The sequence below is a fragment of the Butyrivibrio sp. NC2002 genome (assembly GCF_000702265.1).
Classification (GTDB): domain Bacteria; phylum Bacillota; class Clostridia; order Lachnospirales; family Lachnospiraceae; genus Butyrivibrio.
In genome coordinates this window covers 847,833-896,626 of record NZ_KL370880.1, presented here as the reverse complement: position 1 = coordinate 896,626, position 48,794 = coordinate 847,833, and the positions used below count along the sequence as shown (strand labels likewise).

At 40.8% G+C, this 48,794-nt stretch carries 31 protein-coding genes; 6 read left to right on the top strand and 25 right to left on the bottom strand.

The features are described 5' to 3' along the window. A partial coding sequence (locus T543_RS10815) for an IS4 family transposase (RefSeq protein ID WP_035766978.1) occupies positions 1 to 1,138 on the top strand: 1,138 nt, incomplete at its 5' end. Positions 1,139 to 1,346: 208 nt separating this feature from the next. Here the strand turns inward: T543_RS10815 and T543_RS10810 are convergent. Next, the gene (locus T543_RS10810; RefSeq protein ID WP_035768209.1) at positions 1,347 to 3,059 is read right to left on the bottom strand and encodes a methyl-accepting chemotaxis protein; all 1,713 of its coding nucleotides are present in this window, start codon (positions 3,057 to 3,059) and stop codon (positions 1,347 to 1,349) included. 320 nt (positions 3,060 to 3,379) lie between these two features. On the opposite strand from T543_RS10810, the gene T543_RS10805 reads away from it, so the two are divergent. Next, positions 3,380 to 4,267: a DegV family protein gene (locus T543_RS10805; protein ID WP_035768207.1), complete on the top strand. Its 888-nt coding sequence runs from the start codon at positions 3,380 to 3,382 to the stop codon at positions 4,265 to 4,267. Between the two features lie 69 nt (positions 4,268 to 4,336). Here the strand turns inward: T543_RS10805 and leuS are convergent, their stop codons facing one another. From leuS to T543_RS10785, 4 genes are all read right to left on the bottom strand, one after another. Further along, positions 4,337 to 6,754, bottom strand: a complete 2,418-nt coding sequence (gene leuS, locus T543_RS10800) for a leucine--tRNA ligase (protein ID WP_035768206.1) — start codon at positions 6,752 to 6,754, stop codon at positions 4,337 to 4,339. A 480-nt stretch (positions 6,755 to 7,234) separates the two neighbouring features. Next, positions 7,235 to 8,680 (bottom strand): ISLre2 family transposase, encoded by a 1,446-nt coding sequence (locus tag T543_RS10795; protein WP_035768204.1) that lies wholly within the window; start codon positions 8,678 to 8,680, stop codon positions 7,235 to 7,237. Positions 8,681 to 8,866: 186 nt separating this feature from the next. Next, on the bottom strand, positions 8,867 to 10,816 hold the full coding sequence (locus T543_RS10790) for an EAL domain-containing protein (protein WP_035768202.1): 1,950 nt from the start codon (positions 10,814 to 10,816) through the stop codon (positions 8,867 to 8,869). A gap of 141 nt (positions 10,817 to 10,957) precedes the next feature. Further along, the gene (locus T543_RS10785) at positions 10,958 to 13,048 is read right to left on the bottom strand and encodes an elongation factor G (protein ID WP_035768201.1); all 2,091 of its coding nucleotides are present in this window, start codon (positions 13,046 to 13,048) and stop codon (positions 10,958 to 10,960) included. A 239-nt stretch (positions 13,049 to 13,287) separates the two neighbouring features. On the opposite strand from T543_RS10785, the gene T543_RS10780 reads away from it, so the two are divergent. Together T543_RS10780 and aroA are read left to right on the top strand one after the other, a co-directional pair. Continuing rightward, a complete protein-coding gene (locus T543_RS10780; RefSeq protein ID WP_330369991.1) occupies positions 13,288 to 14,433 on the top strand; it encodes a prephenate dehydrogenase/arogenate dehydrogenase family protein in 1,146 nt (381 codons plus the stop codon). A 42-nt stretch (positions 14,434 to 14,475) separates the two neighbouring features. Then, positions 14,476 to 15,807, top strand: a complete 1,332-nt coding sequence (gene aroA / locus T543_RS10775) for a 3-phosphoshikimate 1-carboxyvinyltransferase (protein WP_051638707.1) — start codon at positions 14,476 to 14,478, stop codon at positions 15,805 to 15,807. A 60-nt stretch (positions 15,808 to 15,867) separates the two neighbouring features. Here the strand turns inward: aroA and T543_RS10770 are convergent, their stop codons facing one another. The 9 genes from T543_RS10770 to T543_RS10730 form a co-directional block, all read right to left on the bottom strand. Continuing rightward, positions 15,868 to 17,118 (bottom strand): nucleotide sugar dehydrogenase, encoded by a 1,251-nt coding sequence (locus T543_RS10770; RefSeq protein WP_035768198.1) that lies wholly within the window; start codon positions 17,116 to 17,118, stop codon positions 15,868 to 15,870. A 16-nt stretch (positions 17,119 to 17,134) separates the two neighbouring features. Next, positions 17,135 to 17,485: a PilZ domain-containing protein gene (locus T543_RS10765; protein ID WP_035768197.1), complete on the bottom strand. Its 351-nt coding sequence runs from the start codon at positions 17,483 to 17,485 to the stop codon at positions 17,135 to 17,137. 81 nt (positions 17,486 to 17,566) lie between these two features. Further along, positions 17,567 to 18,646: a tRNA preQ1(34) S-adenosylmethionine ribosyltransferase-isomerase QueA gene (gene queA, locus T543_RS10760; protein WP_304412758.1), complete on the bottom strand. Its 1,080-nt coding sequence runs from the start codon at positions 18,644 to 18,646 to the stop codon at positions 17,567 to 17,569. A gap of 41 nt (positions 18,647 to 18,687) precedes the next feature. Beyond that, positions 18,688 to 20,184: an aminopeptidase gene (locus T543_RS10755; RefSeq protein WP_035768195.1), complete on the bottom strand. Its 1,497-nt coding sequence runs from the start codon at positions 20,182 to 20,184 to the stop codon at positions 18,688 to 18,690. Positions 20,185 to 20,367: 183 nt separating this feature from the next. Beyond that, the gene (locus T543_RS10750; RefSeq protein ID WP_081830026.1) at positions 20,368 to 21,234 is read right to left on the bottom strand and encodes an ABC transporter ATP-binding protein; all 867 of its coding nucleotides are present in this window, start codon (positions 21,232 to 21,234) and stop codon (positions 20,368 to 20,370) included. Continuing rightward, on the bottom strand, positions 21,191 to 22,234 hold the full coding sequence (locus tag T543_RS10745) for an ABC transporter ATP-binding protein (RefSeq protein ID WP_035768194.1): 1,044 nt from the start codon (positions 22,232 to 22,234) through the stop codon (positions 21,191 to 21,193). The genes T543_RS10750 and T543_RS10745 overlap by 44 nt, the downstream gene beginning before the upstream one ends. Before the next feature lie 19 nt (positions 22,235 to 22,253). After that, positions 22,254 to 23,498, bottom strand: a complete 1,245-nt coding sequence (locus tag T543_RS10740; RefSeq protein ID WP_035768192.1) for an ABC transporter permease — start codon at positions 23,496 to 23,498, stop codon at positions 22,254 to 22,256. Positions 23,499 to 23,515: 17 nt separating this feature from the next. Beyond that, positions 23,516 to 24,520: an ABC transporter permease gene (locus tag T543_RS10735; protein ID WP_035768190.1), complete on the bottom strand. Its 1,005-nt coding sequence runs from the start codon at positions 24,518 to 24,520 to the stop codon at positions 23,516 to 23,518. Between the two features lie 171 nt (positions 24,521 to 24,691). Beyond that, positions 24,692 to 26,632, bottom strand: coding sequence for an ABC transporter substrate-binding protein (locus T543_RS10730; RefSeq protein WP_051638706.1), 1,941 nt, complete (start codon positions 26,630 to 26,632; stop codon positions 24,692 to 24,694). A 303-nt stretch (positions 26,633 to 26,935) separates the two neighbouring features. Here T543_RS10730 and T543_RS10725 point away from each other — a divergent pair, with 303 nt between their 5' ends. After that, positions 26,936 to 28,186 (top strand): helix-turn-helix domain-containing protein, encoded by a 1,251-nt coding sequence (locus T543_RS10725; RefSeq protein ID WP_035768189.1) that lies wholly within the window; start codon positions 26,936 to 26,938, stop codon positions 28,184 to 28,186. A 21-nt stretch (positions 28,187 to 28,207) separates the two neighbouring features. Here T543_RS10725 and T543_RS10720 read toward each other — a convergent pair whose 3' ends face one another. After that, positions 28,208 to 29,566 (bottom strand): MATE family efflux transporter, encoded by a 1,359-nt coding sequence (locus T543_RS10720; protein ID WP_035768187.1) that lies wholly within the window; start codon positions 29,564 to 29,566, stop codon positions 28,208 to 28,210. After that, on the bottom strand, positions 29,566 to 31,983 hold the full coding sequence (locus T543_RS10715) for a glycoside hydrolase family 3 protein (RefSeq protein ID WP_051638705.1): 2,418 nt from the start codon (positions 31,981 to 31,983) through the stop codon (positions 29,566 to 29,568). The genes T543_RS10720 and T543_RS10715 overlap by 1 nt, the downstream gene beginning before the upstream one ends. Positions 31,984 to 32,159: 176 nt before the next feature. On the opposite strand from T543_RS10715, the gene T543_RS10710 reads away from it, so the two are divergent. Then, positions 32,160 to 33,053, top strand: a complete 894-nt coding sequence (locus tag T543_RS10710; RefSeq protein ID WP_035768185.1) for a helix-turn-helix transcriptional regulator — start codon at positions 32,160 to 32,162, stop codon at positions 33,051 to 33,053. 38 nt (positions 33,054 to 33,091) lie between these two features. On the opposite strand, the gene T543_RS10705 is transcribed toward T543_RS10710, so the two are convergent. The 9 genes from T543_RS10705 to T543_RS10665 all read right to left on the bottom strand — a co-directional run bounded on the left by T543_RS10705 (position 33,092) and on the right by T543_RS10665 (position 48,462). Beyond that, the gene (locus T543_RS10705; RefSeq protein ID WP_035768184.1) at positions 33,092 to 34,468 is read right to left on the bottom strand and encodes an MATE family efflux transporter; all 1,377 of its coding nucleotides are present in this window, start codon (positions 34,466 to 34,468) and stop codon (positions 33,092 to 33,094) included. Between the two features lie 40 nt (positions 34,469 to 34,508). Continuing rightward, positions 34,509 to 36,035 (bottom strand): sodium/proline symporter, encoded by a 1,527-nt coding sequence (locus T543_RS10700; protein WP_035768182.1) that lies wholly within the window; start codon positions 36,033 to 36,035, stop codon positions 34,509 to 34,511. Between the two features lie 151 nt (positions 36,036 to 36,186). Beyond that, positions 36,187 to 38,607: a phenylalanine--tRNA ligase subunit beta gene (pheT, locus tag T543_RS10695; protein ID WP_035768180.1), complete on the bottom strand. Its 2,421-nt coding sequence runs from the start codon at positions 38,605 to 38,607 to the stop codon at positions 36,187 to 36,189. Positions 38,608 to 38,670: 63 nt separating this feature from the next. Beyond that, on the bottom strand, positions 38,671 to 39,690 hold the full coding sequence (pheS, locus tag T543_RS10690) for a phenylalanine--tRNA ligase subunit alpha (protein ID WP_035768433.1): 1,020 nt from the start codon (positions 39,688 to 39,690) through the stop codon (positions 38,671 to 38,673). Positions 39,691 to 40,040: 350 nt separating this feature from the next. Further along, a complete protein-coding gene (locus T543_RS10685) occupies positions 40,041 to 42,698 on the bottom strand; it encodes an ATP-binding protein (RefSeq protein ID WP_035768179.1) in 2,658 nt (885 codons plus the stop codon). Beyond that, complete coding sequence (locus T543_RS10680; RefSeq protein ID WP_035768178.1) at positions 42,695 to 43,804, bottom strand: metallophosphoesterase family protein; 1,110 nt, start codon at positions 43,802 to 43,804, stop codon at positions 42,695 to 42,697. Before T543_RS10680 ends, T543_RS10685 begins: the two co-directional genes overlap by 4 nt. Before the next feature lie 148 nt (positions 43,805 to 43,952). After that, complete coding sequence (locus T543_RS10675; protein WP_051638704.1) at positions 43,953 to 45,983, bottom strand: methyl-accepting chemotaxis protein; 2,031 nt, start codon at positions 45,981 to 45,983, stop codon at positions 43,953 to 43,955. A gap of 217 nt (positions 45,984 to 46,200) precedes the next feature. Beyond that, on the bottom strand, positions 46,201 to 47,319 hold the full coding sequence (glgD, locus tag T543_RS10670) for a glucose-1-phosphate adenylyltransferase subunit GlgD (RefSeq protein WP_035768176.1): 1,119 nt from the start codon (positions 47,317 to 47,319) through the stop codon (positions 46,201 to 46,203). A gap of 3 nt (positions 47,320 to 47,322) precedes the next feature. Then, positions 47,323 to 48,462, bottom strand: a complete 1,140-nt coding sequence (locus T543_RS10665; protein ID WP_035768175.1) for a glucose-1-phosphate adenylyltransferase — start codon at positions 48,460 to 48,462, stop codon at positions 47,323 to 47,325. Positions 48,463 to 48,794 lie beyond the last annotated feature (332 nt).

Here is a 48,794-nt window from a genome sequence, read left to right as displayed (position 1 = left end):
TGATAACGTTGCAACAGAGCTTCTTGATCTGTTTGGAGAAGAAGATCTCCCGCTGCCTTCTGCTATGATCCAGCGCCGAAACCAGATAAAAAAAGAGGCTTTCAAGGAATTGTTTTTTCTGTTTAATAGAACAATCCCTGTAACAAAAACTTTTCGTGGTTACAGGCTTATTGCCTGCGATGGTACTCGGCTCAATCTTCCTTACAATCCTTCTGACCACCGTACTTTGGTCAATAACATAGAAGGACGTAAAGGCTTTAATCAGGCTCACATGAATGCTCTTTACGATATCTTGAACGACTTATTCATTGATGTTGAAATTCAAGGAATGAATGAAATGGACGAAAATGGTGCTTTCTGCAGATTCCTTGATAAACATTCAAAGCTATGTAGTAAGACAATCTACATTGCCGATCGAGGATATGCCACATTCAACAACTATGCGCATGCTCTTCGTAATAACCAATTGTTTTTGTTCCGTATGAAAGAAACTGATGCATTAAATCTATGCCCTAGTCAGCCACATATAATGGATGGAGCATATGTCGATGAAGATATTTCTATTCATGTTGGCAGAAGGCGTAAAAAATCTAACCGGAAGTATGGAAACTACCATTTTGTGCGTAAAAGGCACAGATATGATTTCATTGCTCCGAACGCTGACGATATAGATATTCTCAACTTTCGAGTGCTGAAATTCCCGCTCTCTAGCGGAAAAATGGAGTATATCGCAACAAACCTTCCTTCAAATGAATTTCCATTAAAACTGATCAAAGACCTATATAACCTTAGATGGGGCGAGGAAACAGCGTTCCGTCATCTTAAGTATGCAGGAAATATGGTACATATCCACTCGATAAAACCCGACTTTTTAATACAGGAAATATATGGAAAGCTGACACTTTATAACTTCTCGTCATGTATCACTAAAGCAATGACCAAAAGAGAAACTTCGAAGACTGCTTATACATATAACTTTAACCATACGCAGATGCAGAAGTTTGTGAGACTTTTCCTTATAGAAAGAATACTCAATCTGGAAAAGCTGATGAATAAATTTTTGGTGGCAGTCCGACCGGGACGCAAATTCAAAAGAATCATGCGTCGCCAATCGGCCAAACCATTGTCATACCGATAACCAAAAACAACTAAATACCTTTCAGTAGGCAGCCTCCGCAGACTGTCTGTTTGCCTTTTTCAAAAATAGAATTTTTGACCGTAAACCCGAGAACTGGCTGTATCGTGTTTGTGATTATCATGCTTTTAATGATACACTATTCTTACTTTAATAACTATCTAAATGACATTGACCCCGTCCCCGGGTACCACCCACTTCTCTCAATATATCATCTAAGCTTAAACTGGTTGATAAGTCTGTTGAGATCTTCTGACTGCTCTGTAAGGGTAATCGATACATTACTTGATTCCTGAGCAGTCTCCGAATTGCTCTGAATAACATTGGAAATCTGGTCAATTCCTTCATTGATCTCGGACATACTCTGTGCCTGATTCTCTGCCATCTCTCCTGTCTCTTCGATCATTGCTGTGATCTCCTCAACAGAATTCTGCATATTTGTAAGAGCCTCTGTTGTTTCACCAACTACATCATTACCATTTCTAATCTCTTCCATCGTATCCTGGATGAGCTGATGAGTATTCTTGGCAGCTTCAGAACTCTGAGAAGCAAGTGCACTGATTTCCTCTGCAACAACCGCAAATCCTTTTCCGCTCTCGCCTGCTCTTGCAGCTTCTATGGAAGCATTAAGGGCAAGGAGCTGAGTCTGTTTTGCTATAGACTCGATGGTATTTGTTACCTGTTCGATCTCATTAGACGCCTCGGTGATCCTTGTCATGGCGTCTGTTACAAGATGCATCTTTCTTGCACTTGTATCCGCATCTTCGCGAACCCTGTTCGCCATCTTCATAGATTTCTCAGCTGTGGCAGCCATGTTCTTTGTCTGCTCTGTAACTGTATTAACAGATGCTGTAAGTTCCTCAACAGCAGCAGCCTGATCAGTTGCACCCTCGGCAAGTTCTGTAGCGCCTCTGCTCATTCCACTTGCACCTTCCGATACATGACTGGATGATTCTTTTACGTGAAGAAGCGTATCTGAAAGAGCACTTGTGATATCATTGAGTGCTTCACTTATTGGAGCATAATCTTCTTTATAAAGCTCGGGATGAAGAGTTCCCTGTGTGAAGTCTCCATCAGCAACATTTTTCAGTGTATCTCTTATATCAAGAATGATCTTCCCAGTTGCCGCAGTCGAATCATTCAAATCCTTGGCAAGTTCACCAAGTTCATCCTCTGACTCATAATCAATCGTAATATCAAGTATGCCTTTTGCCATATCATCTGCTGCCTTGGTGATCTCCTTAACGGGCACAAGGATTGACTTCGACAGCTTTTTCTTTACATCCAGAATATAAACAAGGAGCAGTACCACCACGATCATTGTGATCACAGACATTACTGCAGCGAGGATAATGGAATTTACATAGGCTTTTTGGGCAAGCTCCATTGAACTTGAAGAAACTGCTTTGAAGTCCTGAACCGCTACGTCTATTGAAGGATACAGTGTATCATTGAAATAATAGAAAATATCTTCAGCGGAAGATCCATCGGTAAACATGCTGCCAAGCGTTTTTCCATTAGCTTCTACAGTTTTCAAGTCCTGAGACACCGCATTTATAGCAGTAGTATCATCCACAACCTTTGACAGCGCATCCAGGTTATCATTGAAATCTGCAAATTTGCTCATTGCTTTTTCAAGCTGTTCCTGCCTTATACCCTCATCCGGAGAAGACAGCGCCCACAAAAATGCCTTGGACAAAGCCTGAACGTCAATTCTGATCTCCGCCTGAATTGTATTCATGGTGTAATACTTTTTGTATATAGTCCTGATCGATAAAATGTTGGAAACAATCGTGATAGCCAAAATGGCAACCGCCACAACAGACATTATGATAATATGTCTGAATGTAGACTCAAATTTATTCTGCACATTCATGTTGTGGATTTTCTTTTCATCTACGCTGATAATGTCTTTTATACTCATATCGTCATCTCCCTCACAAGATAAACATGTTTATGAAATCTAATATAATTGTACACACTACAATCGCTATTTTCATCACAATTATTACGTTTTTACATAAATTTAATAAATGCTTTACATGTATTATTGATAAAAAATCACGCATATGCGCATCAAAAGTGGTGATAAACCAAAAAGCAAACCACCATTTTAGTTATTTTGTAAAATGTGTTAGAATTCTATTTGTTCTAACCTGTTTAAGATTGGATCGCACTAGTACATCGTTTCTTAAATAACTAAGCCAAATTATGCAAGCGATGTGCTAACTGATCGGAGGTGCTATGTCAGATTATGTTTTAAGCTGTTGCTCTACAGCAGATCTTACAAAAGAGCAGTTTGAAAAAAGAGATATAAAAGTTGTTAGTTTTCATTTTGAATTAGATGGGAAACAGTATTTGGATGATGGCGAATATCCCATCTCAGATTTCTATAAAGCCATGGCAGACGGTGCCATGACCAAGACATCTCAGGTAAATACAGAAGAATACATGAATCACTTCAGGCCATTTCTTGAGGAAGGCAAAGATATAATCCACCTGACACTAAGCTCAGGAATATCCGGATCCATCAATTCAGCTAATATTGCTGCTGATACCTTAAGGGAAGAGTTCCCGGACAGAAAAATATACATTATCGACTCACGTGCAGCTTCCTCAGGCTACGGTCTGCTTATGCATGAAATTGCAGATAAAAGAGACGAGGGTCTTGGCATTGATGAGTTAAAAGACTATATTCTTGAAACCAGACTAAAGATTAATCACTGGTTCTTCACAACCGATCTTACTTATCTTGTGCGTGGAGGCCGTGTTTCCAAAGCCGCAGGATTCTTTGGCGGCGCACTGAAAATATGTCCGCTCCTTCATGTGGATTATGCAGGACGTCTTATCCCCAAGGCAAAGCTTAGAGGAAAATCCGCTGTTATTAAGGCCTGTGCAAAGAAAATGCTTGAATGTGCAGACGGCGGTGCATCCTACAACGGAAGATGCTATATCTCCCAGTCTGCATGCATGGAAGATGCAAACATGCTGATTGAAGAAGTTGAGAAGCTTATCCCTACCATGAAGGGAAAAATACAGATCTACGATATAGGAACAACAATCGGAAGCCACACCGGCCCCGGAACAGTAGCTCTTTTCTTCATCGGAAAAGAAAGAACCGAAAATGATTAAATAATTTTTATTACTAAAACTGCCCACATCTCGAGATGTGGGCAGTGTGCATTTATTACTTAATGTTTTTTATTTCATTACGATGTTGCAGATCTTACCGGGAACATAGATTTCCTTTATGATGTTGCCGGTAAATTTGCCTGAAATAGCTTCTTTTGCCTTAGCAAGTACTGCATCCTTGGGATCATCCTTGCCAATTGTGATTGTGGCACGAACCTTACCGTTAACCTGAACAGCAATCTCAATTGTGCTCTCAACAGTAAGGGCCTCATCATATTCAGGCCATGTCTGCTTATAAACTCTTCCTTCAAATCCAACAAGCTGCCAGAGTTCCTCAGTGATATGAGGTGCAACAGGGTTAAGCAAGATAAGAAGTGTCTTATACTCAGCCTTTGTTACGGCATTCTTTTTATAGAAATCATTTATAAGTGACATCATAGCTGCTATAGCTGTGTTGTATTTAAGGTTCTCAAAGTCTGAGCTTACCTTCTTGATTGTTCTGTGCATCTCAGCCTTAAGATCATCTGAATACTCATCTCCGTCTACTATAAGATCCTGGAGCTTCCATACTCTCTCAAGGAATCTGCGGCAGCCCTTTACACCGTCTTCAGACCATGAAGCTGCAAGATCAAATGCACCGATGAACATCTCGTAAGTACGAAGAGTATCTGCACCGTAATCCTCAACGATATCATCGGGGTTAACTACGTTACCACGGGATTTACTCATCTTCTCGCCGTTTTCACCAAGGATCATACCGTGGCTTGTACGCTTCTTATAAGGCTCTGTTGTAGGTACTACGCCCTGATCATAGAGGAACTTATGCCAGAATCTTGAGTAAAGAAGGTGAAGTGTTGTATGCTCCATACCTCCGTTGTACCAGTCTACAGGAAGCCAGTATTTAAGTGCTTCCTTGCTTGCAAGTGCGTTTTCGTTGGTAGGATCTGTATATCTGAGGTAATACCATGAAGATCCTGCCCACTGAGGCATTGTATCTGTTTCTCTCTTAGCGGGTCCTCCGCAGCAAGGACATGTTGTATTTACCCAGTCTGTCATAGCAGCAAGCGGAGACTCACCGTTGTCTGTGGGCTCGTAGCTCTCAACCTCAGGTAACAGAAGCGGAAGCTCTGACTCATCTATCGGCACATATCCGCACTTAGGACATTCAACGATCGGAATAGGCTCACCCCAATAACGCTGACGTGAGAATACCCAGTCACGAAGCTTGTAGTTAACCTTGGCATGACCAATCTTCTTCTCACCAAGGAACTCGATCATCTTTGCCTTAGCATCGCTTACAGATAAACCATTTAAGAAATCTGAATTAATAAGTACGCCTGTAGCTACATCAGTAAATGCCGCTTCATTAACGTCAACTTCCTCGCCATCCTTTGCAACAACCTGGATGATGGGAAGGTTAAATTTCTTTGCAAACTCCCAGTCTCTGTCATCATGTGCGGGAACGGCCATGATAGCACCTGTACCATAGCTCATAAGTACATAATCTGATACCCAGATCGGAATCTCTTTTCCGTTTACGGGATTTATTGCACAGAGGCCGTCAATCTGAACACCTGTCTTGTCTTTTGCTAGCTCAGCTCTCTCGAAATCAGACTTCTTGGAAGCTTCTTCGCGGTACTTCTCAATATCTGACCAGTTTGCGATCCTCTCCTTATACTTATCAAGGTAAGGATGCTCAGGTGAAACAACCATATATGTTGCACCAAACAATGTATCGCAACGTGTTGTATATACAGTAAGGACATCATCTGTATCCTTTATTGCAAAATCAACTTCCGCACCTGTACTTCTGCCAATCCAGTTCTTCTGTGAAACCTTGACTCTCTCGATATAGTCAACGTCGTCAAGACCATCAATAAGCTTATCAGCATACTCTGTGATCTTGAGCATCCACTCGCTCTTAACCTTGCGGACAACCTCAGAGCCGCATCTCTCACAAACACCATTAACAACTTCTTCATTTGCAAGACCTACTTTACATGAAGTACACCAGTTGATAGGCATTTCCTTTTTATATGCAAGACCTGCCTTAAACAGCTTTAAAAAGATCCACTGTGTCCACTTGTAGTAGCCGGGATCTGTTGTATTGATCTCTCTGTCCCAATCAAAAGAATAGCCAAGAGAATGAAGCTGTCCCTTAAACTTCTTTACATTATTTGCTGTTACGATCTTGGGATGAATATGATTCTTAATAGCAAAGTTCTCAGTCGGAAGACCGAAAGCATCCCAACCCATAGGATAAAGAACGTTATATCCCTGCATCCTGCGCTTACGTGCAACAATATCAAGCGCAGTATACGGACGGGGATGTCCTACATGAAGTCCCTGTCCTGAAGGATATGGGAACTCAACCAGAGCATAAAACTTGGGCTTTGAATAATCATTGCTTGCAGCAAATGCCTTCTCGTCGTCCCAGATTTTCTGCCATTTCTGTTCAACTTCTTTGTGATTGTATAACTCTGACATCTGATTACCTCTTTTTTATTAAAATATCTGCAAAATGCGAAAACACTACAGATTAATTCATAAAATAACCGTTCAAAATTTTACCATATAAAAAAGTCACATTCAAGCGCCCTAAAAAGGGCGACAGAGTAAACTTATTGACAGTTGGAAATAATTAGAGATACCCCTTGGGTATAGATTCATCAGATTTATTTCCTAAAGTTTACTTCCAACTATCCATTCTGTCAAAAATGGAACCTTGCGTCCGCTACGCTACCGCAAGCTCTCTCATTTAAATCGCAGCAGTTAACTGCATCCTAACTCATTCCTGCTTGTTAACTTTTTTATCAGTATATTTAGTCATGTCAAGGACTAGCCTGCGGTGCGAAGCATCTTTGACATGACTAAATATACTGATACTCTGTAATCAACGCAGGAATGAGTTATTGGGCGCTCTGGCGCCCTTTATTCAAGGCAGCGCCGTAAGGGGCTGCTTCCTTATTAAATCAGTTTTAGCTGTTCTCTTATGGATGCACTTTTTCTAGCTGTATAGCCTGGTATTGTTGCCTGTATCCTGTCTATATAGCTTCGCGCCTGACTGTAATGATCAACCATCATGTCGTGTGATGATAATTCTAGAACCTCTATATCATCTGTACCGGTTCTTCCCAGTATTCTTTCTTGCCTGCTGTATCTTACAAGATCAATTATCTTTGACCTTCCGTAATTACGCTCATAGCATCTGAGTTTGCTCATCCTGTCAGCACCTGTCTGACTCCAACCTTTAGGCCTGGAGCTAAGTCTGTCAGAAAGCACATGACTTACATGTCCCTCTGCGCTGCATCCCTTTACTACTTCTTCGTGCAGTGTTCTCATTACTGCGCTCCAGTTGCCAAGCACATATGATTCTAGGTCTGTGACTGCCTTATGATCATTTGTAGATTCTTTCATCTGGCTGATAAGCTTTTTAAAACCTCTGATATTTTTCTTGTACATGAAATGATACAGTTCGGCTTTAACTTCATCTGCACTGTCTAATAATTGCCTGGATGCTGCATTTATATACTTCACAAGGTGATACTTGTCAGCGCAATACAATGCTTTATTTATGATCTTGGCGCCGGTCTTGATCCATCCACCACCATCACCACTTATGTAGATGTGGCTTATGTCATCTGAATAGTATGAATTATCAATAAAGTCAGCCACCTTCTTCCAGAGTTTTTCTACTCCATCACTTCCCTGATACAAGCCTCCAAAGTAAAACTTGTTCACAAGCTGTTTTCTGCCCTTACAGTTAGGTAATTCCATCTTGTACTCATAGATGTATACCAGCCTGCTTATAAAGCTTCCATTAGGCTCAAGTCTGGGGTATCTCCCATGTTGTTCAGCTACGTGATCTTCATCAGCCTCAATAAATAGGTACTCGCATGATTTTTTCTCATCTGGATACTCTATAGGCATTTCTTCCGCTATACGGTGCACCTTATTCATCACGGTAGTTTTTGTTATTTTCTGCTTTGAAGGGATCACAGTAGTTGCTTCCTGATAACTGGTCTTTAACGCCTCTGTCAGTATTGCAACCTCTGCTCCTTCAGTAAATCTCTCTTTCTTTGACAATCCCATTATCTCTTCTAGAAGATAGTGATATGAACCGTCATCTACTCGCCGAAAGTTAGTGCATTCAAAATGAATATCTCCTACAGAACTTATAAGCATCCTTTCTCTTGTTCGTTGACATGTATAGTGACCTTCTCGCCATCCAGAGTCACATATAGCCTTATTCATTGAGGTGAGAATGATACCTAAAAATGACGCAGCAAATGCATCTGTAGTAGATTTAACTGATGTTTCCAGTGTGTAAAAGTCCTTAGGGTTATTCAGATACTTTTTCTCCGCATCAAAAATACCAGCCATAAGCTGTTCTAAAAGTGTTACAATGTCCATGAGAGTACTCCTTTTCTGAGTTTTTTTGTTTTGACGAACTTATTATACCCAAAAAGGTTTGTACTCTCATTTTTTATCTTAATTCAACTGACAATTTCTTTACTCCGTTAAAAAGGGCTCCATGCCGAATATTGCAGAACAAAACCGCAACTGCCGGCAAAGAGCCCCTTAAATACGATACTTATATCAGCTTTTCTTTACAAAATACTTTTTAAGATTATCTATCGGTGCGGGCTTTGCGTAATGATAACCCTGAATGTAATCAAAACCTCTTTCTAAGCTGTATTTCTTTTGAGTTTCATCTTCGACACCCTCGACAAGTGTGATAAATCCGTTCTTTTTGAACATATCTATCATAAATGTAATGATATCATCCACTCTCTTATCTTCTATAGATTTATACAAAAGGGATTTGTCGAACTTGATCGTCTGAACAGGAACGTCAAGTACTCTCTCCAGATTGGAATAGCCTGTTCCGAAATCATCCATATATAGCTGTATGCCTTCTCTGTTTAACCTGTCCATATTATGCCTTACAGCATCATAGTTTTCTGCCATCATTGTTTCAGTAAGCTCAAGTCTTATCATCTTCTGATCGATCTTATAGCTGTGGATTATGTCCATTATCTCCCTGTGAAAATGCTTATCGACAAAATCCATTGTGGAGCAGTTGATCGTAACCGCATCAAAATCGTAGTCCCTCGCAAGTTCTTCTACCGCCTTGCATACCTTATGCATCATTATGACTGTGAGCGCATGGATACAGCCTTCTTTTTCCGCAATTTTTATAAACTGATCCGGCGGGATCATCTTTCCGTCAATTTCAAGTCTCATGAGAGCTTCAGCCGACCTGAAAGAATTATTGTCAACACTGTATATAGGCTGTGCATAACACAGTATCCTTTCATCATCCGGATTCATAGTGGCTCTGATATCATTTAATGCCTGTTCGATCTTATATGTCTCATCAAACTCTCTAAAATCGGCTCCCTTGGCAAAATAGTATACATTTTCTCCATCCTTAGAATATTTTATTCTAAGATAGTGCATAAAGGACTGTGTCCATTTATTTCCAAAAGTTCCAAATCTTTTGCTGTCACCGCACACTCCCAGGAAATAATGAAGTTGTTCAACAGTATTGTCGCAGAACTTATCAAGTATATCCCTTATAAGCTCTGCATAATTTTCAGCATCGGAGCGTTCTTTCACTTCGAAGATAGCAAGAAATGTACCGTAATTCACTCTGTAAAGATATATCCTCTTTGAGAGTCTCTCTATAGCTCTGCATAGATCGGCCAGCATAACGGAAATAGCATTATAGTCATGCGTTGAACTCGAATCTATGATCTGCGGAAAATCAAAATAAGCCAGATAAAAAGTTTTCTTTGACTTAAGATTGCGCAGAAATCTGCTCTCCATAGCATTTATATTCTGCGAACCGGTTATTTCATCATAAGGATTGGAGTGAAACAAAAGATAAAATGAAAAGAGTGGTACCACATATGTGATCGCGCTGAAAATCATATGTCTTGACTGCATCTGCAATATCAGAACGATTATCACGATAGGAGCAGTGATAAACACACCTCTTTTTATAACTCTTGAAATATCACTTCTTCTGAAAAAGACAATGACCATACATACCAGGGCGCAAAGAATCCCCGCCGTACAGTAGAATCTGGTAAAATGAGTGATGTCAACACCATCGCTTCTTACATAGAAAAAGAGCTTAAGAAGAATACTTCTCACCGCACCAATGATATAGACCATTGTTATTACTATATATATTGCAGCTGTTACAGTCCTCTTTTTTATTTTCTTTTCGCTAAGAAGAACAATATAGTTAAAGATATCTATAAGAATTATCGCATAAAGAGTAAGAAAGATTGCAATAAGAGCAGTAAACACATTTCTATCATATAGTTCCTCTACGTTACCGGCTATCCTTGCTATTGCAATCTGCACTATAGTTGCTGCTACAGCAAGAATTGTTCCGGAAAAAAGGAATATGAATGCCTTTGTTTTCTTTGGTTTTGATACGATCATAAAAACCAGAAGAAGGACAGATAGCCCCAGACCTGCGTATTCTCCGAACAAATCATATTTAAAAGCATGACGCATATTGGAAAAGAACATAGTAACCCCTCTCAGTTAAACACTATTCTAGAATCATCCTATCACACATGTATCAAAACCAATTAAAGAAACCCTTAAAAAACCATAAAAAAGCACTATCCCACCAAAATGAGATAGCGCTTTGTTCTTTATAGATTATTATCAGTCTTCGGTATTGTTTTCCTTTACCTTTTCTGCTCTTGCAGCAACTTCCTTCTGCTGGATATCGCCTGGTGCCTGCTCATATCTTGCAAAGCTGTATTCATAATCGCCTGCACCGCCGGTCATTGAACGAAGCGTTGTGCAATATCCATAAAGTTCCATCATCGGAACATCAGCCTCAATGATCTGCTTTCCGTTTCCGGTAGGATTCATTCCAAGTACGCGACCACGTCTCTTATTGAGGTCACCCATTACATCACCTGTAAATGAATCAGGCACTGTAACCTTAAGAGATGCTATAGGCTCTAAAAGAACGGGTGTAGCCTCAAGGAATCCTTTCTTGAAAGCTCCGCTTGCAGCAACTTTGAATGCCATTTCGGATGAATCAACCGGATGATATGATCCATCATATAAAACAGCTTTAACACCAACTACGGGATATGCAGCAAGAGGTCCTCTCTGGCAGCACTCTGCGATTCCTTTTTCTACAGCAGGGAAGTAATTCTTGGGAACAGCTCCGCCTACAACTTCCTGCTCAAATACATAAGGCTTAGAATCGTCATAAGAAGGTTCAAAACGCATCTTTACGTGACCATACTGACCATGTCCGCCTGTCTGCTTCTTGTACTTGTATTCAACATCGGAGTTCTTTCTGATTGTCTCTCTGAAAGCTACCTTCGGCTTGTCAAGTTCGATACCAACCTTGTACTCATTAAGGAGCTTACTTACTGCAATCTCAAGATGCATATCGCCCATACCATAGATGAGTGTCTGATGGTTTTCAGCATCATTTACAACTTTAAGTGTAGCATCCTCTGCAGAAAGCTTAGCAAGTGACTGAGCAATCTTATCGATATCAGCCTTATTCTTTGCCTTGTATCTCATGTAGGTATAAGGCTGTGAAATATCCATCTTTGCATACTGTACAGGATTTGCCTTGGTTGAAAGAGTATCGCCTGTACTGATATCGAGTTTCTGAAGAGCACCGAAATCACCTGCATGAAGCTCGGGAACTTCGATAGTCTTGTTGCCCTGCATTACATAGATCTTACCGATCTTAAGCTCTGAATCCTTATTGGAATCATACATGAGATCATCTGTCTTAAGGACACCTGAGCGAACCTTGATCATTGAATATTTACCAATGAAAGGATCCATCATTGTCTTAAATACAAAAGCTGTCTTTGGCTTTGAGAAGTCGAAGTTTGCTTCGAATATCTCATTTGTCTTCATATTGATACCTGCCATCTTCCTGTTTTCAGGAGAAGGCATGTATTTAACAATATCATCAAGAAGTGTGTAAACACCCTGAGCAAGGATACTTGATCCCATCTCGATAGGAACGATCGAGCCTTCGCACACGTTGTTTCTAAGAGCAGCTCTTATCTCCTGTTCTGAGAATGTATCGCCACTGAAGTATCTGTCCATGAACTCTTCACTGGTCTCAGCTACAGCTTCCATAAGAGTGTCACGATACTGCTTTAAGTACTCAACGTTATACTCAGGAACTTCACACTCGATAGCATCCTTACCTTCCCAGCGGAAGCCCTTTTCCTGGATAACATTAACGTAGCCTACAAACTTCTCATTTTCACGTGTAGGAAGGTTGAAAGGTGCGATCTTCTTGCCATATTTGTCAACGAGATCCTGTACAACCTGTCTGTAAGAAGCATCATCGATATCCATATCGGATACAAAGATCATTCTCGGAATATTATATTTTTCGCACAGTTCCCATGCTCTGTCTGTACCTACTTCAACACCTGCCTTACCTGATACAACGATAATAGCTGCATCGGCAACGCTTATTGCTTCCTCTACTTCTCCGACGAAATCGAAGAATCCGGGAGCATCAAGAACATTGATCTTGTGATCATCCCACTCAAGCGCGATATTTGTCGTACTGATTGAAAACTGTCTCTTCTGCTCTTCCTTATCGAAATCACTTACGGTATTTCCGTCAGCCACTTTTCCCATTCTGGATGTAATTCCGGAAAGATATGCCATTGCCTCTGCAAGAGATGTCTTTCCTGCTCCTCCATGACCCAGAAGTACCACGTTACGAATTTTGTCAGTTGTGTAAACCTTCATTATGTCATCCTCCAGTAATTAAATTTTTGGGTAAATATACATGAGACATGTTTAGAATTCCCCCAAACCCTATGACAATATTCTACTAAAATTGTGCATACAATACAAGTAATTCAGTTAAATTTGCACAATCGATACAACAAATTTGATGTTTTATGTTAAAAGTACTTATATCGCATTGTCTTTCACACTTTAACGTGGTATAGTAGCTATGATCAGGTAAATATTGACATGTTTTAATAATTACCAAATCAATACAAAAAACAAACAAGGACATAAAAATTATGGACACAAAAAATCTGGTTTGCGGATTCATCGGACTGGGACTCATCGGAGGCTCAATGGCCCGCGCCATTAAAGAAAAAGCGCCTGAAATATACATAAAATCGTATACACCTCACCCCGAAACATCTCTCAAAGCAAAGGAAGATGGTGTCGTAAATGAGGCTGTAGATAAGATAGATGATAGATTTTCAGATTGCGACTACATCTTTTTATGCGCACCAATTGAACGCAATAACGATAACCTTATTGCACTAAAACCATATCTTAATAAGAAGACAACACTTACTGATATCGGTTCCGTTAAAACAAGTATTCACGAACATGTAAAAGAGTTGGGACTTGAAGATCAGTTCATCGGCGGTCATCCAATGGCCGGCACAGAGAGGATCGGTTATATCAATTCAAAGGCATCGATACTTGAAAATGCCTACTATATATTAACCAAGACAGATAGCACCTCCGCAGACAGGCTTGAAAACTACAGACAGCTTGTGGAGCTTATGGGCGCAACGCCTTTGATAGTCCCCTACTCAAGGCATGACTATATCACCGCCGCAATAAGCCACGTTCCGCATGTTATAAGCGGATGCCTCGTCAATCTGGTTCATGACAGTGATGAAAGTGACGGTCTAATGAAAACTATTGCAGCAGGTGGATTCAAGGATATAACAAGAATATCCTCATCTTCTCCTGACATGCTTCAGCAGATCTGCCTTACGAATCATAAAAATATTTCAACACTTCTGGAAAAATACATAGATTATCTTTGCAGAATGAAAGAAGTAATAGATAATACAGATGGTGAAGCTCTCATGGATTTCTTTTCAAATGCAAGATCCTACAGAGACTCATTTAATGACGTAAGAAGCGGCCCGATACAAAAGACCTATATCATCCGCGTGGACATTGCGGACGAACCCGGCAACATTGCATCAGTTGCTACTCTTTTATCTGTCAATGGAATCAATATCAAGAATATCGGTATCGTTCATAACAGGGAATATGAACATGGTACATTAAGTATAGAGTTCCACGATGGAAAAGCCATGGAAAAAGCACTTACACTACTGGAAAATCACGGCTATCCGTCCGTAGACTAAAAAACATTTGGGAAAATAGTAAAGAAAGAGGGAAACGCATCTATGATCAAACTTGAAAAACCAACTAAGCCCCTGAGCGGTCACGTTTTTGTCCCCGGTGATAAATCAATCTCTCACAGAAGTATTATGTTCGGAGCATTATCCGAAGGAACAACTGAGATAACCGGCTTTTTAAAGGGTGCTGACTGCTTATCAACAATCGAATGCTTCAAACAGCTTGGGATCCTTATCGAGCACACGCAAAGGCCCCTTAATGGTGTTCCTACTATTACTGTGCATGGAAAAGGCATCCATGGTCTTAGCGCACCTTCATCAACGCTCTACACCGGAAACAGCGGAACAACAACAAGACTCCTTGCAGGAATTCTTGCAGCACAGCCTTTTGATTCCATGCTCGCAGGAGATGAATCCATATCAAAGCGTCCCATGAAGAGAATAATGAAGCCATTGAAACAAATGGGTGCTGATATTGTATCCGTAGGCGGCAACGACTGTACTCCGCTATTTATAAAGGGCGGAAAAAAACTTATGGGAATATCCTATCACAGTCCGGTTGCATCAGCTCAGGTAAAATCCTGCATCCTGCTTGCAGGCCTCTATTCGGACAGTGATACCGTTGTATACGAACCTGCTCTTTCAAGAAACCATACAGAGATCATGCTAAGAGCATTTGGCGCAGATGTTCACAATGAAGTGGATGTAAGGGGAAGCGCCGCTGCTATTCTTCATCCCGGCATGCCTCTTCGCGGGACAAAAATAAATGTTCCGGGAGATATCTCATCTGCCGCTTACTTTATTGCTGCAGCCCTTATGGTTCCGGGTTCTGACATCGTAATCCACAACGTCGGCATAAACAAAACCCGCGCAGGAATATTAAGCGTACTCACACAGATGGGGGCTGATATCGAACTTGAAAACGTAAATGAATCAATTGAACCAAGAGCAGATCTTCATGTCAGATATTCAGAGCTTCACGGTAATGAAAACGGCAGATTTGAAGTATCAGGGAAAGTCATTCCCACAATGATCGATGAGATACCGATACTTGCTGTAGTCGCTTCAACCGCCAACTGCACTACCATAATCAAAGATGCTCAGGAGCTTAAAGTAAAAGAATCCAACAGAATAGCTGCTATCTGCAATAATCTAAAAGCCATGGGTGTTGACGTTGAGCCTACAGAAGACGGCATGATAATAAACGGAGGCAAAGGACTTGTCGGTGCTGATATCGAATGTGAAAAGGATCACCGCATTGCAATGAGCTTTGCCATAGCTGCTCTTGCAGCGGAAGGCGAGACAAGGATCCTTGATGATAAGTGCGTAGGAATCTCCTATCCCACTTTCTTCAAAGATCTGCATTCACTAATATACTAAAATTTCGAGGTTATAAAAAAGCGACGTCACAGAACTATTTGTGACGTCGCGTTTATTAGCTTAATCTCTTTTAAATATATCTCTTGTATAAACTTTTTCGGCCACATCGTCAAGCGCGGAATCATATCTGTTGGCAATTATGGCGCCGCTCATTTTCTTGAACTCATTAAGGTCATTCACCACTTTACTTCCAAAGAAAGTAGTTCCATCCTCAAGTGTGGGCTCATAAATAATTACTGTCGCTCCCTTGGCCTTTACTCTCTTCATAACTCCCTGAATACTGCTCTGGCGGAAGTTATCGGAGTTGCTCTTCATAGTAAGCCTGTAAACACCTATTATAACTTCATGTTCTTTCTTTGCATCATAAGCATCGCTATTGCCGTATGCTCCTGCAATATCCAGTACTCTGTCAGCGATGAAGTCTTTTCTTGTTCTGTTTGATTCTACAATTGCTTCTATAAGATTCTCCGGAACGTCAGAGTAATTGGCAAGAAGCTGCTTGGTATCCTTGGGCAGGCAGTAACCGCCGTATCCAAATGAAGGATTGTTGTAGAAATCACCGATTCTTGGATCGAGGCATACGCCTTTTATTATATGGTCTGAATCAAGACCTTTCATCTCAGCATAAGTATCAAGCTCATTGAAGTATGAAACTCTGAGTGCAAGATAAGTATTTGCAAACAGTTTTACTGCTTCAGCCTCTGTAAAGCCCATATAGAGAACATCGATATTTTCTTTGATAGCGCCTTCTTCAAGGAGTCTTGCAAAAGTATGAGCAGCATCACTAAGGTTCTTATCGTTCTCATCTGTGCCAACGATTATGCGGCTTGGATACAAATTATCATAGAGAGCTTTTGATTCCCTCAAAAATTCAGGACTAAAGAGAATCTTATCAGAGCCTGTCTTTTTCCTTATTTTCTCTGTGTATCCTACAGGAATGGTACTCTTTATAACCATGTAGGCATCGGGATTAACCTTCATTACAAGATCAATAACAGCTTCAACAGCACTTGTGTCAAAATAGTTCTTCTTGCTGTCATAATTGGTCGGAGCTGCAATTATTACAAAATCAGCATCCTTATAAGCACTTTCACCATCGAGAGTTGCTTTAAGATTCAGTTCCTTCTCTACTAAATATTTCTCGATATATTCATCCTGTATAGGTGATTTTCTGCTGTTAAGCATATCAACCTTTTCAGGAATAACATCCACAACTCTTACTTCATGACTCTGTGAAAGAAGTGTAGCAATTGAAAGGCCTACGTATCCTGCGCCTGCCACAGTTATCTTTAAGTCGTTAAAATCACGCATTACAATATTCTTCCTTTTATACTCTGTCTCCTGAAAGCGTCTCCTGAACAGTCTCATAGACAGCTATTCTTTGTCTGTCATATTCAGGCATTCCGATAAAGATAGCACCATAAGAATATGAATCATCCAGCATAGTTCCCCTGACTATCTTTATGAATACATGTATGACTTCTTTAGTCCAGATGGTCAGATTAGCCTCGTAATTATCGCCCATAATGAGCTGCTGATCTGACTGAAATCCCATTCCGCCTCTGGAACAGTCAACAATTGAAATCGGAATCGGAGTCACTTCATCCTCTGAAGCTATAGGCTTCATCAAAAGTTCACCTTCAAGATCAAGTCTTCTGTACTTTCTTCTCTCTTCCATAAATCCCCTCTCGAAAAAACTTATGTATTTATGCTGTCTTCATGGCGAAACACGAGCACAGGTTTATATATTAAATATAGCTTATATCTCATCATCAGTAAAGAAACAAGCATCTCCAAAAGAGAAAAATCTATACTTTTCTTTTATTGCTTCCTTATATGCATTTAGCACATTATCTCTTCCTGCAAGCGCGGAAACGAGCATTACAAGAGTAGATTCGGGAAGATGGAAATTGGTTATAAGGCAGTCCATAAGCTTAAACTTATATCCCGGATAAATGAAAATAGAAGTATCACCGCTTGAAGCTTCGATAGTTCCATCCTCACCGGCCGCACTTTCTATAGTTCTGCAGCTTGTTGTTCCTACACATATAACCCTGTGGCCATTCTTTTTGGCACGGTTTATCTTCTCTGCAGCTTCATCCGTAACCTGATACCATTCAGTGTGCATGTGATGTTCAAGCACATTGTCCACCTTTACAGGTCTGAAGGTTCCAAGTCCAACATGAAGAGTTACATAGGCAAGGTCTACACCTTTATCTTCTATTCTCCTTAGAAGATCATTTGTGAAATGAAGTCCTGCGGTTGGAGCAGCTGCTGATCCGTCATATTTTGCATAAACTGTCTGGTACATGTTTTTGTCCTGAAGCTTATGTGTAATATACGGAGGAAGCGGCATTTCACCAAGCCTGTCAAGAACCTCCTCCCATATTCCGTCGTAGTAGAATTTCACAAGTCTGTTTCCGTCTTCTACCACATCGAGTATTTCCGCCTTAAGAATTCCGCCACCAAATGATGCCCTGGCACCGGGTCTTAGCTTTTTACCGGGTTTAACAAGTGTCTCCCAGACATCTGCTTCCCTTCTTTTAAGGAGCAGTATCTCTACTGCTGCTTTTGTATCCTCTTTTTCTCCGAGGAGTCTTGCCGGAATGACCCTTGTGTTATTAAGCACAAGGCAGTCTCCGGGCTTCAAATAATCTATTATTTCGCTGAAAATCTGATGCTTTATCTTACCGGTATTTTTATTTACAGTAAGCAGTCTGCACTCATCTCTTTTCTCCATCGGATCCTGCGCAATAAGCTCCTGTGGAAGATCAAAATAATAGTCACTTGTTCTAAGACCGAGATTAGGGTCTTTTTCGATATTTTCTGTGTTACTCAATTTTTACTCCTAAATAATATGCAAAGCTTTTTTCCTACAAATTACATGTTTGTAAGACTGGCTTTATTAAGGAATGACTTATATCCTCTTAATGCTTCGTAAATATCAGCCTTTGATGTTGCTTCCCACGGTGCATGCATGTTAAGAACTGCAACGCCTGAATCAATAACATTCATTCCGTAGAGTGCAAGAATGTAAGCGATAGTTCCGCCGCCACCTACGTCTACCTTACCAAGCTCTGCTGTCTGGAAATCAACATCATCCTCTTCGAAAATGCTTCTGATATGTGCGATAAACTCAGCATTTGCATCATTTGAGCCTGACTTTCCGCGGCTTCCTGTGAACTTGTTAAATACAGGTCCGCATCCAAGATATGCTGCGTTCTTTTTCTCAAACTGTCCTGCATACATAGGATCGAATGCAGCACTTACATCACTTGAGAGCATGCATGAATTTGCAAGGCATCTTCTGAGCGCAAGGTCAGAATACTCACCGCAGAGGTTCATAAGCTCTGCAACAGCGTTTTCAAAGAATCTGCTCTGCATACCGGTTGCACCAACGCTGCCGATTTCTTCTTTATCTACAAGGATGCAGCATCCTGTTCTCTTAAGGTTCTTAACTTCAAGGAGTGCTCTCATTGAAGGATATGCACATACTCTGTCGTCCTGTCCGTAGCCAAGGATCATTGAACGGTCAAAACCTGCATCTCTTGCTTTTCCTGCAGGAACGATCTCAAGCTCAGCTGAAAGGAAGTCTTCCTCTTCGATTCCGTAAAGGTCATTCAAGATACCGAGAACGCCACGCTTTACAGCACCGGAAATCTGACCGCTTTCCTCTTTCTCTTCTTTTTCATAATTTACTGCATACTGCTGACCTTCTGTGAGCTTAGTATTCTTCTTGTCAGCCTTTTTCTTTTCATCGCTCTCGATCACGAAAGGTCTTGAACCAACTACAAGATCAAGAGCTTCACCTTCAACAACTGTAGCTGCCTTCTTGCTCATGAGGTCACCTGAAAGGTGAATAAGAAGATCACTTACAAAGAATACCGGATCATCCTCATCCTCTCCCACGTTTAGCTGAACTGTTGTGCCGTCCTTTTTCACAACAACACCGTGAAGTGAAAGGGGAATTGCAACATATAAATATTTCTTTATTCCTCCATAATAATGGGTATCAAGATATGCAATACTTGTATCTTCGTACAAAGGGTTCTGCTTTACATCCATTCTGGGTGAATCGATGTGAGCACCGAGAATGTTCATGCCATTTTCAAGGGGTTCCGAACCAATCTGGAACATGGCGATAGATTTATTCATCCATACACTATAAACCTTGTCGCCCTTTTTGAGCTTGGTCTTACCATTAAGAAGTGTGTTAAGTTCGCGATAGCCTGCAGCCTCGATCTCGTTTACGATGCAGTCGATTGCTTCTCTCTCTGTCTTGGCATTATCAAGGAAGCTCTTGTAATCATCAGCAAAAGCCTCCACTTCCTTGAGCTGTTTGGCATTATATTTTGTCCATACGTTTTTTCTTTTCATAATGTGTTCCTTTCTATATCTTCCTATGTATCTTTTATAGGTACATTTACATTAAGCCATTCTTATATATGATAAATTAAATCCTCATCAGTTTCAATAAAAACGAAAACACCCTGCCGCCAAATTATCAGCAGCAGGGTGCATACATATTCTATCGCCCCATTTTCTCATGTAAGAACATTTTTAGTTTGCAACCGTATCAAGATCCCATTTCTCGTAAATCTTAGGTACGTCACTTATAAGGCGCTTTGTGTAGTCAGCCTTGGGATTGATGATAACATCCTCAGCTGTGCCGGACTCCACAAATTTGCCATGTTCCATAATATATACCTTATCGGAAATGTAATATGCAAGTCCAATATCATGAGTGATGAAGATAATCGTCATGTTTATCTCATCTCTAAGCTTTAAGAGCATATCAAGGATCGTCGCACGTGAGCATGCATCGATCATGGATGTAGGCTCATCGGCCATAAGGATCTTCGGCTTTAAGAGGAAGATTCTTGCGATCATAAGTCTCTGCATCTGTCCGCCTGAAAGCTCAAAAGGATACTTGTTTGTAAGCTCTGCATACTTAAGGTTAACGAAGCTGCAGGCCTCAGTTTTCATCTGAATCTTCTGCTCTTCGGGAAGGTGCTTGAACCCTCTCATGTTGAGGCAGTCATCAAGTACTGCATCAATCTTATAGAACATATTATAGGAAGAAAAAGGATCCTGGAAAATAGGCTGGATATTCTTCCAATACTCTTTTTTCTTTGATGCGGAACTGATATCTCTTGGTTTACCCTGATACTCAATCTCGCCTTCGGTTACACTGATAAGTCCAAGAAGCATCTTGGAAAGAGTAGTCTTACCACTTCCCGACTCACCAACAATTGATATGATTTCGCCTTCATTAAAGTCAAAATCAACATGGTCAACTGCTACTGTCTGGACCTTACCTACACCAAATACCTTGGTAATACCTCTTCCGGAGAGGCAGGGCTTTGGAGCAGCTTTCTTTGCATCAGTCGAATTCTGTTTCTGGCTCTGGTTTGTTGTCGCCTCCATTAGCATATACCTCCCTTAATTTTCTTACTGACATCAGGCAGCGATAGCATCTGCCGTTTTCAAATTCCTTTTCATCCGGTGCCATTGCTGTACATGTAGGAACAGCATAGGGGCATCTGGGTGCAAATCTGCAGCCCTTTGGCGGATTCTTAAGGTTAGGCGGTGTTCCCTTAAGAGCTGTGAGTGCATGTGACTTCATGCCCTCTTCGGGAACTATGATTGATCCCATAAGACCTTTTGCGTAAGGATGAACCGGATCAAATACCATCTCTTTTGCAGTTCCAAGTTCTACAAACTGACCTGCATACATAACTGCTATATCGTCTGTTACATTATATAGAAGAGGAAGCTCGTGAGTTATGAAAATCATGGACTTAATGTAGCCCTTTTCCATAAGTTCTCTCATCATTCTGATAACCATCTTCTGGGATGTAACGTCAAGTGCTGATGAAGGCTCATCTGCAATAAGTACCTTGGGTGAAAGAATAGTTGATATAGCAATAACGGTACGCTGTTTCATACCACCTGAGAGTTCAACCGCATGTTTCTCCAAAACTTCCTCAGGAAGTCCAAGCTCTGCGAAACGCTCTCTTGCCATATCATAGATATCTTTCTTAGTCATCTTAATGCCGTGAGCATGAATAACATCCTCGATGAATCTGATAATCTTCTGTGTAGGGTTCAGCGCATTCATGGCAGCCTGAGGGATGTAAGCTATTTCGTTACCGAGTATTTTTCTTCTTACATCATCCGGCTTCATATTAGAAATTGTCTGACCATCTACAATGATATCTCCACTTATATAATGGAGCGGTGCAAAATAGTATCCCATAAGTGAAAGTGCAAGTGTTGATTTACCGCATCCGGATTCTCCGGCAATACCCAGTGATTTTCCTTCCTCTACCTTGAGAGAAACACCATCAACCGCATACACGTCCTCATGGAATCTGGTTATATATTTTGTTTTGAGGTCTTTTACCTCAAGCATTACTTTTCCCATACTTAACCTTTCCTTTCCATCAATCACGAAGCTGCGGGTTGAATACCTGATCCATTCCTGTGTTCATAAGATTTAATGAGAATGAAATCAGCGCAATCAGTATTACAACCGGGAAATATGCCCACCATGAACCATTGAGGTGTGCAGAATACTGCATAGCCCACTGCATCATAAGTCCCAGTGTTGCTGTCTCTGTCGTAGCAGGTCCAAGGCCTATCATGGACAGCTGTGCTTCTGCCAGGATTCCTGATGAAATCTGAAGGATCATAGCCATTACTACGTAGGAAGCAATGTAAGGAAGGATGTCTGTAAAGATAATCCTGAACATGCTGTGACCTGATAGCTTTGACAGATTAACATGGTCGCGGTTTCTAAGTGATATAACCTGTGAACGAACTGAACGTGTTGTCCACGGCCATGATGTAAGTCCGATTATGACACCAACCATTATGATACCTCTTGCCTTATCTCCTACACTGTAAGATATAAGAATAAGGATTACAAATGAAGGTATTACGGTGAACAGGTTTGTTATGAAAATAATGATGTTATCTACAAGTCCGCCAACATATCCTGCAAGTAGTCCAAGCAAAAGTCCGATTGCAGTTGCAATAAGTCCTGCAAGAAGTCCGATCTTAAGTGATGACTTTGTAGCTGCAACAAGCTCTGTAAGTACGTCACGTCCAAAGTTGTCGGTACCAAGGATAAAGGTCTTTTTTGTTACATCATTTATATTGATATAATCCGTATCCTTAATTACCTTGGACTGCTCAAGTTCGCCCTCTTCATTTTTCTCAGCGACTATAACTCCTGAATCCTTCATTGCTGCCTTAATATCAGAATCAAGTCTCTTTAAAGCTTTTCTCTTTGCAGATGTAAGTCCACTGTACTTTGTGTTCGGATCATAATTTGCCTGCCAGAGAGATACAAGACCTTCAGCATCTGTGACATCTATCTCAGATTCCGCTACTCCTGCCTGCTTAATAAGGAATTCCTGAATCTTTGCTCTGGTATCAACATCAAGCACTGCATCAAGCTTTGAAAACTGTTTCGGAAGCTGAAGTGTATAGCTTTTTTCAAGTGTAGATTCTTCTACCGATACATATGTGCCGGGCTTAAAAAAGTTACCCTGTCCTATCATCTGCAAGGGATCAGCCGTCACAAAGATAGGATAAATTATGCACATAAGAAGTATGAATAAGAATATTACAAAACCAAACAGAAATTTTCCGGAATGGAAGATCTGTTTTATTGTATTTTTCATAATTTAGTCCTCCCTCCTTAATCCATCTGATTTGCTTTAACTCTGGGATCGATAACACCATAAAGAAGTTCAACAACAAGGTTTGCAATAAGAACCATTATGGTAATGATAAGTGTACAAGCTGAAAGCAGCGGATAATCCTGACCGTTTACAGCTGTAAGAAGTGTCATTCCAAGTCCGGGATAAGAGAATACCATCTCTGCTACAAGTGCTCCACCCATCATTGTTCCAAGGGAAAGAGCAAGTCCTGTAATCTGAGGAAGCATTGCGTTTCTGAAAACGTAGCCTACAATCTTGTTATCCTTTATTCCAAGGAATCTTGAATACTTAACATAGTCAGCATTAAGTTCATATATAGACATTGATCGCATACCGATTGCCTGTCCGCCGATTGTGATAAGAACAATTGACCAGAACGGCAGCTGATAGTGCGCAATAATCGATTTAATAAATGTCCAGCTCATATTGGGAATAAGGTCAAATCCATATCCTCCAGATGACGGAGCCAGTTTCAGTTTAATTGCAAACAGATACAGCAGTACTGTTGCCATACCAAATGCCGGAATATTTCCGATAAAAAGAAATACAGGAAGAATTACCTTATCAAAAGCACCTTTGATATAAGCGGCAATTGCTCCAAGTATGTTACCAAGAATCCATCCTACAATAATTGCAGGAAGCTGAAGACATACCGTCCACCATACTGATGAAGCGATGATGTCTGAAACAGGTCTCGGATACTGGCTGAAGGAAACACCAAAATCCCCCTTAAGGGCATTTCCGAGCCACATAAAGAACTGTTTATACATCGGCTCATTTATACCGAATTTTTCTGCGTACTCATTTAAAACCTTCTGAATAGCTGTTGAATCCGTCATGCCGGATACTGCCTTAGATGCTATAGAAGAAACAGGGTTCCCGGGCATCAACCGCGGCAGAACGAAGTTGAGAATAACAGCGAAAATGAGTGTCAAAAAATACCAGAATATTTTCTGACCATAATATTTTTTATAACCTTTCAATTTGAATACCTCCCTTCTGCAAATTTGCGCCGGTTATTTCTTGCTAATTCTCAAAAAAAGTACCTATATTTGGGTATAAAAAGGGCTGCCGAATCTGCAACTCGCCATAATAAGCGCCTGCGCCGATAACGGCAGCCCAAGTTTTCATACCACTATATTGAACAAAGCTGATTATTCAACAAGCTCAAGTTCATAAAGTGCTGCAATACCATAACCGTCTGTACAATCTGTCGGAGGAATATTTCTTCCGTCATCAGCTGCAGGATAGTTGGTCCATACGGACTCATTTACTGCGTAGAACAATGTAGGACGATACATAAGAGCAACTGCAGGGCACTCATCAAGAAGGATCTTGGAAAGCTCTGTGTAGTACTCTTTAAGCTTATCCTTGTCTGTCTCTGTAGGAATAGCTTCAAGTATAGCCTCAGCATCATCGTTCATGTAATGACCAAAGTTACCACTCCAGTTAGATGCAAGCTTAGCATACTCTTCTGAGAAGTAGAACATAGCCTTTGAATAAGGGTTCATCATTCCGGGTCCCGGTGATGACCACATGCAGATATCGAAGTTACATGTTGTCATGTCATCATAGAATGAAGAAGCTTCAGGGAAGTATGTTGTGATATCGATACCGATATTCTTACCTGCTGCTGCAACAATTTCCATTGATGCGTTCCAGTCTGACCATCCTGTAGGACACTCAGCCTTGAAGGAAAGGTTCTCACCGTTGTACTCACGGATTCCATCGCCGTCTGTATCAACAATTCCAGCCTCATCAAGGAGTGCATTAGCGCCCTCAACATCGGCATTTGACCACTGAAGATCTTCAAGCTGATCAAAATCAACATACTCTCTCTCTGCATCGATAGGTCCTACAACTGATCTGGGATACTCATCGAAGGTAGGTGACTGACCTGACATAGCTGATGCGATGATCTGCTCATAGTCAACAGCCATAGCTATTGCACGACGAACTTCCTTCTGATCAAGGCCGGGCTTTTCAACGTTGAAGAACATTGAAGGCATAACAGCGCACATTCCATAAGGTGCATCATCAAGCCATGTAGAAATAGGAAGATCATCTTCGAGCCACAGGTTCTGAACATCTGTGATGAACTGCTGACATACGTCAACTTCACCCTGTGAAAGAGCAACCTGACCTGCTGCGTTATCCTTGTAAATTGTATGAGCGATGTACTTCGGAACGGGAAGCTTGCCCCACATGGACTCTGCCTGTCCCCAATAATTGTCATCTCTTATAAGAACAACCTTCTGATCATTTGCGATGTAGTTCTTGTAAGGACCTGATGTTACGCAATCTTCCATAGAATCCTGCTTAACAGCATCAGGATCTTCACCGCATCTCTCTTCTACAGTCTGAAGGTATGCCTTCTGCATTACATAAACCTGTGCGAGATAGTTAGTAACCTTAAGAGGGTTAATAGCTTTTCCGTCATCGCCAAGCTTAGCATGGATAACAACTGTTGTATCATCTACAACTTCAAAGCTGTCAATATAAGTTGAGAAGTCAGCACCTGTAGAAGACTGATACTTAACATGTGTATCATATGTATATGCTACATCTTCTGCAGTAACCTGTGTGCCGTCATTCCACTTTGCATCAGGATTAAGCTTTACAGTAAGCTCTGTCTGACCATCATCCCATGAATACTCTGATCCAAGCAGAGGATAAAGCTTACCGTCATTCATGTTAAACATGAAAAGTGTCTCATACACAAGTTCACGAGACTGGTCATTCTGTGTCTGAGCCATTGCATTGTTTGAGTTAGCAGACATAGGATTCCAGTCGTTGATTGTGCCCCACTGCTGTCCTGCAAAATACAATGTCTCGTTACGAGGAGTTGAATCAGCATCTGCAGCAGCAGTATCATCAGCCTCTTCTGTGGCTTCTTCTGTAGCTTCTTCTGTTTCCTCAGTAGCTTCCTCGGTTGTCTCCTCAGCTGTTTCCTCTACAGATGCTTCTTCTGTAGCGGCAGGAGTCTCCGTGGTTGTGGTTGTGTCGGTGCTTGAGCCGCCGCAGCCTGCCATCATTGACAGTGTAAGTGCAGATACGCTCAAAAGTGACATAACCTTTTGCAAGTTTCTCTTCATAAACTTACCTCCCTTTTAAGAATGTTTTAGGGGTTTTCCCCCTGACTTGTACTTAATATACTTTTTAACATGACAACAATATATAAAAATTTCCCTATCCATAAAAAAATATCCATATTTGTCAATTTTGTATACTTTTGCCCCTTTTGTGGTGTCTAATTTGTCATATATCCATAAAAGCCGCATAAAATCTATTGTGTATTTGTATAATAAGTTTGAAATTTCTATGAATATAATGTAAACTTTTCTTTGGGGAAACTATTACAAAGAGCAATAATTGCTAATTGTCAATGAGGGAAAAGTATGGAAACTAATCTTAAGCTGCTTACGTGGAAATTCGAAAATTATTATAAGCAAAAGAAAATACCTCTGTGGGTATTCGATCAGAACCATGAGCTCAGTTACACAAACTTCACAACCTCAGCTGTTTTGAACCTTATGGAGGATATGCGTAAAAAAGCAAAGACATTTCGTATATCACATTCTATCGAAGGCTCCTACCTTGATTTGGATAATCCATATGAAATGTATTATGAATTTACTTCGGACAGCGGAAAACATCAGTTTTTCACTGTAATAATAGGTCCTGTTATGACCACTAAGCCAACAGGAAACTTATGGAAAAATCTGTCATTTGGGGAAAATCTCTTTGTTGAACAAAAGAGAATAATATCTAATGTACTGCCTGTAGTTACAAAAGAAGAATTTTTACTGGAAGTCACATTCTTTTTCAAAGATATTCTGGGGCTTACACCACCTGATTTTAAGGATAAAGCAGGCCATGTCACCCACTCAGAAGAAACTCACCTGCAAAAAGAAGCTGTTTCTTCATACGATAATGAATACCTTGCAGATAATTCAGTCCTATACGAAGAATACTGTCAATTAGAGGATCTCTACTCTATTTTTGTGACGAACGGCAGTATTTACAAGCTTTATTCCATTTTTGAAGATGAATCATCATTGGAAATACTATTTCCTAACAAGGCCTCATATAAAGACTGCATTATGAGAGCTGTGGAACTTCTGACTGTAGCAAAGCGCTCTTCTATTGAAAGCGGAAATGACAAAAAGCTATGTCAGGCAAGATTTGCCAAATACACCGGCAGCCTGAAAACCCAAAAGAGTTTTGATAAAATCTTAAACATAGTAATCGAAGGCACCATGGGATTTGCCCGAAGCACCCACGATATCAAATCTCACACAAACGAGAGCTATTCACCTCTTACAAATAAGTGCATAAAGAGAATCATAGAAAAAATGCCTGAAAAGGTAAGTCTTGAAGAGCTTGCCGGAGAGCTCCATATTTCTGCAAAATATTTATCTGCACTCTTTAACAAGGAAACAGGAAAGTCCATCACAGACTTCATGACAGGCATCCGAATTGATGAGGCTAAGCGTCTTCTTGCAGGTACTGATCTTAGTTATCTTGAAATCAGCACTCTGCTTAACTTCTGCTCCCAGAGTTACTTCAACAACCAGTTTAAAAAGTTTGAGGGAGTCACACCAAAGGAATACAGAGAAAAGCTCAGTGCAAAAGAGCAGAGCATATAAATGTATAGGGCGTAACAAATGTTACGCCCTTTCTCTTGTCAAATCTTTGACCCATTTATACTTTTTGAAATGATACATTACCCAGGGTATCTTGCCGACTTCATCAAGACAGGTACAGGCATAAACCAAAACCACCGGCCAGTGAAATACAAATGCCCCCAGAAGCGCCGTAGGTATTGCCAGACACCACATGGTTACAGCAAGACTGTAAACGTCAAATAATGTATCTCCGCCTGCTCCGAATATCCCGTTTATAATGATTGTGTTAACGCATCTGCCTATCATATAGACTGCCATTACAATCATCATTCCCACAAGATACTGCCTGGCCACGGGTGTAAGCTTCATAAAGCTGACTACAGGTGCCGTAACAAGAAGTACAAGCCCAGTACATAAAAATCCTATAATATAGGATATCTTTGCAAGTCTGATTCCGTAGGTCTTACCCTTATCAAGTCTTCCTGCTCCAAGTTCATTTCCTACCATAATTCCGCCGGCACTGCTTATTCCGTTACACATACAACAGAAAAGATCTCTCACTACTGCTGCTACGGAATTGGCTGCCGCCGCATCGCTTCCAAGATGTCCCATTATAGCGGTGTAGGAGGTAAATCCAACACCCCAGAAGAGACCACCTCCAAGAAGCGGTAGTGCAACTTTGATAAAGTCCTTTTCCAGTCCCTTAAAGAATTTAAATATATAGCTGTAATTCGGATGCAAAAATCCTTTTTGATGTGCGGAACTTACAGCCCATATAATCTCAACTATTCTGGAAATAAGAGTAGCAAGGGCTGCGCCGTTTGCCCCCATTGCCGGAAGCCCGAACATTCCGAATATAAATATGGAGTTAAGTATAATGTTAAGAACAACAACTCCGGTACTTATAAGCGCACTTCTGTTTACATGATTTGTTACCCTCATAACAACAAGGTAACTCTCGGATATACCTGTCAGAAAATAAGACCATGCCGCAATCCTAAGGTATGATGCACCGATTGCAATAAGTGTCTTGTCACTTGCAAATATGTGCATCAAATGCTCAGGAATAAGAAGGCATCCCGCCGCAGTTATAAGAGAAAAAATTCCGACAATCCTGACCATTATCGCAAATACTTTATTTATGGAATCATTGTCCTTTTTCCCGTAATACTGCGCACCAAGAATGGCTCCCGCAGCAGTCGCTGCACCCAGAATCATGTTCTGAACAAACTGAATCTGGGTTGCAAGTGATACCGCCGCCATTTGGTCTTGTTCTATTCTTCCCAGCATTATCGCATCTGCTGCAGCAACTGCCGCCAGCATCAGACTTTGAAAAGCTATGGGAAGTGTCAATCTTATGAGTTTGTTATAAAATTCTTTATCGCTAAATAGTTTTTCCATTATGAAAGCTGTTCTGCCATTCTGTATACTCTGGTTGCATTCTGCTGAATCTGCTTCCTTGAAATTGAGCCGTCAGCAAGTCCTTTCATTATACCATCAAAATCCTTCTGGCAACCGGGCATAAACAAATCTCCGCCTGCTTTTACAACTTCTGCTGCAAGAGCTCCTCTGTATTTATTCTCGTTGGAAGCTGAAAGCATATCAACAACCCAGTCAGTCATTACTATACCTTCGTATCCATACTCGCTTCTCAAAATATCCTCAATAAGTCCTCTGTGCTCAGAAGTATGCTGGCCGTTTAAGAGGTTATAGGATGTCATAACAGCCTTGGGCTGAGTCTTTCTTACGCAGATACCAAATCCCTTAAGATAGATTTCTCTCATAGCTCTCTCTGATACATGGCTGTTGCTATTATATCTGTTTGTCTCTGCATTGTTTGCTGCATAGTGCTTAATTGTTGTTCCGCATCCCTTATGGCTTTGTACGCCCTCTGTAATAGCAGCCGCAAACATTCCTGCAACAAGAGGATCTTCTGAATAGTACTCAAAGTTTCTTCCGCAAAGAATACTTCTGTGAATATTAAGGGCGGGAGCAAGCCAAAGCTGAACGTGGAATCTCTCCATTTCCTTTCCTACCATATCACCGTAGCATTTTGCAAGATCATAGTTGTAGCTCTGAGCAATCGCTGTTCCAATCGGAATAGCTGTTGCATACTGCTCTTTTATAACCGTGCCTTCCTTAGGCGCAGCTTTTTTTGCCATCTCTGCAGCTGCAGCCTTTTCTTCATCATCCATAAGCTCAAACATACTCTCAAGATTTGAACCTATACCGTGAACACCGTTTTCGTCTTCATAGTATTCTTTGTTAAGACGAAGACCTGCAGGGCCATCAGCCATAACCATACTCTTTATGCCCTTATCCTTATAAAGAGTTGTTGTCTCTCCTGCTGCACCTGCAACAGCAAATGATGCATTACCTATTACTTCCATTCCTGTCTTTTTGGGATCAAAAGCACCTGTGTTAATAAATGCGAGTTCTTCATCAGAAAGTGCTGCGATGATATCATCTACAGGATAGTCCGCATCATATTTTACTGAAACAGTCTCAAAATCAGATGCTGAAAGCTCAATCTTTGCAAGTCCGTCAATAGTGATTTCATTCTTATTTGTGGGAACAAAATCCTTAAATCCCGGAGTTCCAAGACAGTTCCTTGCCTTAAGTGTAGTAACCGTATCTGCAAGAACTATGGCTGCCACACCCTTAACATTTCTTGAACTGTTGCCTGCGCAAACTACATAGTTTCCTTTATCAAGAATATAACTTGCGGTTTCCTCGTCATAGGATGCGAGGTCTGAAAGCTTGAAGGAGGCACTTACAACTTCACTCTCACCTGCTTTAAGTTCTTTTGTCTTTACAAAAGCTGCCAGATCCTTAAGAGGCTTATCCAGTTTTCCCAAAGGACATGCCACGTATACCTGAACTACTTCTTTGCCGCTTACCTTGCCTGTATTTGTTACCTTAACGTTAACTGTTATTTCATCCTTATTATTTGTTGCCCCCGTGGGTTCTACGTCAAATTCTGTGTAGGATTTGCCAAAGCCGAATTCAAATATAGGCTTCACATTCATTGTGTCAAAGTATCTGTAGCCAACGTAGATTCCCTCTTTGTAATTGACATCATCCTTATCGCCAAAATCACCGATTGTGCTGTAGTCTTCCCATTTTGCCCAGGTTGTTGCAAGCTTTCCGGAAGGATTTACTTTGCCGAGTACTATATCCGTAAGAACATTGCCGGTAACTACTCCGAGCTGTGAAAGAAGAAGAATATTTTTAACATCAAGTACCGGTGTAAGGTCAACGGGACCACCAACATTTAATACAAGTAAGAACTTATCAAACTTCTTATTAAGAGCATTTATATCTCTTGCCTCAGAATCCGTAAGAAGTACATCTCCCTTTTCGGGCTTTCTGTCGTTACCTTCTCCTGAATTTCTGGCAAGTACATAGATACAGACATCACCGTCGCCGTCAAGAGGAAGATCATGCTCAGGTTCAGGCTGAACCATGCCCATTCCGTACATCAGAGCATTAACGCCCAGTGCAGCAGCTTCTTCCTTTAAGTTCTTTACAAACTTCTTGTGATTTTCTACCAGAACTTCATCAAAGGCATCAAGCCATTTTTCTGTAGTAATTGTAAATCCGGCATCCTTAAGACCCTGTTCTACATTTACTGAAAATCTGCTGTTAACTTCACCTGAACCTGTTCCGCCCTTTATTGTATGGCGGATACCGTTACCAAAAGCAGCTACTTTGCAAGGTGCAGTAAGCGGAAATGTGTCATCCTTTTTAAGAAAAAGTGTGCACTCTGCTGCAGTCTTTTTTACCAGTTCCAAATGTTCCTGTTCGTATTTTTCCATTTTAAAACCTCTCCAATACATTTTGTTTTTTTGTTTTTCATAGTAAGAATATCCCCATATTCCTACTTATATCGTGATTGAAATTAGCATAACATTTTTATAAAATATTTATATATGATATCGAATAAATATATATTTTTTTGGTTGTCAATTTAAATACTTTGAAGGTAGCAAAAATGAAAGAAAACACAAGAAAGCAGGAACCCAAAAAGCCCGATGAACTCTACAGATTACTGATGGATGACATGAGGGTCATCGCAGAAAAAGGTTTTACTCCGGACAAATCCGTAGCAAAAATAAGAACAAAAATACTAAAAGGCTTTGAAGAGCAAGTCTTTTTTGAAACAGAAGGTCTGGGCGATCCCATATCTTATAAGAGAGCCGCAGAGAAATCTCTTATGTTCTACATATCATCCGGAAATGTCCCCAGGATACTTACCATTATAGAGAGCTTTGACCCTACTGCAAACCACTATGATCCCGGCTCATTTAACGACATAGGCGAAGTATCCGATGACCCCTTATCTCAGGCGATAAGCATGTTTGTAAGTGGTATCACTCTCTACACAAGAGCTGCTCTTGATGGCGGTCTTCCCGACCACATCGCATACTCTCTTAGCGACAACTACATCAAATACAGCCTTATGGAAAGAGACATCCAAAAGCTCAACATCCTGCAAACTTGTGCCCTCTACGATTTTACTTATCAGGTTTCAAATTACAAATACAGAAACTGCGGACTCTATGTAAAAAAATGCTGCGAGTATATTTACAGACACCTTCACGATAAAATAACCCTCACAGACCTGTCATCTATCACAGGCAAAAGTGAGGGCTATATTTCCAAGATTTTTGAACAGGAGTTGTCCATACGTCCAATAGAATTTATAAGAAATCAAAAGCTTGATTATGCGGCACACGCACTTGAAATATCAGACATCTCAGTTTCCGCGATATCAGACCTTTTATCATTTCCCAGCACCAGTGCCTTCATAACATATTTTAAGAAAAAATATGAAGTCACTCCTTTCGAATACAAGATGTTTCATCAAAAGTCCAAGACTATGTAAAATGCAAGTTCTGCAAATTTAGCTAAAAGCATTTGTATTTACGAAATAGCTTTATTTTTCCACCTTCCGACCTTGTACATAAGGAAGGTGATAAACGCGCCAAGTGTCCAGGTAACAAGCATGGACACCTGCATCATATAGCAGTTACCCTGCGGAAGCTGCGGTGTCTTGGTCATATTTACAAATAAATAAGCAAGCGGCACTCTCATTATTATCGCAGAAAACATTGATATCCACATGGGCGTCATCGTATCTCCCGCGCCTCTCATTATACCTGACAAGCACTGAGTTACCTCCATGGCAATATAACCTATAATAAGGATGCACATCATGTTATAGCTCAAATTGATAAGATCCTGTGTGCTTGTAAATATCCCCATTATGAATTTTCCAAATATAAGGATCATAACTGAGAGCACCGCGGATATTCCCATCGCAACGAGTGTGCCGTTCCTTGCGCCATGCTCAACGCGGTCAACTTTTCCTGCACCGATATTCTGACCCGCAAACGTGGTCATCGCAGATCCAAATGAAAAAGCAGGAAGCATTACGAAGCCGTCAACTCTCATAACTATTACGTTGGCGGCTATATACTGCTCTCCGAATGTGTTGGTCAGATTCTGAACAACTATCATTGACATTGAAAAGATAGCCTGTGTCACACCTGAAGGAAGTCCTAGTCTTATGAGATTCCCTGTGTAGTACTTCTCAGGAATAAGGTATTCCTTTTTCATATCAAATACATCGGTCATCTGAGTGAGCTTGCGTATGGATAATATAGCAGATACAAACTGCGCTATAACCGTAGCAAGTGCAACTCCGGCAACTCCCATTCCAAAATATGCCACAAAGACAAGATCAAGAATGATATTAAGAACAGTTGCTACAAGCAGGTATATGAGTGCTGATATTGAATCTCCAAGGCCTCTTAAAACACCGCTCATGATGTTGTAATATCCACCGCCTGCTATACCTATAAAAATAATCCACAGATAACTTGTACACCAGTCTATTATGCTCCCCGGAGTTCCAAGAAGCTCTAGTATAGGTCTCGTAATAAGCGGTCCTACAATCATGATAAACAGTGATGCTATACCGGTCAGTGTTACACTTGCACCGATAGTTCTGGATAATTCTTCTCTTCTTCTGGCACCAAAATACTGGGAAACCATGATGGATGCGCCTACCGCAATTCCCATAAAGAGAACCAGCATCAGATTAAGCAGCGGTCCTGCACTTCCAACAGCGGCAAGTGCATTATCGCCTACAAATCTTCCGACTATAATACTGTCTACTGTGTTATAAAGCTGCTGAGCTACATTGCCCAGCAGCATAGGAATCGTAAATTTAACTATTTGCTTTACAGGATGCCCCTCCGTCATATCAACCGGGGCAAAAATACTCTTAATATTCATACCTATACTCTTAAAATATTATCCTTATCAAATTTTTGATTTAATTATATAGGTTTTCAAATGTATTTACTACCTCTCTATCAGGAGCTTTTGTCAAAAGGCTCACTACGACATTTACAACAAGTGCAATTGCAAAAGCAGGAAGAAGTTCATATATTGCAAAACCTCCACCCAGTTTAGCAATTCCATACTTCCAGATAAATACAAATGCACCACCCGTGATCATTCCTGCAAGTGCGCCCTGCAGATTAGATCTCTTCCAGAAAAGCGAAAGCAAGACAACAGGGCCAAATGCTGCACCAAAACCTGCCCATGCAAATGATACGATCTGGAACACAGATGAATCCGGGTCTCTTGCTATAAATATAGCGATAATAGAGATAAGCACAACAGTAACCTTTGCTACCTTAACCTGTGTTTCATCATCAAGCTTCTTTTTGCCGAAAGCCTGAATGAGATCGGCAGAAATAGCAGATGCAGAAGCAAGAAGCTGTGAATCCGCTGTAGACATTGTTGCAGCCAGAATACCGGAAAGAATGATTCCTGCAATTATCGATGCCGGGATTCCATATGTACTCATCAGATTTGTGATATAGATAATAACTCTCTCTGAATTGCCACTTCCTTCAAGAACAGGAATCTTGCCATTTGTACTCATTGCAAGTCCTATAACTCCGATTGAAAGAGCAACAAACATAGCAATTACAACCCACACACTTGCAACTCTTCTGGACAGGGCAATCTTTTTCTCATCACTTATAGCCATAAAACGAACAAGGATATGGGGCATTCCAAAATATCCAAGTCCCCAGGCAAGCATCGAACATGCAGTAAGAGCGCCGTATGGAGTAGAAGTCTTGCTGACGGGGTCATATATATTTGTAATGCTGAAATATCCGGGAAGGGATTTTGCATTGTCTATTACCGCGTCTACTCCTCCCGCCTGGTTTATTCCAAAGAAGATGACAATAATAAGCGATATTGTCATCGCAATACTCTGAACAAGGTCTGTCATGCAGACTGCCTTGAATCCGCCAAGTGAGCAGTAAAGTGCAATAATGATGGCACTGACGATCATTGCAAACAGGTAATTGATCCCGAATAAGGTATTGAAAAGCTTTCCGCATGCTGCAAAACCTGATGCAACATAAGGAATAAAGAAGATCACGATAACAACTGCTGATATCAGGGTTATGATATTTTTCTCATCCTTGTATCTTGCAGCAAAGTACTCGGGAATTGTTATTGCCCCGATCTTTTCGGTATATTTTCTGAGCCTTGCAGCAACAAAAAGCCAGTTTAAATATGTTCCGATAGCAAGACCTATTATGGTCCATGTCGCATCAGCCATACCCGTCAAATAAGCAAGTCCCGGGATACCAAGAAGCAGCCAGCTGCTCATGTCAGATGCTTCCGCACTCATAGCTGTTACGAGAGGCCCCAGTTTTCTTCCGCCAAGATAAAAATCTCCCGCATCATCATTTCCCTTTGAAAAAATAACTCCGATAAGGATCATCATCGCAAGATACAGCACGATAACAATACCCAAGATATAATGTGTAGCCATTTTGCTCCTCCTCAACAAACATTTTTTAATACGTTACCACAGTAAAGTAATAAAATCAACATACTTTTTCACTATGATTTAACTATTAAAAAGAACCCGGCACATTGTTCTGTGCCGGGTTCTGTATCTTTAATGCCTATGAATTTATTGATCAGCTTCTAAGAGAGATTCCGAGGCTTTCAAGACCGTTAAGGATTTTCTTCATTGCTGAATTTACTTCATCATCTTCAAGTGTCTTTTCCTTGTCTCTGAATGAAAGTGAATATGCCATTGATTTAAATCCTGCTTCAATCTGAGCGCCTTCGTAGATATCAAAGAGTTCAAGAGTCTCAAGCTTCTTTCCGCCTCTTTGTCTGATCATCTTTTCAATGTCTCCTGCAAGAACATCTGTAGGAACAACCATACTGATATCTCTTGTAACAGCAGGGAACTTTGCAATACCTGAATATACTCTGCTGTATGAAGCATGAGGAAGAACTGCAGGGATATCGATCACTGCAATATATGCTCTTTGGCCGATTCCGTAATTATCAAGTACCTCAGGATGTACTTCACCAAGATATCCAAGTGTTTCGTTCTTATACTGTATAAGCGCCTGTCTTCCGGGATGAAGGAAAGGCTTACCTGCCTTTGGCTCATAGGAAAGGTCATCAGCCATTCCAATCTGTCCAAGGAATTCTTCGCAAACGCCCTTCATTGTGAAGAAATCTCCCTCGCCATAGAAGCCAAGAACAAACTGTGATCTCTCATCCGGAAGATCCTTAAGAGGAAGCTCCTTAGCAATATAAATATTTGCAAGCTCGTAGAGTCTTACATCCTTATTTCTGCGCTTGTAGTTTGTAGCAAGGCTTGTAAGGATAACATTAAGGGGAATTGTTCTCATAATTGAGAAGTCTTCACCTAAAGGATTAGAAATCTTTATAGCATTTCTTTCAGGTGCATCCTCAGCAAGAAGGAGCTTGTCAAATACCTTGGGGCTCTCAAATGAGTATCCGTAAGCCTGTGAGAATCCGCAGAACTGTGCGACTTCTCTTGCTGTCTTTTCAACATTCATCTTGAATGTAAGCTTACCTGTTGTGGGAGCATTCTTGGGAAGTGTTGAAGGTATCTTGTCATATCCGTAGAATCTTGCAACTTCCTCAGCTATATCGCACATGCCGATAAGATCCTGTCTGAAGCTGGGAACTACAATTTCGTTAGTCTTTTCATCATACTCAAGCTCTTCTCTCTTGAAGATTTCAAGCATTGTCTGTTCATCAATGTCTGTTCCAAGGAGCTTGTTGATCCTGTCGGGCTCAAACTTTATTCTTTTAAGAGGCTTAATGGGAAGGCCTGCTTCTACCATTCCTGAAACAACTTTTCCGCAGCCAAGTTCATTTACGAGCTGGCAAGCTCTGTTGATTGCAGCCTCAGCATTATTGGGATCAAGACCTTTTTCGAAGAATCCTGATGCATCAGTACGAAGACCGATTCTCTTTGCACTCTTTCTGATGTTGGGTCCGTTAAATGTAGCTGCCTCAAAAAGAACTGTCTTAACGTCACCTGTGATCATTGAGTTTTCACCGCCCATGATACCGCCGATAGCAACTTCCTTTTCTCCGTCGCAGATCATAAGTACATCTTTATCAAGAGTTCTCTCCTGACCGTCAAGAGTTACGAACTTCTCACCGTCTTTTGCTCTCTTAACTACTATCTTGTTTCCTGCAATAGTTGAAAGGTCAAACGCATGCATAGGCTGACCATACTCAAGCATTACGTAGTTTGTGATATCTACGAGGTTGTTTATAGGTCTTACGCCGCATGATGCAAGTCTTCTCTGCATCCATTCAGGTGAAGGACCAACCTTGATGTCTGTGCAGACTCTTGCACAGTAACGTGAGCAAAGGTCTGTATCCTGCACTTCAACCGAAATATAATCAGAAGCTTTTTCACTGGTTTCCTCAACCTTAACTTCGGGAGCCTTGAAAGGAAGCTTGAAGGTAGCTGCTGCTTCTCTTGCGATACCGAGAATGCTGTAGCAGTCTACACGGTTACTTGTTACTTCAAACTCAAATACTGTGTCGTGAAGTCCGAGAACTTCAACAGCATCTGCTCCAACTTCTGTATCCTCAGGGAAGATGTAAAGACCTTCTTCAGGTGCATTGGGATAGAAGTCTTTGGAAGAACCAAGCTCTTCTATTGAGCACATCATACCAAAGCTCTCTACTCCGCGAAGCTTACCTGCTTTGATCTTGATTCCGTTCTCAGGGTTAGGGCCTCCGTCATGTCCGCCTGCAACTCTTCCTCCGTCAAGAACTACGGGAACCTTGTCCCCTTCCTTCATGTTATTTGCGCCTGTAACGATCTGAACCTTTTCAGTTCCTACGTTAACCTGGCAGATAACAAGTTTATCAGCATCAGGGTGCTGCTCTATTTTTTCAATCTGTCCAACAACAATTTTCTCAAGGTTGTTATCAAGGCGATGATAATTCTCGCCCTTTGTTCCGGATAAAGTAAGTGCATCAAGAAATTCCTGATCGCTCACATTCAAATCCGGTACATATGCTTTTATCCATGATAATGATGCATCCATTTTGTTTTCTCCTTTTATATAAAATGCGTGACTCGCCCGGTATTAGATTTTTACCCCGCCTACTCAAAACTGTTCTAAGAATCTAATGTCGTTCTCGTACAGGAGACGCATGTCGTCGATTTCGTATTTGAGGACGGCGATTCTTTCGAGGCCAAGGCCAAATGCGAAGCCTGAGTATTCATTAGGGTCAATTCCGCTCATTTCAAGTACGTGGGGATGAACCATACCACATCCAAGGATTTCGATCCATCCTTCACCCTTACAGAATCTGCAGCCTTTGCCGCCGCACTTAAAGCAGCTTACGTCCATCTCAGCAGAAGGCTCAGTGAACGGGAAGTGGTGAGGTCTGAATTTAACCTTAACATCATCGCCGAATATTTCTTTTGCGAACTCTGCAAGAGTACCCTTAAGATCTGCAAAGGTTATGTCTTTATCAATAACAAGTCCCTCGATCTGATGGAAGCTGGGGCTGTGAGTTGCATCTACTTCGTCAGCTCTGAATACTCTTCCGGGAGCGATCATCTTAATAGGAAGCTTACCCTTTTCCATCTCATGAACCTGTGTTGAAGAAGTCTGTGTTCTGAGAAGGAAATCACCGGAAATATAGAATGTATCCTGCTCATCCTTTGCAGGGTGATCAGCCGGAATATTTAATGCCTCAAAGTTGTAGTAATCTCTCTCAACTTCAGGACCTTCTGCAACTTCATAGCCCATGCCGATGAAAATGTTTTCAACATCCTCAAGTGTTATTGTATTGGGATGACGATGTCCTACCTTGTTTTTCTTGGCAGGGAGTGTTACGTCAATAGTCTCGGAAGCAAGTTTTGCCTCACGAAGAGCCTTCTCCATTCTGTTCTTATTTTCTTCAAGTTGCTTCTCAATCTCCTGTCTGACCTCATTGACCATCTGTCCAACCTTAGGTCTGTCTTCAGGAGCAACATCTTTCATGCTCTTTAAGATACTTGTAAGCTCACCCTTTTTACCAAGGAAATTAACACGTACATCGTTCAGCTTCTCAAGTCCGTCAGTCTCGCTTATCTGCTTAAGCGCAGTTTCCCTGATCTTTTCTAACTGTTCTTTAATCATGTTTACCCACCTTTCTTTTTGCTCTTTCCGGAAGCGAGGTGCTTTTTTGATATATTGAATAGGAATTTCGGAGAAATTTCCTATTCAATAAAAAAATCCCTCGCATCTTTTTAGATGCAAGGGACGAATATAATCCGCGGTACCACCCTGATTCCCGACGCAAGCGCCGGACACTTCATTGTATTTTGTTGTAGCTCCGATGCGAAATTTCCGAACTGCCTTTACCCGGATAGCTCTCAGCCGGTGACTATCCTCTCTCAGTGGGAAAACAGAACATCTTGGGCTATGCCCACATCTTCAACGCTCTGAAAATTAGTTTACTTTTGAAAAAGGAAAAAGTCAATAGTTTATGCCCTACTCTCATGGCAGACAAAATAGATTATCTGGTAATCCTTCGATACCTTTTCAAGGAAATTCTTCGCACCTGTCAGTTTTTCCTCATCAAGGTTTACAAAGGGATCGTCGTAAATAAGGAAGGGCTTTTCCTTAGTGTACATGGAATCAACCATTGCCATTCTCCTGCACAGGCCAACAAGATCCTTGTATCCTTCACTCATTAGCTTTACATCATGGAGCGAACCCCTTTCCTTAAGCAAAATATTGAGATTGGCATCAAGTTCATATTCTTCGCTGCTTCCGGATATAATGCCATGATATTTCTCAAAGGATTCCCTGATAATATCCATGTATCTGGAGGAGAAATTAATCTTCGCCTGTTCAAGGTAGTTTCTTGTATGCTTTACTACCTCATATTTTTCGGTGTAAGTCTGTACCTTCTCTGTGACATCCTCCAGTTCCTGTTCAGCGCTTTCTATTTCATCAATCTTTTCTAGTAAATACTCCTTTTGTTTTATATAGCCATCCTCTGTTAATTTCATTTCATCCAAACTACTCTTAAGTTCATTGAATCTGCTGCTTAAAGTTTCCAGGGATTCCGATGTGTCATCTTCTTTTTCAAGCATCGAGACGTCAATCTTCGAAGTATCGTTTTGAGCTTCAAACTCAGTTCTTTCTTTTGTTTTTTCTTTTAGGAGCTCTTCCTGTCTCGAAAGCTCGATCACAGCATCTCTTAGCTGATTGAGGAAAGCTTTCTTGTCATTCTGAGCAGAAAAACCCAGCTCTGCAATAAAGTCATTTATCGTATTTGTAATATCTTCTTCGGCCTTTTTTGCTTTAAGAAGCTCTTCATTCTGCCTCTTTAATCTCTCATAGCTTTCAGCATCTGCTTTTAAATTATGAAAAGCCTTGGCATAATCTTTTTCCGTGGCAGTAACTTCGTATGTGCCAAAGAAATGCTCGATTATTTCGCACTCATCCTCTATCCTCTCATCAAGGCGCATATCCAGATATTTATCATATCTTAGTTTTAATTCATCATAGTCCCTTGAAAGCTCCCTCAGATCAGAAAGCTGCATATACGCATCTATTTCAGAATATTCCAGACCCAGTCTGTTAAACAAAACCCTGATTTCCGTATCGACCTGATCGATGAAGCTCTCATCTTTTCTTATGTCCTCCAGAATTGCCATGTAGCTGTTCTGCGCATTTTTTTGCCCTTCAGAGGGCTTTTTCTTATCCCTTGTTATCACAAAGAAAAGACCCGGAGCAAGGAGCACAATTCCAAGCATAAGACATATAATTCCTGCTATCTGGTTATACAAAAGCATTATTGCAATACCAATTGCCCCTGTGAAAAAAGCAAGCAACAGCAGAATAAAGCCAATTGTATTTCGCTTATTGTCTCCGCTCTTTTCACTAGTCATGGATTTTAAGAGTTCAGCGTTTGCTCTTTTGGTGGGGAGTGCCTCGCTCTTGTTTTTTCTCTCAGACCATTCGCCCATCATACGGGTTAAAACATCTGAATCCGGCTTATATCCTGCGAAAACTTCCTCTGCTTCTTCCAGCCTGTTTAAATCCTTTTCAGATAACGAAAGCTTCCTCTCCTTTTCTCTAAGTTCAGAGAGTTTATCAATGTCATCTTCTACGCTACCCAGGAGTTTTTTATCAGGAATACCTTCTTTAAATTTTCTTAGAAGAGCATCGTATTTTTCTTTTTCGTCCGCATCCATCTCATAATCTTTGATGATCTGCTGCTTATCCTCAAGAGCATCTATATTCTTTATCTGCTCGTTTACATCACTAAGTGCAGGCACTTCTTTAGGGAAAAATGCGCAAAGAGAATCATATTTTTCCTTTGCTTTTTCTTCCTCCGTTATCACAGTCTGATATTTTAATGCGCCCGCCTGCGCGTCCTTCTTCTCACTAAGTCTGGCTATTTCCTTCTGGATACCTGAAATAGCACCGGAAGCTTCATCTTTTTCCTTGCCGATCTTTTTAAGTTCAGCATCTACCCTGTCCAGATTTTCAAGTGCAGACTCTTTTCCTCTTATCTGTTCTCTAAGCTCGAACACCCTGGAACTTAACTTATTTACAGCTCCTGTGATCCTGTCAGGTGAGAGCGAATTAAACAGATTTTTTAATTTATCCTGAACCGCATCGTATCTTCCTATGTCAAGAGATGCATCAGACACGTTTCCGATCTTGGCATTTATATCCGGTGTCACATAAGTCTGGCAATCCTGCTGCGCAATGAAAACCGTCTTCATGAAGGACTCCTGATTGATCTCAAAAAGCTCTTCGCCTATGTTTTCAGTAAAGTCATCAGAAATAAGATTGGTTGAATTGTCATAAAGTGCAAACGTATCTGTACCTGACTTCTTAGGCCCAAAGGTTCTCTCTATCCTGTATACCTTTCCGCCTGCCTCAAATACAATATTTCCTCCGTAGACACCCTTCTGCCAGGGACTGTAATGTTTTCTTTCATTCTCAAGCTCGCTCCTCTTGGAGTCACCGATAAATCCGTAGAACATTACCCTTATAAAAGTAGCGAGCGTACTTTTACCCCAGGCATTTTTCTCATGAATTGTATTAACCCCCATAGCAAAATCAATATCGAAATCACTTAATTTTCCAAAGTTTTCGATGTGACAGCTAACTAATTTCATACTTCTATTTCCTCTCCGCTTAAGGCTCTGATCCCGAGGGCGATCACCTTGGTTTTCATATCTTCCGACAGATCTTCGCTTTTTTGAACGAGTCTTACAAACTCCCCTTTTAGTGAAGCATCATACGCATAATCGTTGTAGTCTACTGCTATTTTTGTAGCATCAGATACCTTGGCAAAATAGAATCTCTCCTGCAGCCATTTTGCGATATAATCTGCATCCTTCTCACAGTCCATGCTGACATTTCCTGTAAGAACAACTTTCACCAGATCCATATTCGTGCATCCTGCATTTGTGATATCCTCAAGTATTTTTTCCTGTACCTCATGCATTGTCTCTTTTCCGGAAATATCCGACTCTGTTACAAAGACATTTCTCTTTGAAAACTTCACAAATTCCATGTCATATTCATGTGTGTTCTCATCTATATCAAGAACAACGAATCCGTGGTCTCCGCTTTCATCAAAGCCTCGTCCCTCAAGACAGCCGCTATAGCACCAGCATCCTCTTGCAGGGAGCTGCCCCGTCTGGTATTCGTGAATATGTCCAAGTGCAAGATAATCTATGTTCTTGTTTTTAAGATCAGAAAGTGAGATTGTCTCCGCATCATTTTTACTCTGATATCCGGCTATCTGACCATGAAGTGTAACAATGTTAAAATCCCTTGGGTCAAGCATAAGAGATGAATATATGATGCCGGCGTTTTGCTCTGACAGTTCCATGCCGTTTAAAACAATTCCTGTATCATTACCTATTTCGTATCTGGTCCAGATATCATTAAAAAGCTTCAGGTTTGCAGGCATATCCTCGATGTAAGATAAGAATTCATCTGCGCCACCGTGATTTCCTTTCAGATAGTAAAAATCAATTTCCGGATTGTACAGGATTGCTTCCTTTACCGCATTCCTTGTTCCTGCCGAGATATTTCTTGTATCAAAGAGGTCTCCTGCAATAATTATTGCCTTTACACCATTTTCCCTTGCATAATCAACCATCCTTAAAAAAGTGGCAAGGAGCTCATATTTCCTCTCTTTTGCCTTTTCTTTATCAAGATTCCCATTCATTTTTGAATCGAGGTGCATATCAGCACAATGTATTATCTTCATAAAAATTCCTTCGCAAAAAAATATTAAATTGTTTAAAGTGAATATCAAAACGAACATCCATGACAATTGTCAAAATCATGGAAAAATGGCAGCGCACATAATGTGCGTTGCCATTTAGAATAATACCATATTATGTTTTCAATTCATATTACAGTTTGAAATTATTAATCAAACCTTCAATCTTTTCTGAAGAATCAGATACAGCAGTAGCACTGGTATCTACACCCTTGGAATTCTCTGCAACCTGTTCTGCACTGGAGGTAAGATGTGTTGCTGTTGCACTTACTTCCTGAGTACTTGCTGACTGCTCTTCCGAAATAGCTGCCATAGAAGTTGCGATCTCATCAACACTTCCAACCTTACTTATCATCTCTCCAACTATATCGCTGGTCTCATCAAGACTCTTGAAGATTTCTTCAAATGTTGCACCTGCTGTATTGACAGCATCCATGTTGGAACTGATCTCTTCCATATTGGACTTTGACTTATTGGACAACTCTTCGATCTGGACTGTGATCTCTTTAATAATTGTAGAAATCTGCTGAGTTGAATCTGCACTGTTCTGAGCAAGCTGACCGATCTCCTGAGCAACAACCGCGAATCCCTTACCTGCTTCACCTGCTCTTGCAGCTTCGATTGAAGCATTAAGTGAGAGGAGGTTAGTCTGGCTGGAAATGGAGTTGATCATATCTATAATAGAATTGATCTTCTGCGCTGACTCTCCGACAACAGCTACAACGTCGTTCATATCCTCCATAGACTGGGAAATTCCTGTCATTCCCTTCTGAACGATTTCCATATCACGCTGTCCGTCTCTTGCCTTTGTTACCAGGCTGTCCATTGTATCTCTTGTCTGCTGGCTCTTGTCTGTAAGATTTGAAACCTCCTGTGCAAGAGTGGTAGCCTGATTAGCAAGCTCTGTAACAGCATCTGCCATATCATCCATTGCACCCTGGATCTGCTGCATTGCTTTGCTCTGCTCATCAGCCTGTTCATTGAGGTCGCTGGAAGCATTCTTTGAATTGGTAGCTTCTCCTGCAAGCTTTTCTGTAACTTCTCTTAGTTCTGTGAGTGTATTTCTCATCTGAGCAACATAGTCGAACATATTATTATTCATTGTGCCGATCTCGTTATTGCTCTTGCTTTCATCCTTCTTGATATCAACTGTGAAATCACCCTGCGCTATACGTGTGATATTATCTGTAAGTCTGCTTACAGGCTTAGTGATCATCTTGTTAATCAGACTATACAATATAATTGATATAACGACGATCATAATAACTGCAAGAATTACACTTATAGCTATAAAGCTGTAAAGAGGGGCAAGAACATCAGTTACTTTTACGAAAGAAGCAAGGAACCAGTTTGTTCCGGCAACAGGATCGATTGATACATAATATCTTGCGCCATCTGTACCGCGAAGAGTAAGAATTTCATCCGTACCACCTGCGGTTGTGATCTTGGATATTTCCTGAATGAAGGTATCATCCGGATATTCAGAAACATCCTTACCTATCTGATCCTCAGCAGGTGATGCGATCATGATCGTGCCGTCAAACATCATAGTTGATCCGGTTCCCAATGGTTTATATGCACTTGCTGTCTGGGAAATTCCTGAAAGCACAATATCCGTAGACATTACACCTTCTCTTCCATCTGCAAGCGAGATCTTACGTGATCCGCATACAACCATCTCTCCGGTTGTCATATCAACTGAAGGAGGTCCAAGAAATATAGATGTAGCATTGGCACCGTTTGTATACCATGCTCTTGTTGTAGGATCGTAGTCCGCATCAGGAACCCATCCGCCTCCATCATAGAAAGCGTCTTTTCCAAAAGCAAGATAAAGGTCAATTACTACTCCGGGATATTTTGCCATTCCGGGTTCCAATGCCTTAAAGATAGCTTCATCACTATCATAAGTGGATGCTGAGAATGTATCGGCAAATCCGTCATAATATCTGACCATACCTTCCACAACTCCGGCAATGTCAGCGGCATTTTTCTGTGCTTCCTGCTCAAGTCCGTTAGTTGCCTCTTTAACAATAACATCCTTAGCACGAAGTGAAATAAATGCTGCAACAATCGTAATTGCTATAAAAGTCATCGGAATAATAGCAAGCAAAAGCTGCGCACTTATGTGCTTTGTGTTAACCTTACCTTCTGTACTTTTACCCATGTTTTTTGCCCTCCATAAGATTACTGATACACCTTTTATTTTACACAATAAATAAACACATAAGAATTATCTGCTTATGAATAATTTATTATATTTCCATAAACGATATTTTGGATGATTTTAGATACATAATTCCGAAATTCCAGACGCTATGATATAAAAATGGCTGTCGCACCAAAGCAGTGCAACAGCCATCATTTTTTAAAAACAATTTCGATCAGAGAACATCATTTCTTTTTACATAAGCAGGTGTCACGGAATCTGACACAATCTTCTTAACATTCCTTATGTCAGCCCACTTATCGATCACCGCATTTTCAATATAAACTCCGTCTGCTATATCACTATATGCAAGTATGATCGAATTTTTGATAACAGCTCCTTTTCCTACGTGAACATTACGTCCAATGATGGAATTTTCAACATTTCCCTCAATCAGGCAGCCGTTACAAATCATCGAATTGGATACCTTTGCTCCGTGGAAATACTGCGTAGGACATGCATCCGTAGTCTTGGTATAAAATGGCCAGTCGTCCTTGAAGAAGTCTTCAGCCACATCAAAATCAAGGAGTTCCATATTGGATCTGAAGTAATCATCAAGACTTGTTATTGCGGCAAAATAGCCCTTGTGCTGATATCCTCTTACATCATATTCTTTGCACGCGATCGCAATCATATCTGCAAGAGAATAAGCAGATGACTCTTTTCTTGACTTCTTAATAAGTTCAATAAAGATATCCTTCTTCATAACATAGGTATCCATGCTGATATTCTTTTCTTTAGCAGTTCCCATGTTTCTGGTAAGGGATTCTACACCCTTCTGCTTATTAAGTGTTACAACGTTGCAAGCTCTGAAGTATTCTTTTGCCTGATCAACCTTGTGATACAAGAGAGTAATGTCAGTTCCTGATGCCACATGCTCATCAAGAAGCTGCTGATAATCCTGCTTGTAAACCATGTAGCTTGGAGCAATCACTACGTATTCCTGAGGCATACGTTCAATCTGCTCAAGGTTTTCCATGTATGCATTGATATCTGTGTTATAGATAGAACTTGCACCATTATTCTGTGTAAAGAGGAGCTGGAGATTACCTCTCTTTGAGTTGATATTGTAATGTCTTCCAGATCCGATATGCTCAACTATTGAACGCGGACGGCTGTTTAAGTAAACATGTATCCTGTCAAAACCGCTGTTACTCATATTTGAGATAGGAAAATCGATAACTCTGAATCTTCCAAGGAATGTGAACGCACCAATCGGTCTGTAGTCATGAAGTCCCTCGACTCTGATATAGTTTGCAGCTGAATTTATTACACCAAATGCTTTATTTGCCATTTTTTATGCCTCCCCCTTCACATTTTTTGCAACAAGGAGGATGTCCTCGCTCTTTTTATCTCCAACTTTGGCATTTTTGCCTATGCGGACTCCGTCAGCAACAAGTGCTCTATTAATGACAGCCCCCTCCTCTACTACAACACCGGGCATAAGAACAGAATCATTAACCTTGGCGCCTTCTGCTATTCTTACATTTGAAAACAGAACAGAGCTTGATACTTCGCCTTTTACAACAGCCCCCTGGTTGATATAGGCTCTGTCAATCTTTGCTGTAGAACCAATATACTGAGGCATTGTTCCAGTGTCTTCTGTGTAGATTTTCCATGAAGTATCATCAAGATTAAGTTCATTCTCACTGTCAAGAAGATCCATATTGGCTTCCCAGAGAGAATCAATAGTTCCCACATCTTTCCAATATCCTGAGAATTCGTATGCATAGAGAGCCTTACCCTCTTCAAGCATTACCGGAATGAAGTCCTTACCAAAATCGTGGCTTGAATCAGGGTTCTTCATATCATCAATGAGCATCTTGCGCATTGTCTTCCAGTTAAAGATATAGATACCCATCGAAGCCAGATTGCTCTTGGGCTTTGCGGGTTTTTCCTCGAATTCGATTATACGTCCGTCATTTGCGGTATTCATGATACCGAATCTGCTTGCCTCTTTCTTGGGAACGCCGATAACAGCGATCGTTGCATCAGCATTGTGTTCCTTATGATATGCAAGCATCTTGGCATAGTTCATCTTATAGATGTGATCGCCGGATAAAACAAGAAGATACTCAGGATCATAAGCATCGATAAAATCTATATTCTGAGAAATAGCATCAGCTGTTCCTCTGTATACATCAAGACCTGAATCAGCCTTTTCTCTGGGAGTAAGTACGAATACTCCGCTGTCCTTTGTATCAAGTCCCCATCTTCCGCCTGCGGCAACATAGCTGTTAAGGAGTACAGATTCATACTGCGTAAGAACTCCGACTACATCAATTCCACTATTTGCGCAGTTACTAAGCGGGAAGTCAATAATACGGTATTTTCCGCCATAAGATACGGCGGGTTTTGCGACTTTGTTAGTCAAGTCATGGAGCCTGCTGCCCCTTCCACCTGCAAGGATCATAGCAAGCATATTAGTTTGAGCCATATTGATTACCTCTCTTAGAATAATAATAACATTCCCCCGGCAACTTTTTTAACACCGGTTCCTATCCAGTCCCATAAAAGTCTGAATATTTTCTTAATATTATATCTATTATTTTAATAGATATGCACAACTATCGCAAGAAATATCGCCACTTTTTAGTGATTTCTCACTATTAAATTTTCATTTTTGCCTGTCAGCTTTATATATTGTGAAAAACTTTTCAGACTATCTGATGATATTCCCCCAAAGGCCTGATGCCTTCTACATTTTTACAGTATACTGCCCATTGTCCAACTAATGTCCAACAAAAAGGACCTCCGAAGAGATCCTTA

Coding starts and splice junctions, on each gene's coding strand:
- T543_RS10805 (WP_035768207.1), top strand. CDS start 3,380: ATGTCAGATTATGTTTTAAGCTGTTGCTCTACAGCAGATCTTACAAAA.
- T543_RS10785 (WP_035768201.1), bottom strand. CDS start 13,048: ATGAAGGTTTACACAACTGACAAAATTCGTAACGTGGTACTTCTGGGT.
- T543_RS10725 (WP_035768189.1), top strand. CDS start 26,936: ATGGAAACTAATCTTAAGCTGCTTACGTGGAAATTCGAAAATTATTAT.
- T543_RS10680 (WP_035768178.1), bottom strand. CDS start 43,804: ATGAAGATAATACATTGTGCTGATATGCACCTCGATTCAAAAATGAAT.
- T543_RS10740 (WP_035768192.1), bottom strand. CDS start 23,498: ATGAAAAATACAATAAAACAGATCTTCCATTCCGGAAAATTTCTGTTT.
- T543_RS10715 (WP_051638705.1), bottom strand. CDS start 31,983: ATGGAAAAATACGAACAGGAACATTTGGAACTGGTAAAAAAGACTGCA.
- T543_RS10675 (WP_051638704.1), bottom strand. CDS start 45,983: ATGGGTAAAAGTACAGAAGGTAAGGTTAACACAAAGCACATAAGTGCG.
- leuS (WP_035768206.1), bottom strand. CDS start 6,754: ATGTCAGAGTTATACAATCACAAAGAAGTTGAACAGAAATGGCAGAAA.
- pheT (WP_035768180.1), bottom strand. CDS start 38,607: ATGGATGCATCATTATCATGGATAAAAGCATATGTACCGGATTTGAAT.
- T543_RS10730 (WP_051638706.1), bottom strand. CDS start 26,632: ATGAAGAGAAACTTGCAAAAGGTTATGTCACTTTTGAGCGTATCTGCA.
- T543_RS10810 (WP_035768209.1), bottom strand. CDS start 3,059: ATGAGTATAAAAGACATTATCAGCGTAGATGAAAAGAAAATCCACAAC.
- T543_RS10790 (WP_035768202.1), bottom strand. CDS start 10,816: ATGTTCTTTTCCAATATGCGTCATGCTTTTAAATATGATTTGTTCGGA.
- T543_RS10750 (WP_081830026.1), bottom strand. CDS start 21,234: ATGGAGGCGACAACAAACCAGAGCCAGAAACAGAATTCGACTGATGCA.
- aroA (WP_051638707.1), top strand. CDS start 14,476: ATGATCAAACTTGAAAAACCAACTAAGCCCCTGAGCGGTCACGTTTTT.
- T543_RS10720 (WP_035768187.1), bottom strand. CDS start 29,566: ATGGAAAAACTATTTAGCGATAAAGAATTTTATAACAAACTCATAAGA.
- T543_RS10745 (WP_035768194.1), bottom strand. CDS start 22,234: ATGGGAAAAGTAATGCTTGAGGTAAAAGACCTCAAAACAAAATATATA.
- T543_RS10755 (WP_035768195.1), bottom strand. CDS start 20,184: ATGAAAAGAAAAAACGTATGGACAAAATATAATGCCAAACAGCTCAAG.
- T543_RS10795 (WP_035768204.1), bottom strand. CDS start 8,680: ATGGACATTGTAACACTTTTAGAACAGCTTATGGCTGGTATTTTTGAT.
- T543_RS10770 (WP_035768198.1), bottom strand. CDS start 17,118: ATGCGTGATTTTAACGACTTAAAGATAACTGTGGCAGGCGCAGGATAC.
- T543_RS10765 (WP_035768197.1), bottom strand. CDS start 17,485: ATGGAAGAGAGAAGAAAGTACAGAAGACTTGATCTTGAAGGTGAACTT.
- T543_RS10705 (WP_035768184.1), bottom strand. CDS start 34,468: ATGAATATTAAGAGTATTTTTGCCCCGGTTGATATGACGGAGGGGCAT.
- T543_RS10700 (WP_035768182.1), bottom strand. CDS start 36,035: ATGGCTACACATTATATCTTGGGTATTGTTATCGTGCTGTATCTTGCG.
- T543_RS10665 (WP_035768175.1), bottom strand. CDS start 48,462: ATGGCTCAAACTAATATGCTTGCTATGATCCTTGCAGGTGGAAGGGGC.
- glgD (WP_035768176.1), bottom strand. CDS start 47,319: ATGGCAAATAAAGCATTTGGTGTAATAAATTCAGCTGCAAACTATATC.
- T543_RS10685 (WP_035768179.1), bottom strand. CDS start 42,698: ATGAAATTAGTTAGCTGTCACATCGAAAACTTTGGAAAATTAAGTGAT.
- T543_RS10710 (WP_035768185.1), top strand. CDS start 32,160: ATGAAAGAAAACACAAGAAAGCAGGAACCCAAAAAGCCCGATGAACTC.